The sequence below is a fragment of the Pseudomonas sp. RP-B7 genome (assembly GCF_059803535.1).
The window spans coordinates 1-56,338 of the sequence record NZ_JAPFHC010000035.1 but is presented as its reverse complement, the minus strand read 5'-3'; the positions used below and the strand labels follow the sequence as shown (position 1 = coordinate 56,338).

Here is a 56,338-nt window from a genome sequence, read left to right as displayed (position 1 = left end):
TTGCGCGGTTGGCCGGCGGATCTGTTCGGTGTGGTCGACGACCCGACCTATCGCCAGCATTGGCCGTTGCTCGAGGCTGCGAGCGCGCCGTGGGACCGCTTGCTGCAAGGCGACAGCCTGATGCTCAGCGAGCAATTGGCGCGGCGACTGTCGGTGAAACTGGGGGATACGGTCAGTATTCCCACACCCCGAGGCGTCTGGTCGCCCGTCCTGGTGGGGATTTATGCCGACTATGGCAACCCCAAGGGCCATCTGTTGGTCAATGCCAAGCACCTGCTGGCGCACTGGCCGACCCTGGCGCCGGCACGTTTCAACCTGCGGGTGTTGCCACAGGATGTGCCGCCGCTGGTGCGTGAAGTGCAGCGCGGGTTTGCCCTGGAGGACAGTCGCATCGTCGATCAACAGCAACTCAAGGGCTGGTCGAGCCAGGTGTTCGAACGCACCTTTGCCGCCACTGCGGCGCTCAACAGCCTGACCCTTGGCGTCGCCGGCGTGGCGCTGTTTATCAGCCTGTTGACCCAGAGCCAGAGCCGCCTCGGTCAACTTGCGCCGCTGTGGGCGCTGGGCGTGACGCGTCGGCAATTGATGTTGCTGAACCTGGGGCAGACCTGGCTGTTGGCGGTGCTCACGCTGGTCCTCGCCGTGCCCCTGGGGCTGTTGCTGGCGTGGTGCCTGGATGCGGTGATCAACGTGCAGGCGTTCGGTTGGCGCCTGCCGTTGCAGGTGTTCCCGTGGCAGCTTGCGCAGTTGCTGGCGCTGGCGCTGCTGGCCACCTTGCTGGCGTCGGCCTGGCCGCTGTGGCAGCTGTACCGCAGTCGCCCGGCGGACTTGTTGAGGACCTTTGCCCATGAAGATTAGAGCGACGTTGTCCGCGGTTTTGCTGCTGTTGGGCGCGTGCGACAAAGTCCCGGCGCCCGAGGAAAGCTTCGCCGGCCTGGGCAGCGCGGCGGCGGACTTTGCCCAGGTGGTACCCGGCAGGGTGTTCAGCTTTCCTGGCGACCATGGCCCCCACGACGGTTTTCGCATCGAGTGGTGGTACGTCACCGCCAACCTCAAGGACGCCCAGGGCAATGAATTCGGCGTGCAATGGACGCTGTTTCGCAATGCGCTCAAGGCCGGGCCGACGCAGCCCGGCTGGCACGACTCGACGGTTTGGCTGGGCCACGCCGCCGTCACGTCCGCCACGCGCCACTACGCCGCCGAACGCTACGCCCGCGGCGGCGTCGGCCAGGCCGGCGCGCAGGCGGTGCCGTTCAATGCGTGGATCGACGACTGGTACTTCGCCAGCCAACCTGGCGCGGCGAGCCCACTGGCCGACATGCGACTCAAGGCCAGTGGCGCGCAGTTCGCCTATGACCTGCACCTGACCTCCAGCCGCCCGCTGGTATTGCAAGGGGACAAGGGCTACAGCCGCAAATCCGACCAGGGCCAGGCATCGTACTACTACAGCCAACCGTTTTTCCGCGCCAGCGGCAGCGTCAGCATCGACGGCCACACCTATCAGGTCAGCGGTCCCGCGTGGCTCGACCGCGAATGGAGCAGCCAACCCCTCGCCGCGGGCCAGACTGGCTGGGACTGGTTCTCCCTGCACTTGGACAGCGGTGAACAGTTGATGCTGTTCCGCGTGCGTCAGCAGGACGGCGCGGGTTACCTCACCGGCACCTGGATCGATCAGCAGGGTCAGGTCCAGACCCTGCACAACGCCGACATCCAACTGACACCGTTGGCGACCACCACTCTTGACGGGCGCACGATTCCCACGCGCTGGTCACTGAACATTCCCGGCAAACAGCTGGACATCACCCCAACGGCGCTCAACCCGAACGCCTGGATGAACCTTGGTATTCCCTACTGGGAAGGACCGGTGCAGTTCGACGGTGGGGTGGGTTACCTGGAAATGACCGGTTATTAGGCTGGTTTCTGTCAGCACTGTTTCTGCGCCTATGTAGGCCGCTTCCCAAATTGAATGGTCGCCCCCTGGGCTTGTGTCCGGGGCGGCAGTGCCTGCTTATATTTCGACGCCATCTCTATTGGATTCGGGATGCAGGGCATGGCGCAGGGCTATATCAACCGCGAAACCATCGATCTCACCAGTTTGAAAACCCGCTTGATGGGCCACGGCCTGAGCCGCCAGCGCTCGGACCATTTTGACGTGTTGAACCACCACCTGCGCCACGGCTTGGTGACGCCGGGGCAATTGGTGGTGATTCCCGACACCTACAGCGTGAGCTGCTCCCGAGAGGAAGCCTGGTTGATGCGCCGCGCCGAAGAAGTGCGGCGCGAGCTGGAGCAAAAGGCATCGGTCGGCACAGCCGTGATCAATGACTATGACCTGCTGCAAAGCCTGCTGACCTACGGCTCGATAGGTGTAGGCAGCACGACCTCGGCGTGGGCGCGGCACCTGGATGAAGTGCTGCGCACGCTGGAAGACATCGAGCAGTTGCATCAGCGCTTGAAGGCCGGTGGCTTGGACCGTCAGACGTTTATCCGCCAGCGCCAGGTGTTGTTTGAATTGCTCGACACACAACTGCGTGGCGCGGCGCGGTTTGGCACGGGGTTGCGTGGCAATCAGTCGTTGAAGAACGTGTTGGGGATTTCCACCAAGAGCTTTTTGCACAAGGGCGAGATCGATGGGTATGCCAAGCGCATGGGGGCGATTGCGCAGGTGTCGAAGTGGTTGGGGAAGGGCACGTATGTGGGCTTGGCGATGGATGTCGGGACTGCGGGTTTGGAGATCAAGGAAGCGTGTGTGATGGGGCGGGAGGCGCAGTGTCGGCAGGCGAAGTATGTGGAGAGTGGGCGGTTGGCGGGGAGTGTGGCGGGGGCTTCGATTGGTGGGAGGTATGGCGCAGAGGTTGCTCGTAGTGCATGCAAGATCGTGTTGGCCGTTGGTTTGAAAGGACGCGCTGGGCTGGCCTGCGGAGTTATTGGCGGTGCTGCGGGAGGGTATGTAGGAGGCTCTGTTTTTGGAGACGGCGGTGCGTTTTTGGGTGGGCAAGTCATAGAGCGCGATGGAGTTTTTATATTTCAACCAGAGGGGGCATAACGATGTCTTTTTTTCTTGTTTACACCATCGTCTGGATGGCGGGGGCGTTTGTGCTCTGGGGGTTGTTGCTTTTTGCGGAATATAGAAAACTCGACGCGCTGGAAGCTTGTTTCAGCGAAAACGAAGCGGTTCGTAGACACAAGCGCTTTTGGGGAAGAAATCAGCGCATCGACAGGTATCACCGCATGGGCCTGATGGTCGACTTTCTTTCAATGCCAAAAACTCACATTAAAGCGGGTCTAGTAACGCAGGCCGAATTGGCGTCTGTTCCTATCGCCCTGAGACGATGGGCGTTGTGGCCCTATCGCATCGGTTATGTCTGGGTGGCCGGGACTGTCCTCTGGGCCATCTGGTACCGCTGGTAACTCACACCCCCACCAACGCCCCGAGGTGCAACCACTGCCCAGACTTGCGCGCCCTGGTAACAGTGAGTCATTCCCCGGCCTGAATATTTCGCTAGTCGCATGTGTGTTTCAAAGTACCGGGTCCCAGCGTTGCGACCAGTCGCTCTCGGCCTTGACCACGCCCCGGAGTAACTCCAGCGCGTGTTGCAACACCGCCGAATCCCGTGCCCGTGAGTACACCAGATACGTCGGGAAACTGAACTCCGGCGCCTTCGCCACGCGCTGCATCACGCCGCTGTCGAGGTAGCTTTGTACCACCCGCGTGCGGAAGTACCCGGCGCCGCCGTTTTCCAGGATGTACTGCAAGGCCAGCGGGCCCAGGTTGAAACTCAGCGCGGCGCGTGCCCTGTCCGGCAGGGCGGCGTCGTGTTGCTGGCGGAAGCCTGGGCCCCAGTCGATGTACACGTAGGGCACCGGGTTGCTGACCAGTTGCACCAGGATCAGTTTTTCTTCCAGCACCTGCTCCACCTGCAACCCCGGCCAGTATTGCGGCTGGAACACCAGGGCGGCATCCAGCACCCCCAGCTCCAGCTGGCGCAGCAGGTATTCGCCTTCGCGCACTTCGGTGCGCAGCGCATGGCCGGGGATGTGTTCACGCAGGGCCTGGGCCCAGCCGAGCATCAACGGGTTGCACAGGCTGACCTCGCCACCGATGTGCAGCACGTTGCGATAGCCCTCGGGCAACGGCAGATCGCGGCGCGCGGCTTCCCAGGTTTGCAGCAACTGGTTGGCGTAGACCACGAAGGCTTCGCCATCCGCGGTCAGGCGCGCGCCAGCGCGGTTGCGGATGAACAGCGTGCTGCCCAGCTGGCTTTCCAGGCTTTTGACCCGGGCGGTGATGGCGGTCTGGGTAACGTGCAGTTTCTCGGCCGCCGCGGCGAGGCTGCCGCAGCGGGTGATTTCGAGGAAGGTGCGTGCCAGTTCGATGTCCATGGGAGCCCCGGAGAATGAATGGGGGCATTGTAGTGGAATGCGCTCAGAACTGTGGGCGCGGGCTTGTGTGGGAGCGGGCTTGCTCGCGAAGACGGTGGATCAGTCGATAATTCTGTGACTGACACTCCGCTTTCGCGGGCAAGCCCGCTCCCACAGTTGATGGGGGTTGATGGGGAGTGAGTGCTCGGCTGGAGATCGCCCGGGCACTGCCAATCTCCCACATTCAATTGCATTTCAGGTCGGAGTTACTGGGGCTTGCAGGTGCTGGGTAGGGAATGCCTTTGAATAAGCCTGGCAAACCCGCAACACCACATCATCGGCAAACCGCGCACCGACCACATGCAACCCCACCGGCAAGCCATTCGCCGCCAACCCGCAGGGCACTGACGCGGCCGGTTGCTGGGTGAGATTGAAGGGGTAGGTGAACGGTGTCCATTCGGTCCATTCCTGTAACCCGGAGCCCGGCGGGACGTCGTGCCCGGCGTCGAATGCGGTGATCGGCATCATTGGCGAGACCAGCACGTCGTAATGTTGGTGGAACGCAGCCATCCGCGCTACCAACGCCGCCCGCGCTTCAAGGGCCGCGCTGAAGTCATCCAGGCTCAAGCGTTCGCCCCGTTGCGCGATGCGCAGCAGGCCGGGGTCCAAGAGCTGTTTTTGCGCGTCGCTCATCGAACCGGTCAAACGTGCGGCCCCGGCTGCCCACAGGGTGCTGAACACCTCCAGCGGGTCGCTGAAACCGGGGTCGATCTGTTCGACATGAGCACCCAATCGCACCAACCCCTCAACCGCCTGGGCGACCACTTTAGCCACTTGCGGGTCCACGTCCACGTAGCCGAACGCAGGGCTGTACGCTACCCGCAAGCCCTTCAAGTCTGCCCCCGGCGTCAGCCACGGCGCAGTCCTCGGCGCACCGCTCAAACCGTCCCGCGCATCCGGCTGGGCGATGGTTTGCAGCATCAATACGCTGTCTTGCACCGTGCGGGTCATCGGCCCCAGGTGCGACAGAATCGTCATGGAACTGGCCGGCCACTGCGGCACATAACCAAAGGTCGGCTTGATCCCGAACGTGCCGGTAAACGCACAGGGGATACGGATCGAGCCGCCCGCATCACTGCCCTGGTGCAACACCCCCAGGTTCAACGCCGCCGCCGCCCCCGCGCCGCCGGACGAACCACCCGCCGTGGTCCGCGTGTCCCACGGGTTGCGGGTGATGCCGTATAGCGGGTTGTCGGTGACGCCTTTCCAGCCGAATTCCGGCGTGGTGGTTTTGCCCAGCAATACCGCGCCGGCCTTGCGCATAAAGGCCGGGAAGGGCGCGTCGACGTCCCACGGACCGTCGGCAGATGAGGTGCGCGAGCCCTTGCGGGTCGGCATGCCGAGCGTCAGCGTGAGGTCTTTGATGGAGGCCGGTACACCGTCCAGCGCGCCGCACGGCTGGCCCTTGAACCAGCGTTGTTCCGAGGCGCGCGCAGCGTGCAACGCGCCCTCCGGGTCCACATGGCAGTAAGCGTTTACCACCGGGTTGTAGCGTTCGATGCGCAGCAAGGCATCCTCGGTGACCTCCACCGGCGACAGGGTCTTGTCGCGAAAATGCGCCAGCAATTGCACCGCCGTCAGTTGCCCGATATCGCTCATGCCCGATCCCCCTGCGCCGCATTGACCATGGCCCGCAGCAACACCGCGCAGCCCGCCGCCAGGTCATCCGGCGCGGCGTTTTCGATTTCGTTGTGGCTGATACCACCTTCGCACGGCACAAAGATCATCCCGGCCGGGCCCAGTTCCGCGACGAAAATCGCGTCATGCCCGGCGCCGCTGACGATGTCCATATGGCTCAGGCCCAGGCTGCGCGCAGCGTCGCGCACGGCGTTGACGCAGGCCGGGTCGAAGTCCAGCGGCGGGAAGTCGGCCGTCGGTGTCAGCTCATAAGCCAGGCCGTGTTGTTGTGCCGTGGCTTCAATCACACCGCGCACCTCGTCGACCATGGCTTGCAGCTTGTCGGCATGCAGGTGGCGCAGGTCGAGGGTCATGTGCACCTGGCCCGGAATCACATTGCGCGAACCCGGATGCAGGCTCAGGCAACCCACCGTGCCGCAGGCGTGGGGTTGCTGTTGATGGGCGATACGGTTGACTGCACTGACCACCTCGGCAGCGCCGACCAGTGCGTCCTTGCGCAGGTGCATCGGTGTCGGCCCGGCATGGGCTTCGACGCCGGTGAAGGTCAGGTCGAACCACTTCTGGCCCAGGCAACCCATGACCACGCCAATGGTGGTGGCGCGATCTTCCAGCACCGGGCCCTGTTCGATATGCGCTTCGAAATACGCCCCCACCGGGTGGCCCAGTACCGCGCGGGAACCGGCATAACCGATGCGCTGCAATTCGGCACCCACCGACAGGCCCTGGTCATCGAGCTTGGCCAGGGTCTCCTGCAAATCGAATTTCCCGGCAAACACGCCGGAACCCATCATGCACGGCGGAAAACGCGAGCCTTCTTCATTGGTCCACACCACCACTTCAATCGGCGCTTCGGTTTCAATCTTCAGATCGTTCAGGGTGCGGATCACTTCCAGCCCGGCCATCACCCCGTAGCAGCCGTCGAACTTGCCGCCGGTGGGTTGGGTGTCTATATGGCTGCCGGTCATCACCGGGGGCAGGGCGGGATTGCGCCCGGCGCGGCGCGCAAAGATATTGCCGATGGCATCCACACTGACGCTGCACCCGGCCGCTTCGCACCACTGCACAAACAGGTCGCGGGCCTGGCGGTCGAGGTCGGTGAGGGCCAGGCGGCACACGCCGCCTTTTAGCGTGGCGCCGAGTTGGGCCAGGTCCATCAGCGACTGCCACAGGCGGTCGCGGTTGATCAGCGGGGCGTTGCTCTGGAGCGGTTGCGCAAAACTGTTCATCTGCATTCTCCGGTCAGGCACTCAGGGCCAAATAGCGGTTCTTGATGCTCGGGTCGGCGCGGAAGGCGGCGGCGCTGCCTTCGTAGACCACGCGGCCCTGTTCGAGTACGTAATGGCGGTCGGCGAGCTTGTCGCAGACCATCAGGTTCTGTTCCACCAGCAGCACCGGCAGGCCGTCGTCCTTGATCTTGCGCAGGATCTTCACCAATTCGTCGACGATCACCGGGGCGAGGCCTTCGGTGGGTTCATCGAGGATCAGCAACTTGGGGTCATTGAGCAGGGCGCGGGCAATGGCGAGCATCTGCTGCTCGCCGCCGGACAAGGCATGCCCGGCGTTTTTGCGCCGTTCCTTGAGGCGCGGGAACATGCCGTACACGTCTTCCAGCTGCCAGCGGCTGGTCTTGCGGGCGGCGATGCGCAGGTTTTCCTCGACCGTGAGCAAACGGAAGATCCCGCGGTTCTCCGGCACCAGCGCCAAGCCTTGGCGCGCAATTTCAAAAATCTTCTGCCCCACCAGCGCCTGGCCGTTGAAGTGAATCTGGCCCTGGCGCGGGCAGATGATGCCGAGGATGCTGCGCAACGTAGTGGTCTTGCCCGCGCCGTTGCGCCCCAGCAGCGTCACCAGCTCACCAGGGTTGACGTTCAGCGACACGCCTTCGAGCACGTGGCTCTTGTCGTAGTAGGAATGGATATTCTCGACGATCAGCATCAGGCGGCCTCCCCCAGATACGCAGTGCGCACACGTTCATCGGCGCGCACGAATTCCGGCGTGCCTTCCACCAGGATCTGCCCGTGGCTCATCACCGTGATGCGTTGGCTGATGGACATGACGATGCTCATGTTGTGTTCGATCAGCAGCACCGTGTGGTCGCGACCGAGGTCACTGATCAGTTGGGTCATGATCGGGATGTCATCGATGCCCATGCCCGAGGTGGGCTCGTCGAGCATCAACAGTTTGGGCTTGGAGCAGATCGACATGCCCACCTCCAGCACCCGCTGCTGGCCGTGGGACAACTCGCCGGCCAGGGTGTCGGCGCGGGCAGTGAGTTGCAGGCGTTCCAAGACCTGGTCGGCCATCTCCAGGTGCTCGCGTTTGCTGTCGACACGGCGCCAGAAGTTCAGCGCCCGCGCACCGTCACGGCCTTGGGCGGCCAGGCGCAGGTTTTCGCGTACGCTGAGGTTCTGGAACAGGCTGGTCAACTGGAACGAGCGCGCCATGCCCAGGCCGACGCGGCCGTGGGCCGGTTTGCGCATCAGGTTCTTGCCGTCGAAATGGATTGCCCCGGCGGTGGCCTGGCGCTCGCCGGTGAGGCAATGGAACAGGCTGGTCTTGCCCGCACCGTTGGGGCCGATGATGGTGTGGATGGTGCCGGCTTCGACCTTGAGGTTGACGCCGTTCACCGCATGGAAGGCGCCGTAGGCCAGTTCCAGGTTCTCTGTTTCCAGCAGGATGCTCATAGCACTTCCTCCTTGGCCACCACTGCGGGCTTGCGAGCGCCGCGCACTTTTTCAAACAGCGACGCCAGGCCGCCCCACAAACCACCGCGCATGAAGATCACCACCAGGATCAGGATCACCCCCAGCAGCATCAGCCAGCGTGGCCACAGGTCGGAGAGGAAATCCCCCAGCAGCACGATGGCGCCGGCACCCAGCAACGAGCCGAACAGCGAGCCGGTGCCGCCGACGATGGTCATGATCAGGATGTTCTCGGACATCGCCAGGTCGATGTTCGACAGCGGCACGAAGTGCAGCAGCATCGCGTACAGCGCACCGGCGATCCCGGTGACTGCGCCGGACAGCACAAACACCAGGATCTTGAAATGACGCGTGTCGTAGCCGATCGCCGCGGCGCGGGTTTCGTTTTCGCGGATCGCCATCAGCGTGCTGCCAAAGGGCGAGGCGATGACCCGGCGCGCGCCGATAAAGATCAGCAGGAACAGCACCGCCACAAAGCCGTAGAAGGCGCGGGCGTCGGCCAGGGATAGCAGCACAGTGTCACCGACGCGGATTTCCGGGCGCGGCACGCTGAGCAGACCGTTGTCGCCGCCGGTCCAGTCGCTGAGGGTGTAGGCGACGAAGTAGGCCATCTGGCTGAAGGCCAGAGTCAGCATCACGAAGTAGATGCCGGTGCGGCGGATCGCCAGGGCGCCGACCAACAAGGCCAGGAAACCACCGGCCACGGCCGCGCCGAGCAACGCAGTGAACAGGCCCATCTGCAAATGCAGCATCAGCAGCGCCGCGCAATATGCCCCGGCACCAAAGAAGATGCCCTGGCCGAACGACAGCAGCCCGGTATAGCCCAGCAGCAGGTTGCAGGCGAGGGCGGCCATGGCAAAGATCAGGATCTCGGTGGCCAGGGTCGCCGAAGGCAAGATCAACGGCAGGCCGATCAGTACGGCCAGCACCCACAGCAACATCGCACGGGATTGGGTCTTGGCAAACGGCAGGGGATTTTTCTCGCTCATGTCAGGCTCTCCCGAACAGGCCGTAAGGGCGCACCAGAATCACCACGGCCATCGCGCCGTAGATCATCAGGCTCGCACCCTGGGGCCAGAGTGTGGTCATCAGGCTTTGCACCACGCCGACCAATAAACCGCCGACCAGCGCTCCGCTGAACGACCCCATGCCGCCGATCACCACCACCACGAAGGCCACGCCGAGAATTTCCGGGCCGACAAAGGGCTGTGCGCCGCGCAAGGGGGCGAACAGCACCCCGGCGACACCGGCCAGGGCCACCCCGAGGGCGAAGGTCATCGAGAACAAACGGAAAATATTGGTGCCCAGCAGCGACACGGTCTCGGTGCTTTCACTGCCGGCGCGCACCAGGGCGCCGAAGCGCGTGCGTTCCAGCAGCAGCCACAGGCCCAGGCCGACCAGCCCCGAGAAGCCGATCAGGAACAGGCGATAGTGCGGGTACACAAAGTCACCGATCACCAGCACCCCGCGCAGCAGTTCCGGCACGGCGACGCTTTTGCCCACCGGGCCCCAGATCATCACGCTGGCCTCCTGGATGATCAGCGCTATCCCCAAGGTCACCAGGATCTGGAACATGTGTGGCAAGTGATAGATGCGCTGGATCAATAATCGCTCGATCACCCACGCCAAAGCGGCCACCACCAGCGGCGCGATCAGCAGCGCCAGCCAGAAGTTGCCGGTGAGGCTCACGGCGGTGTAGCAGATGTAGGCACCGAGCAAAAAGAACGCGCCATGGGCAAAGTTGACGAAGTTGAGCAGGCCGAAAATGATGGTCAGACCGACGGCGATGAGGAAGTAGATCATCCCCAGCCCGAGGCCGTTGAGGATCTGGAACAGGTAAAGATTAAGCATGCAGGAACCCTCGGCAGGACGCTGCTTGCGCGGCCCTGCCTGCAATATTCAGGGGGTCAGGCGAGCGTGCAGCCCGTGGCGTCCACTGGCGGGAAGGATTGGCCGGCGCTTAGCACTTTGGCCAGGTCGTCCTTGTCGGCCATCTCGCTGGCGGCTTTGCCGACGAGCAGGTAGTAATCCTTGATCACCTGGTGGTCGCCGGCGCGGATCGATTCCTTGCCGGTCGGGCCATCGAAGCTCAGGCCCTGCATGGCCTTGGCCACGGTCGGCCCGTCGAAGCTGCCGGTGGCGACGATGGTGTCGAGCATGACCTTGGTGCTGATGTAGTCGGCGGCCAGCGGGTAGGTGGGGTTGATCCCGTATTTGGCCTGGGTCAGCTTGACCAGTTCGCGGTTGAGCGGGGTGTCGACCTGATGCCAGTACTGCGCGCCCAGGTACACGCCTTCAAGGATGTCGCTGCCCAGTTCCTGGAACTGGTCGAGGCCGGCGGACCATACCAGCAGTACTTTCATGCGCTGCTTGATGCCGAAGTTCACTGCCTGGCGCAGGGTGTTTGACGACTGGCTGCCGAAGTTGAGCAGCACCAGCACATCGGGTTTGGCGGCGATGGCGTTGGTCAGGTAACCGGAGAATTCCTGTTCCTGCAACGAGTGATAGCTGTTGCCGATGTGTTCCAGGCCGCTGTCCTTGAGCACACTTTTGGCGCCTTCGAGCAGTGCTTCGCCAAACACGTATTGCGGGGTGATGGTGTACCAGCGCTTGGCGTCCGGCAGCAGCTTGATCAGCGGCAGCATGGTTTCGCGAATCGCGCCGTAGGTGGGCACCGACCAGCGGAATGTCGCGTGATTGCAATCCTTGCCTGTGACTTCATCGGCGCCCACCGGGGTCATGAACACGCCGCCGACCTTGTCCACTTCCTTGGCCACCGCAAGTGCCGACGACGACAATGTGCAGCCCTGGAAGAACCGCGCGCCGTCCTGCTGGATGGCTTCCTGCACCTTGCGCACCGCCTTGCCGGCGTTGCCTTCGGTGTCGATGACCTTGTAGTTCAGCGGGCGGCCGAGAAGGGTGGCGTGTTGTTCCACCGCCAGGCGCGAACCCATGTCGGCAAACTTGCCATAGCTGGCAAAGGCGCCGGACATGGACTTGAGGCCGTAAAAGGTAAAGGGCTCGGCGGCGAATGCGTGGCGCACGCTCAGCGGGAGGCTGAGGGCGGAGGCGAAGGTGAGGCTGGCTTTCAATAACGTACGACGCTGCATGGGGTGACTCCCTGGTTTAGTTATTGGCAGGAGCGGCAAGGGCGATACGGTGGAGCTTGGGCCTGTGGGCAGGCCTGTTATTTATTGGATGACGCGAGTGTTGGTTGGAATGCGGTCAAAATGTGGGAGCGGGCTTGCTCGCGAATGCGGTGCATCAGTGACGAGATGCTTTGCTGGCCCACCGCATTCGCGAGCAAGCCCGCTCCCACATTGGAACTGTGTTGTTTTTAGGGGCGGTGATCGAACTCCAGTAGAAAATGCGGGCTGACTTCACCTTCCAGCGCGGTCATGTGGTGTTCGGCATCGCACATATGTTCATGCATCAAACCGCGCACCGCGCTTTCATCACCGGCGCGAAAGGCAATCAGCAACTGTTTGTGATAGTCGAGGTTGGCGGCGTCGAACTGCTTGCGCTTGGGTTTGTAGGCCTTTTTCAGCACCACCAGGTCGCGCAGCAGATCATTGAGGAACTGCGCCATGAAACTCAGCAACGGGTTGGGGCACGCCTTGGCCAGCAGGTTGTGGAACTCCAGTTCTGCCAGGCGCTGTTCGCGTTGACCGGCCTCGCTGTCTTCCGGGGCGCTGCAGAAGGCCACGTTGTCTTGCAGGGCCTGGTAGTCGTCTTCGCTCAAGCGCCCCAGCACCGAGACCGCCAGTTCCACTTCGATGACCTTGCGCAACTGATACACCTGCTCGCCATCCAGATGCTGGAAGTGCAGGTAGTTACGCAGCGCGCGGCTGGCCGGTTCGGTGCCGGCCTGGTTGAGGTATGCACCGCCGCTGGGCCCGGTGCGCGTGCTCACCAAACCCTCGACCTCAAGGGCCTTGAGCGCCTCGCGGGCCGAGCCTTTGGAGCACTGGAAGCTTTCCATCAGCTCGCGCTCGGTGGGCAAACGGTCGCCGGGCTTCAAGGCGTCGGTGACGATGGAGCGCTTGACCGACTCGACAATCACGTCGGAGAGCTTCTGGCGTTTGCGTTTCAGCGGGCGGCTTAGCATGGCGTCGATTTATCGTATTAATGCGGATAAATAGCACTTAATAACGATTAGCCTGGAGCGTCAACGCAAGGTGTCGTTTTCAGCGGCAACAGGTCGCAAACGGTGCGCTACTCCCAATCGCCTTTGTCGAGGCAGTGGGTGGCAGGTGGCGGCTGCTTGCCGAAGGCGAGGAAGTCGCCGACCCATCGGATCACACATGCACTGGCCTCAGACTTGGGTGGTGCCTTGAGGCGCAATTGCTCGACTTGCGTAAGGTTCGCCTCGCCACGCTCGGCGTTGACCAGCACCATGCGCGCGACCCGCTCGGGAAACAGCGCCGCGTAGCGACTGCCCAGGCGTGTGGCGTCGGCGCTGCCGAGGTAATTGAGCTGGGTCTCTTCAAGTTGGGCGCGGACGAACTCCATGTCCCGTGCCGCGTTTTCGACCCCGCTCTCCTGGCTGAGATCACGCGGGGTGAGTTCGACCACATCGTAACGATTGAGCAGGGTGCGATAGGCCTGGGTGGAATGGGCACTCCAACTGCCGGCCAGGAGGATGGCGAAGGTGCCGCTGTGGTTGGCCTGGGGGCTGTTGCCGGGTTGGGCGAACACCACGCCTTGGCGGCTCAGCGGGTCGCGGGCGCCGACGCGGGTCAGGTACAGGCGCAGTTTGCCCTGCCGGGGCGCGGCGTAGTTGCGCGGCACGGTGACGATGCCGCATTGGGTGCGCTCAAGCACGTCGGGAGCCAAGTGTGCGAAGGCGGGGAGGCGGCAGTCCAGTTGCCAGTCGATGGCGGTGGGGCTGATCAGCGGCAAGCCATGGGCAAGGCTTGCCGTCAGCCACAGGCAGGCGCAGAGCAGGTGTTTTACAACAGTCATCATGAGGTCCCGGGCAGCCGTGAGATAGCGGCTTTTTTACCAAGGACCCCGGGTCAAAAAATGTAGGGCGAACAGACAGCTTCTGTAAGGAAATGGAGTTTTGTTTATCGGATACTGCTTTCCCAGCCGCCCCCCAGTGCTTTGTACAGGGCGATGCTGGCTTGTACGCGCGACAGCCGCAACTGCACGTTCAAATCCTGGGCCGCGTACAGGGTGCGCTGGGTTTCCAGGACCGTCAGCAAGTCCGCGGCGCCTGCCTGGTAGCGGCTTTGAGCGATCTGGAAGGCCGTCTGCGCCTGTTGCAGTTCTTCGGTTTGCCAGTGGCGCTGCTGGTCGAGGCGGGTGATGTTGCTGAGGGATTTTTCCACATCGGCAAAGCCGTTGATGATCGCGCCGCGATAGGTTTGCAGCAGCTCATCCTGGCGTGCGCGGGCCTTGTCGCGCTCGGCGCTTAAACGGCCATTGTTGAAGATCGGCGCGATCAGGCCGGACGTCAGGGTGTAGAACGGGCTGCGCAGGATTTCGTTGGCCTTGTAGGCGCCGCTGCCGAGTGTGGCGCCAAGGGTCAGGGTTGGCAGCATGGCGGCGCGGGCGACGGTGACGTCAGCACTGGCGGCGGCCAGTTGCGCTTCGGCCTGGGCCAGGTCGGGGCGCCGGCTGAGCAACTGGCTCGGCACACCGCTGCCGATGGTCGGCCAGGTCAGGGCCTGGAACGTTTCGTTGCCCAGGTCCACGGCTTGCACGGGTTGGCCGAGCAGGGCGGCGAGGGTGATCTGCGACTCTTCGGCCAGCTGCTCGATCAACGGCAATTGCCGTTGCTGGCTGGCCACCAGGCTTTTCTGCTGGGCCAGTTCCAGGGCAGTGGCGGAGCCGGCGTCGTAGCGGGTCTGCACCAGGTCGAGCACGTTGCGCGCATTGGCCAGGTTGAGCGCGGCGATCTGTTGGCGCTCGCGTGCGGCGAGGGTCTGCGCGTAGCGGTCGGCGACGTTGCCGAGCAGGGTCAGCTCCACTGTAGCCTGGTCGAACTCACTGGCGCGCAAGGTCTGCACCGCGCTGTCGCGGGCGGCGGCGCGGCCACCCCAGAAGTCCAGTTCATAGCTGGCGGTGAAGTTGGTGTCATAACTGTTGACGGTGTTGTTGCTCGCAGTGGCGTTCAGGTCTGAGTTGCCGCTGCCGCGCAACAGCCGTTCACGGCTGGCGGTGAGGTTGAACTTCACCTCGGGCAGCAGCGGCGCACCGGCGATCACCGCGCTGGCCTGGGCCTGGCGCACGCGGGCCATGGCGGCGGCGACGTCGAAACTGTCGCGGCGCGCCTGCTCGATCAAGCGGTTGAGCTGTGGGCTGCCGAACTGCGTCCACCACCGTGCATTGCGGGCCTGCGCCGTCTCGCGTTCGGCATATTGCCAGGCGGCGGGTGCGGCGATGCCGCTGTCGACAGCCGGCGGCTGGCCGGCGCAGGCGCTGAGCAACAGGCACAGGCCGGGCAGGTAAAGGGACGGTTTATTCACTGGTCAACGCCTTAACCGGATCGAGCCGGGCAGCTTTACGGGCCGGCATGAAGCCGAAGATGACACCGGTGACCAGCGCACAGCCAAACGCGCCGAACACCGCCACCAGGGAAAATTGCACGGCCACTTCGGCCAGCACCAACACGCCGCCGACGAGCAGCGCGACGGCGATGCCGAACAGGCCGCCGACCACCGAGAGCATCACCGCTTCGGTGAGGAACTGGCGCAGGATGTCGCGCTGGCGTGCGCCGGTGGCCATGCGGATACCGATTTCACGGGTACGCTCGCGGACGGTCATCAGCATGATGTTCATCACACCGATACCGCCCACCAGCAGCGAGATCGCGGCAATCGAACCGAGCATCAGCGACAGCGTATTCTGCGTGCGCGCCTCGGCCTGGATCATCGCCGCGTTGTTGGTCAGCTGGTAGTCGCGCTTGCCGTTGTGCAACTTGAGCATCAACTGGTCGATGGCCCGCTCGGCTTCGTGGACCTTGCGCGCATCGGCGGCGGCAATCGCCACGTATTCCGGGTTATAGGTGCCGAACAGGCGCACGCTGGCGGCGGTGTAGGGGATGGCGACGCGGTCGTCGCTGTCCTTGTTGCCGGAGCTGGAGCCTTTTTCCGCAAGCACGCCGATCACCTGGAACGGCACGTTTTCGATGAGGATGTATTGGCCGATCGGCGTCGGCAGATCCTTGAACAGCTTCTCGCGGATGCGATGGCCGATCACCGCCACGGTGGCCCCGGCGCGCTCATCGGCCTCGGTGAAGTAGCTGCCCTCGACCACCGGCCAGTTGAAGATCTCCGGGAAGTTGATGTCGTTGCCGCCCACGTACGCCAGGTAGTCGAGGTTGCCGAAGCGGATCCCGGCGTCGTTGCCATTGACCGGCATGATGCGCTTGACCTGGGGCAACGCCGCCAGTGCCGCCACATCGTTGAGGGTAACGATGCCCAGCGGCGTACGCGGGTTGGGCGACGAGCCGCTGAGGTAGATGATGTTGGAACCGAACGCGCCCATCTGCGCCATGACCTGGCGCTTGCTGCCTTCGCCCACCGCCAGCATCACCACCACCGACGCCACGCCGATGATGATCCCCAGCAAGGTTAGCGCGGTGCGGAACTTGTTGATCCACATCACCCGCCAGGCGGCCTGCACGGCGTCGACCAGTTCGGCCTTCCACGCGCCATTGTGCTCGGCGCCGTCGACCAGGCGCTGGCGCAGGTCCACGGCTTGCAAGGCATCACTGTTGGCGACCGCCGGCACGTAGCTGGCGTCTTTGGCCGAGTCGCTGATGATCTGGCCGTCGCGGATCTCGATGATGCGGTTGGCGCGCGCCGCCACTTCGCGGTCGTGGGTAATCAGGATGACCACGTGGCCCTGGCTGGCCAGTTCGTCGAGCAGTGTCATCACCTCGGCGCCGCTGTGGCTGTCGAGGGCGCCGGTGGGTTCGTCGGCCAGGATGATATGGCCGCCGTTCATCAGCGCGCGGGCAATCGATACCCGTTGCTGCTGGCCGCCGGAGAGTTGGTGCGGACGGTTGCCGGTGCGCTCGGCCAGGCCCAGGCGGGTAAGCAGGGCCTTGGCGCGGGCGTGGCGTTCAGCGGCGCTGATGCCGGCGTAGATCGCCGGCATCTCGACGTTTTCCTGGGCCGAGCCCGACGGGATCAGGTGGTAGCCCTGGAACACAAAGCCGAACGCCTCGCGGCGCAGCCAGGCCAGCGCGTCGCCGTCCAGGTGCGCGACGTTTTCCCCGGCGAACAGGTAGTCGCCCGCAGTGGGGCGGTCGAGGCAGCCGAGGATATTCATCAGCGTCGATTTGCCCGAGCCGGACGCGCCGACAATCGCGACGAATTCCCCGGCGTGGATCGCCAGGTCGATGCCGCGCAACACGTCGACTTGCGGGCTGTCGCCGCCGCCGTAGGATTTGCGGATGTTCTTGAGTTCGATCAGGGGCGTGGCCAACTCAACCCCCGTTGCCGTCGGCTGGGCCGATCAGCAGGTGATCGCCTTCGTTCAAGCCGTCGAGCACTTCGACGCGCAGGCGGTCGCTGATACCCAGGCGCACTTCGCGTTCCTCGATGCGGCCGTTCTTGGCGACCACACGAGCGATCTGTTTATCGGCGTTCGCTGTACCCTGCAGCGCGGCGACGGGGGCGGTGAGGGCATCCTTGACCTGGCTGGCGACAAAAAACACCTGGGTGGTCATCTCGGCCATCAGCGCGTGGTCGCTGTTGTCCACGTCCAGCAGCACGGTGTACAGCACCACGCGGCCGCTGCCGCTCTTGTTGGAACTGCTGGGGCTGCCACTGCCCTGGGTTTCGTTCAGCGGCTTGGGCGGGATCGGCAGGATCTGCCGCACGGTGCTGGTCCAGCGCCGGTTGCCGCCGCTGAGGGTGGTGAAATACGCAGTCATCCCCGGTTTGACGTGGCCAATGTCGGCCTCCGAGACTTCCGCCCACACGGTCATCGGCGACAGCTTGGCGATGCGCAGGATCAGCGGGGTCTGTTGTTGCGCGTTGAGGGTCTGGCCGACGCGGGCGTCTACCGCGACGACGGTGCCGTCCATCGGCGCATAGATGCGCGTGTAGCCCAGCTCCGCTTCGTCGCTGCGCAGGCTGGCCTGGGCCTGGAGGATCTGCGCCTGGAACATCGCCACCCGCGCCTGGGTGGCGCTCAGCTCGGCCTTGGCGGTTTGCACGTCTTCTTCGCGGGTGGCGTTGCCGGCCGTCAGACGTTGCTGGCGCTGGTATTTCTGCTGCGCCAGTGCCAGTTGGGCCTGCTGTTCCTGCAACTGCGCCTTGAGGTTCTGGATGCCGTAGCGGCTGGCGTCAAGCTTGGCTTTTTGCGTCGACGGGTCGATTTCCACCAGCAGTTGGCCTGCCTTGACGTGGTCGCCGGCTTCGACGTGGATCTTCTGGATCTGCCCCGACGCCTGGGCGCCGACGTCCACATAGCGGCGCGGTTGCAGGGTGCCGAGGGCGGTGACGCTGTTTTCGATATTGCCGCGGGTCACGGTGACGGTGGCGAGGGCGTCGCGGTCCGAGGGCAGCACTTGCCAGGCGGCAACGCCGATGACGGGGATCAGGCACGCGACAACAAGCAGCGCGCGTCGGGCGGGTCGAGAGCGTTTCATGCTTTGGTTCCAGCCAGGGAAGTTCGGGGCGCAGTTGCGCAGAGCTGACTGTTAAACGAGGGGGTTGCGCGGGGATTTAGGCGGTTACACAAGCGGTTACAGCTCCATGGGTTAAAAAAAACGTCCGTTGGTACAACACTTCTTTAAAAGTAGATGAGAATTACTATAAATTGCACGCACCCAAACTGCCATCATCGTTTGGGTATCTTTTCTTACAGTGCACAAGGAACGGATGCCGCCTCTTCCGGCGGTCGGGAGTCATGTTGGAAAACTACTATCGCGAGCTGGTGTGTTTCCTCAACGCCAAGCTGGGCAACCGACAGGTGGCCGAGGATGTGGTGCATGACGCTTATGTCCGGGTGCTGGAGCGCTCCAGCGACACGCCGATCGACCAGCCACGCGCGTTTTTGTACCGCACGGCGCTGAACCTGGTGATCGACGGGCACCGCCGCAACGCGTTGCGCCAGGTCGAACCGCTGGAAGTGCTGGACACCGAAGGGCGCTTCGCCAACTCATCGCCCCACGCCAGCCACGCCCACGAGCAGCGTCTGGCGATGGTGGAGCGGGCCCTGGCGGAACTGCCCAAGGCCTGCCGCGACAGCTTCCTGCTGCGCAAGCTCGACGGCCTGTCCCACCCGCAAATTGCTGAGCGCCTGGGGATTTCCCGCAGCCTCGTGGAAAAACACATCGTCAACGCGATGAAGCACTGCCGGGTACGGATGCGCGAGTGGGACGCACACTGAGCGCTGATCGGTTAAATTTTATTTCACTGTCCTCGTTTCCTATCAACACACGACCTGTTGTGCAGGTCTTGAAGGTATTCCCGCCCCACCGCCAAGGGGCTTATCCAGAGGACACTGGAATGACACAGGCAATTGCTTCGCCCGCGGTTCACGACCTGATCGGTATCGGTTTCGGCCCTTCGAACCTGGCGCTGGCCATCGCCCTGCAGGAGCGCGAAAAAGCCCAGGGCAAACTCGACGTGCTGTTTCTCGACAAGCAGGCGGACTACCGCTGGCACGGCAATACCCTGGTGACCCAGAGCGAGCTGCAGATTTCTTTCCTCAAGGACCTGGTGACCCTGCGCAACCCCACCAGCCCTTATTCCTTCGTCAATTACCTGAAAACCCACGGGCGCCTGGTGGATTTCATCAACCTGGGCACCTTTTATCCGTGCCGCATGGAATACAACGACTACCTGCGCTGGGTCGCCGGGCAGTTCCAGAGCCAGGCGCGCTACGGCGAGGAAGTGCTGGCCATCGAGCCGATCCTGCATCAACAGCAGGTTGAAGCGTTGCGCGTGATCTCCCGCGACGCAGTGGGCGAGCAGCATGTGCGTACCACCCGTTCGGTGGTGGTCAGCGCCGGGGGCACGCCGCGTATTCCCGAGGCGTTCAAGGCGCTCAAGGGTGACGGCCGGGTGTTCCACCATTCCCAGTACCTGGAGCGCATGGCCCAGCAGCCCTGCATCGACGGTAAGGCGATGCGTATCGCGATCATCGGCGGTGGCCAGAGCGCGGCCGAGGCGTTTATCGACCTCAACGACGGCTTCCCGTCGGTGCAAGTCGACATGATCCTGCGCGGTTCGGCGCTCAAGCCGGCGGATGACAGCCCGTTCGTCAACGAAGTGTTCTCGCCGGCGTTCACCGACCTGGTGTTTCAGCAGGTGGGCGAGGAGCGCGAACGCCTGGTCGCCGAGTACCAGAACACCAACTATTCGGTGGTGGACCTGGATCTGATCGAGCGCATCTACGGCATCTTCTACCGCCAGAAAGTCTCTGGTATCGCGCGCCAGGCGTTCCGCACCATGACCGTGGTCGAGAAAGCCACGCCTGGCCCGCTGGGTATTGAACTGGTGCTGCGCAACAACGCCAACGGCGAAACCTGCGTCAACCACTACGATGCAGTGATCCTCGCCACCGGCTACGAGCGCCAGACCCATCGCGCCTTGCTGGCACCGCTGGAAGCCTACATGGGCGACTTCGAAGTGGCCCGCGATTACCGCATCGTCACCGACGAGCGCTGCAAGGCCGGCATTTATATCCAGGGCTTCAGCCAGGCCAGCCATGGTTTGAGCGACACGCTGCTGTCGGTACTGCCGATCCGTGCCGATGAAATTGCCGCGTCGTTGCACGAAAACGACCGCAGCCGTGGCCATGAGCGTTCGGTGAAGGACCTGCTGCTCGCTACCGCGAGCTGACAGGCTGCACTTGTGACATAGGGGGGCTGCTGATACTGTACAAAAAACCAGTATCGGTAGCCTTCCATGCAGTTGATCGAAAAACTCAGCATCCTCGCCGACGCCGCCAAGTACGACGCTTCCTGCGCCAGCAGCGGCGCGCCCAAGCGCAGTTCCGAGGGCAAGGTCGGGCTGGGCTCCACCGACGGCATGGGCATCTGCCACAGCTACACACCGGACGGGCGCTGCGTCTCGCTGCTCAAGGTGTTGCTCACCAACTTCTGCCTCTACGACTGCCAATACTGCGTCAACCGCCGCTCCAGCGACGTGCCCCGCGCACGCTTCAGCCCGGAGGAGGTGGTGACCCTCACCCTGGATTTCTACCGGCGCAATTGCGTCAGCGGGCTGTTTCTCAGCTCCGGCATCATCCGTTCCTCCGACTACACCATGGAACAGTTGGTACGCGTCGCCAAACTGCTGCGCGAGGAGCATGACTTCCGCGGCTACATCCACCTCAAGACCATTCCCGATGCCGACCCGGCGCTGATCGCCGAGGCCGGGCGCTATGCCGACCGGCTGAGCGTGAACATCGAGTTGCCCACCGAAGCCAGCCTGCAGACCCTGGCGCCGGAAAAGAAGATCGTGTCGATCAAGCAGGCCATGCAGACCATCTACACCGGCGAGCAGACCGTATTCAACGAGCCGCGCGCGCCGCGTTTCGCGCCAGCGGGGCAGAGCACGCAGTTGATCGTCGGCGCCGACGACACCGACGACAGCACCATCCTGCATGGAGCCGAGGCGTTGTACGGCAGCTTCAAGCTGCGCCGCGTGTACTACTCGGCGTTCAGCCCCATCCCCAACAGCCCGAAAAGCGTACCCCTGGCCGCGCCACCGCTGATGCGCGAGCACCGCTTGTATCAAGCCGATTTCCTGCTGCGCAGCTACGGCTTCAACGCCAACGAACTGTTCAAGGGGCCCGGTCACCTGGCCCTGGATATTGATCCCAAGCTGGCCTGGGCCCTGGAAAACCGCGACGTCTTCCCCCTGGACCTCAACCGCGCCGAACCGACCTTGATCGCACGCATTCCCGGCATTGGCCTGCGCACCACCCAACGGCTGGTGGACCTGCGCCGTGAACGCAAGATCCGCTTCGAAGACCTCGCACGCATGCGCTGCGTGCTAGCCAAGGCCAAGCCGTTTTTCATCACCAGCGACTACCACCCGCAACAGGCCGACAGCACCAGCGTGCTGCTGCGCGAGCAATTGCGTGATCGTCCGCAGCCGCAGCAAATGGGCTTGTGGGGATGATCAGCCTGGAATGCGACAACCTGTTCAGCACCTGGCGCGACCAGGCGCGCTGGCTGCTCAGCCATCAGGTCGATCCCAGCCAGGTAAGCTGGGGCGAAGCCGAGGTGGCCGACCTGTTTGCCACTGACGAGCCGATCCCCGCAGGGCTTGGTCCGTTCCAGACGCGGGTGCCCAAGGCGCTGCTCGAATTGCTCGAGTCGGCCGCCTGCTATCACGGCGAGCAGCGTTGGAGCCTGTTGTATGAAGTGTTATGGCGCGTGAGTCATGGCGACCGCACGGCGATGCTGGCGGGGGACAAATTGGGCAGCGAGTTGCAGCGGCGGATCAAACAGGTCAGCCGAGAGGCGCACCACTTGCATGCGTTTGTGCGCTTTGTTGCGCTGCCGGCCGGGGCAGGGCCCGAATTACCGGAGTACGTGGCGTGGCATGAACCGGCACACGACATCTTGAAAACTGCCAGCCAGCATTTTGTCGGGCGCATGGGGCGCCATCGCTGGATGATCGCCACGCCTTTGGACGGGGTGTATTACGACGGCGAGCAACTGATCCACCAGCGTGAATGCCCCGAGGCGTGGCGGCAGTTGGCGCAGAATGTCGAGGACCCCCACAGTGAGATGTGGTTGACCTACTACAGCCACATCTTCAATCCGGCGCGCTTGAACCCCAAGGTGATGGAGGGGCATTTGCCCAGTCGGTTCTGGAAGAACCTGCCGGAGGGCAAGTTGATCCCGGGGTTGATCAGCGAAGCGCGCACGGGCAAGCAGAAGGACGGGCAGGCCAAACTGATTGGCGCCAAACCCGGTAAACGAATCTCAAGCGGGCACGCATAAAAAGGTGGGAGCGGGCTTGCTCCCACAAGGGTTATGCAGTGTTTGGTGAGTTGCCTTTCAGGTCAGCTCTGTAGCGGTGTTCTTGACGACGGCCAACTCCGGATGCGCCACCAACTTATCGATATGCAACTCGTCATTGTTCAACCAGGTCTCCGTCAGCACCCGGTAATGCTCCATGTCCCGGCAGCGCATGCGCAGGCTGTAGTCGAACGGCCCGCTGATCAGCTGGCATTCGAATACCTGCGGGCAGTTTTTCACGCAAGCTTCAAACGCCTTCTGCGCCGAGCGCCCGCTTTGGTTGGACAAGGCCACCAGCACCAGCAGTGACAGCCCCGGCGAGACCATCTGCACATCGATGATCGCCCCGTACCCGCGAATCACCCCGCGTCGCTCCAGCTTGCGCACCCGTTCCAGGCAGGGCCTGGGCGTGAGGTGCACCAGCGACGAGAGCTTTTCGTAGGTGATGCGCCCCTGGTGACGCAGCACTTCGATGATGGCTTCATCGATGCGATCCAGCGCAGGGGAGGTATGGGGTCCGTTGGCCTTGGTATCCATGGGTTTCACTTCAAACGGTTGGAAAGAAATTGCTGCAAGCGTTCGCTCTTGGGGTGGTCAAGGATCTCGGCGCCGCCTTGTTCCTCGACACGGCCCTGGTGCAAGAACAGCACTTGGCTGGACACCTGGCGGGCAAAGCCCATTTCGTGGGTGACCATCAGCATGGTACGACCTTCCTCAGCCAACGTCTGTATGACTTTGAGGACTTCTCCTACAAGTTCCGGGTCGAGGGCCGAGGTGGGTTCATCGAACAGGATGATCTCCGGCTCCATGGCCAGGGCGCGGGCAATCGCCACGCGTTGTTGCTGGCCGCCCGACAGGAAGGCTGGGTACTGATCGGCCACGCGGCCCGGCAGGCCGACCTTGTCCAGGTACATCCGCGCGCGTTTTTCCGCCTCGGCGGCGCTGACGCCCAGCACCCGGCGCGGGGCCATGGTGATGTTTTCCAGCACGGTCATGTGGCTCCACAGGTTGAAGTGCTGGAACACCATGGCCAGGCGCGTGCGCAGGTTTTGCAGTTGGGCCTGGTGCGGCGCGCGGGTGCCGGCGCGACCTTGCTGCATTTCGATGCTGATGCCGTCGAGCGTGATGACCCCGGCGTCGGGTTGTTCGAGAAAGTTGATGCAGCGCAGCATCGTACTTTTACCCGAGCCGCTGGCGCCGATCAGGCTGATCACGTCGCCGTTGCGGGCGTTGAGGGACACGCCCTTGAGCACCTCGTGTTCGCCATAGCGTTTGTGGATGCCTTCGACTTGCAGCTTGACGGCGGCGGTGGCGGCTTTGGCCACGGGTACATCCAGAGGGTATGCGGCCAGGGCCTGCGCGGACTGATTCATGGGTTAGCCTCGGGTAGGAACAAGAAAACGCATCCAGCGACGTTCGGCCAGTCGGAACAGGCCCACCAGTGCAAAGGACAGCAGCATGTAGAGCAGGGCGGCGATGCCAAAGGCCTGGAACGTGAGGAACGTCTCGGCATTGGCGTCGCGGGCCACCTTGAGGATGTCGGCGACGGTGGCGGTAAACGCCAGGGAAGTGGCGTGCAGCATCAGGATCATTTCATTGCTGTAGGCCGGCAATGCGCGGCGCAGGGCCGCTGGCACCACCACGAACAGGTTCAGCCGCCAGCCGTGCAGGCCGTAGGCGCGGGCCGCTTCGATTTCGCCGTGAGGAATATTGCGGATTGCCCCGGCGAAGATTTCCACGGTGTAGGCGCAGGTGTTCAGCACAAACGCCAGCAGGGTGCAGTTCAGCGCATTGCGGAAAAACTGGTTGAGCAGGGCGTTGTCCTGCACCACCTCCAGGCTGTACAGCCCGGTGTAGCAAATCAGCAGTTGGATATACAGCGGCGTACCGCGGAACAGGTAGGTGTAGACCTCCACCGGCCAGCGCAGCCAGAAGTGCTCCGAGACCCGCGCGAGCGCCAGGGGGATCGACAGGCAAAAGCCGAACACCACCGAGATGATGAACAACCACAGGGTCATGGCCACGCCGGACAACCCCGCGCCATCGCTGAACAGGTAGGCCAGGCCGTATTGCTGGAACAGTTCGATCATCGCGCCATCCCCTTGATGCCGAGGTTGTAGCGCCGTTCGAGGCGCTTGAAGATGCGGTTGGACAGGGTGGTGATCACCAGATAGACCAGGCCCGCGAGGATCAGGAAATACAACGGCTCGTTGGTGGTCTTGCCGGCGTTTTGCGCGGCCTTGACCAGATCCGACAGGCCGATGATCGACACCAGCGCGGTGGACTTGAGCAGCACCAGCCAGTTATTGCCCAGGCCCGGCAGGGCAAAGCGCATCAGTTGCGGGAACAGCACCAGATGGAAGCGCTGCCAGCGACTCAGGCCGTAGGCGGTGGCCGCTTCCAGTTGGCCGACTGGTACGCTGAGGATCGCGCCGCGGAAGTTCTCGGTGAAATACGCGCCGTAGATAAAGCCCAGGGTCACCACCCCGGCGGTAAACGGGTCGATTTCAAAGTAATCCCAGCCGGCCATTTCGCTCAGGTCGTTGAGCCACAGTTGCAGGCTGTAGAAGATCAGCAGGATCAGCACCAGGTCCGGCACGCTGCGGATCAGCGTGGTGTACAGCGTGGCCGGCACCCGTAGCCATCTGACGCTGGACAGCTTGGCACCAGCGGCGATCAGGCCCAGGACGAGGCTGAGGGCCAGGGCGAGGAACGCCAGCTTGAGCGTCATCCACGCGCCTTGGGCGAGCATGGGGCCGTAGCCTTGCAAGTTTAGGAATTCGTTCATGGAGGGAGTATCTCTGAAGGGCACAGATATCCCCCTGTGGGAGCGGGCTTGCTCGCGAAGACGGAGTGTCAGTCACTGGATGTGTGTCTGGCACATCGCCTTCGCGAGCAAGCCCGCTCCCACAGGGTCGGTGTTGGCTTACTCGTTGTAGATGTCCTGATCGCCGAAGTATTTCTTCTGGATCTGTGCGTAGGTGCCATCCGCTTGCACCGCCGCGATGCCTTTGTTGATCAGCGCGCGCAATTCCTGGTCGTTCTTGCGCAGGCCCATGGCGATGTCCAGCGGCAGGGTGGGGTCTTTGAACGCCGGGCCGGTCTTGAAGTCGGCGCCTTCCGGCTTGGACAGGAAGTTGAGTTGGGCTTCGAGCTTGTCGGTCAGGGTCGCATCAAGGCGGCCGTTCTGCAGGTCGGCGTAGTTCTGGTCCTGGGACTGATACGCCTTGATCTGCGCGCCGAGCTTGGCCAGGTGTGCACGGGCGTAGGCCTCTTGCAGCGAACCTTGCAGCACGCCGACTTGCTTGCCTTTCAACGACTCGGGGGTGTCGCCGAAGTCGGCGCTCTTGCGGGTGATCACCGAGGTCGGGCTGAGGAACAGGCGGTCAGTGAAGTCGATGATTTTTTCGCGGGCCGGGGTCACGGCCATGGACGACATGATGGCGTCGAACTTGCGCGCACGCAGGGCCGGGATCATGCCGTCGAATTCGTTGTGCACCCAGGTGCATTTGACTTCGAGCTTGGCGCAGATGGCGTTGCCCAGATCGATGTCGAAACCTTGCAGGCTGCCGTCGGCGGCCACGGATTCGAAGGGCGGGTATTCGGGGAAGACGCCGAAGCGGATTTCTTTCCACTCCTGGGCGTGGGCGGCGGTGGCGCACAGTGGCAACAGCAACGCAGCGAAGAGTGATCGCAGTGGAGTCATGGTGTAGTCCCTATATTTTGTAATTGATGTCAGGGCAGTAAATGAGTTGAAACAAATCGTTCTTGTTGGCGGAGAGAATGCTTCAAGGTGGTGCGTTTTTTGTGTCGTTTACCCCTCGCATAAAGCGCGAATTGCGCTGTTAAAACAGGCAATGCAGCGGAATCGGCTGTGACACCCGCTGAATCGGCTTTTCATCCCTTAAAAACTGGCCCGCCCTCGGTGCAAAGCGGCAGGCCAGAGCGGTCTCAGGCGCGCTTTTTCTGCTGTGCGACCGGCTGGGCCAGACGCGCAAACAGGTCTTTCGGGTCGGCCAGGTCCGGCACCAGTTCAAGGGTGCTGCCCACGTCCAGGGCTGTGGCCACATCCAGCACGTAGCGCAGCGCCGAGTAGTCTTCGATGGCAAAACCCACCGAGTCGAACAAAGTGACCTGGCGTGGGTTTTCGCGGCCAGGTTTTTGCCCGTTGATCACTTGCCACAGCTCGGTCACCGGCGAATCTTCCGGCATGTGCTGGATTTCACCTTCGATACGGCTTTGCGGCTCGTACTCGACGATCACGCGGGCACGCTCGACGATACGTCGGTCCAGCTCGGTCTTGCCGGGGCAGTCACCGCCGACGGCGTTGAGGTGCATGCCCGGTTCGATCATGTCGTCGGTCAGGATGGTCGCGTAGGCCTTGTCGGCAGTGACAGTGGTGACGATGTCCGCGCCTTTCACTGCGTCAGCCACGCTGCTGGCCAGGATCACCTTGATTGCCGGGAACGCCTTGAGGTTGGCCGCCAGCTTGGCGGTGGCCTTGGCGTCGATGTCGAACAGGCGGATTTCATTGATGCCGAGCATGGCGTGGAAGGCCAGGGCCTGGAATTCACTCTGCGAGCCGTTGCCGATCAGTGCCATGCTGCGGCTGTTGTCCCGTGCCAGGTAGCGCGCCACCAGCGCCGACGTGGCGGCGGTGCGGATCGCGGTGGTCAGGGTCATTTCCGCCAGCAGCACCGGTTTGCCAGTGTCTACATCGCCCAGGGCGCCGAAGGCCATCACGGTGAGCATGCCGGCCTGGGTGTTTTTCGGGTGGCCGTTGACGTACTTGAAGGCGTACAGCGAGGCATCCGACACCGGCATCAACTCGATCACACCGTCCGGCGAATGGTTGGCCAGGCGTGCACACTTTTCGAAGTCCTGCCAGCGCAGGTAGTCGGCGCGGATGTACTCGGCCATCTCGCTGATGCAGGTTTGCAGGCCTTTTTGCGACACCAGGTAGCTGAGGTCGTTGACGTCGATGTAACGGGTCATGGCAAGACTCCTTATTGAAATGAGGGACGGGCTGGCAGGTGCACTTCCGCCAGCATGCAGCGGGCACTGCCGCCGCCGATGCGTTCGATGTTGTCGATATTCACCACCACCGGCCGGGTGTGGCGTTCCACATGCGCACGCTGCGCCGGTTGCAGGGCACCCCAGGCGCTGGCCGACATCACCAGCAGCGGTTGGCCGTCGCGGTCGTGGACTTCGAGCATGTTGCCGGCGAAGGCTTCGAGCTGGTCAAAGTCGAGGGCGAGGATGTCCTTGCCGGTGTCGCGCAGCGAGCGTTCCAGGGCCAGGCGTTCGTCGGCATCCGGCAGGGCTTGCAGGCACACCACCGAGAGGTCGCGGCCGACGCTCATCATCACGTTGCTGTGGTAGATCGGCGCGTGGTGGCGGTCGACGGCGTGGAATACGCAGAGCTGGTAGTCGAGGCGCTCGGCGAACTGGCGCAGGGCGTCGTGATGGGTGCGCCCGGAGTGGCAGGCGTAGCTGATGCGGTGCTGACGGTCGAGCACCATGCTGCCGGTGCCTTCGAGAAAGATGTTCTGTTGTTCCAGGTGGCTGAGGTCGATGGTGCTGTTGATCGCAAAGCGTTGTTCCAGCACTTGCAGCACGCCTTTGTTGCGTTCCAGTCGGCGGTTCTGGCCTTCCATCGGGTACAGCACCAGGCTGCCGTCGGCGTGGCTGCTCCACCAGTTGTTGGGGAAGATCGAGTCGGGGGTGTGGGGCGCCGGGGTGTCCTGCACCACCAGCACTTCGACGCCGTGCTGGCGCAGGGTGTCGACATAGCCGTCGAACTCTTCCAGCGCTTTCTGCTGTGCACTCAGTGGGTCGACGGGCTGGCGTTGGAAACGGTTGTTGATCGCGGTGTCCGGGTTGAAGGCAAAGCGCGCCGGGCGAATCATCAAGACGGTGTTGGTGGTTTGCATGGGTGCACGAATCCATGAGGTTGAGCAGTGCGGCTATTTTGTGGGTTGTGCGGGATGAATCCCGGCTGAAACGAGGGGGCGGCTCAGCCGGGAAAGCTGAAAGGGGAGGTGGCGCGACCGAATCGGCTGCCGGCTGTGGAATGCAATCAAAAATGTGGGAGCGGGCTTGCTCGCGAATGCGGTGTGTCAGTAACAGATGAGCTGGCTGATCCACCGCATTCGCGAGCAAGCCCGCTCCCACATTGGTATTGTGGCGTTTGCTAAAACGCCGTCAGCCAGGAGGAATCATGCCTACCGCCGTTCGTCTCGCCCAACCCGCCGATGCCGAGGGCATCAGCCAGGTCATCCTGGCTGCCCTGCACAGCAGCAACGCGAAGGATTACCCGGCAGATGTGATCGCCCGGGTTGCGAGCAACTTCACCCCCGATGCGGTACTGGCCTTGCTGACGCGCCGGGTGGTGCTGGTGGCGGTGCAGGACGACGTCATCGTCGCCACGGCGGCGCTGGATGCCAACGTGGTGCGCTCGGTGTTCGTCAACCCGGCGCTGCAGGGGCAGGGGATTGGCCGGTTGTTGATGAGTGAGATCGAACGGCGCGCCCGAGAAGCCGGGGTGACGGTATTGAACGTGCCGTCTTCACTGACGGCCGAGCCGTTCTATACCAAGCTGGGTTTTCACACCGTGCGCGATGTCTATCACGGCAACGAGCGGACGCTGGTAATGGAAAAGACGCTGCTGTCGCGCCACCCCATCGGGCCGTATCGCGACCGCCAGCACCGGGCGCAGGTGGTGGCTTTGTGGCAGGAGGCATTTGGGTATGACACGGCGCACAACCTGCCGACCCTGGCGATCGATAAGAAGCTGGCGGTCAACGACGGGCTGTTTTTTGTGGCCACAGATCAGAAAATCGTGATCGGGACGATTCTTGCGGGCTACGACGGGCATCGCGGCTGGCTGTATTCGGTGGCGGTACACGCCGACTATCGGCGCCATGGCTTGGGTTCTTCGCTGGTGCGCCATGCGGAACAGGCGTTGACGGCGCTGGGTTGCATGAAGATCAACCTGCAGATTTCCGGCGGGAATGAGGCGGTGACGGGGTTTTATGAAACCCTGGGATATGGGGTAGAGCCGCGGGTCAGTATGGGCAAGAAGATTTTAGAAAACATCAAGGTTTCAGATGCATGACCGAAGGCAAACTGGTCATGCCGCGTACGGTTTACTTCCCAGTCCTTTTTTTGCGTTTCTTGATGGCGTAGGCGGTCATCTTGGCAAACGCATTGGCGACGGCCAAGTACAGTTTTTTGTCGTCATCATCGTAGTCCCCGTCACCGTCGGCGTCGTTAGGAGAAGAGGCCGTATCATAATCGCCGTCTTGCTTACTGGACGACGCGAAGACAGCCCAATCAAGAACCTCGTTAATGTAAGTCTCCATCACGATCTCTGTACTGCCGTCCCCTTCAAAATCCACAGCGTAAACACGTAGTTCGTACTTGGCCATGTGTAACTCCTCGTTTTATCAACTAGAGAGTTGCAAATTAGGCTCGATGATTTTTAGCGTCTACTGTCAGATCTCACAGGTGTTCAGGCGTCCAGTGATCCAGGGAAATGAAAAGGCCCATTTACCTTCAGCAGTAAATGGGCCTTTTGGAGCAGCAGGATCAGGTCATTTTCAGACCTTGACGATCCAACCCTCTGGCGCCTCAACATCGCCGGTCTGCACGCCGGTCAGCTCTTTGTAGAGTTTCTGGGTGATCGGACCCACTTCAGTCTCGCTGTGGAACACATGCAGCTTGCCGTTGTACTGGATACCACCGATCGGCGAGATCACCGCTGCGGTACCACAGGCGCCGGCTTCCTTGAACTGGTCCAGCTTGTCGATGAACACTTCGCCCTCGACCACTTCCAGGCCCAGGCGGGTCTTGGCCAGTTCGATCAGCGACAGGCGGGTGATGCCTGGCAGTACCGAAGGCGACTTCGGCGTGATGAACTTATTGTCGTGGGTGATCCCGAAGAAGTTGGCCGAACCGACTTCCTCGATTTTCGAGTGGGTCATCGGGTCCAGGTAGATCGCGTCGGCGAAACCGGCTTTCTTCGCTTCCGAACCTGGCATCAGGCTGGCGGCGTAGTTGCCACCGACCTTGGCGGCACCGGTGCCTTGTGGCGCGGCGCGGTCGAAGGTGGAAATCTGGAAGTTGTGGGGCACCAGGCCGCCTTTGAAATAGGCGCCGACCGGGATGCAGAACACCGAGAAGATGAACTCCGGCGCGGTGCGCACGCCGATGTTGTCACCGGTGCCGATCACGAACGGGCGCAGGTACAGCGCGCCGCCGCTGCCGTACGGCGGGATGAACCGCTCGTTGGCCGCGACCACTTGTTTGCAGGCGTCGATGAACACGTCGGTCGGCACATGCGGCATCAGCAGGCGGGCGCAGCTGCGTTGCATACGGGCGGCGTTCTGGTCCGGGCGGAACAGGTTGATCGAACCGTCCTTGCAGCGGTAGGCCTTGAGACCTTCGAAGCACTGCTGGCCATAGTGCAGGGCAGTGGAGCCCTCGCTGATGTGCAGCACGTTGTCGTCGGTCAGGGTGCCTTCTTGCCATTCGCCGTTTTTCCAGACCTGGAGAAACCGCTTGTCGGTCTTGATGTAGTCAAAACCCAGCTTGTCCCAATTGATGCTTTCGTTACCCATGACACCCTCTATCTTTGGTCAAGTCGGTTTTTTTCTGAATGGGCGCAACAATACTTCATTCTTGGCTTGGTGTGGGAGCGGGCTTGCTCGCGAATGCGGTGTGTCAGTCAGCAGATTTATTGACTGATCCACCGCATTCGCGAGCAAGCCCGCTCCCACAGGGGGTTGCGGTTCTACAGGTGCAACGCGTGCCCCAAGGCTCTCAAAGCCGTTTCCTGCACGGCCTCGCCCAGGGTCGGGTGGGCATGGATCGTGCCCGCCACATCCTCCAGGCGCGCGCCCATTTCCAGGCTCAGGCCAAAGGCGGTGGACAGCTCGGACACGCCGACGCCAACCGCTTGCCAGCCGACGATCAGGTGGTTATCGCGACGTGCCACCACCCGCACGAAGCCGGTTTTCGACTCCAGGGTCATCGCCCGGCCATTGGCGGCGAAGGGGAAGCTCGACACGATGCAGTCCAGGCCTGCGGCCTTGGCTTCATCCGGGGTCTTGCCGACCACCACCAGTTCCGGGTCGGTAAAACACACCGCCGGGATCGCTGCCGGGGTGAACTCGCGATGCTTGCCGCTGATCAGTTCGGCGACCATTTCGCCCTGGGCCATGGCCCGGTGCGCCAGCATCGGCTCGCCGCTTACATCACCGATGGCCCACACGTTGCGCATGCTGGTCTGGCAGTGCTGGTCGATCTTGATCGCGGCGCCGTTCATCTCCAGGTCCAGCGCCTCAAGGTTCCAGCCCTGAGTGTTGGGTTTGCGACCAACGGCGACCAGCACCTGATCGGTGCCCAGTGACAAGGTCTCGCCGTTCGGGTCACGCACTTGCAGGCGGCCGTCGGCAAACCCGGTGACGCTGTGCTTGAGGTACAGCTTCATCCCCAGTTGCTTGAGGGATTCGTTTACCGGCGCCGTCAGCTCGGCGTCATAGGCCGGCAGGACACGATCCTGCGCCTCGACCACACTGACCTCGGCACCAAGCTTGCGGTAGGCAATCCCCAGTTCCAGGCCGATGTAACCGCCACCCACCACGATCAGCCGCTTGGGCACGCGGGTCGGTGCCAGGGCTTCGGTGGACGAGATGATCGGCCCGCCAATCGGCAGCATCGGCAGGTTGACGCTTTTCGAGCCGGTGGCCAGCAGCAGGTGTTCGCAGCGGATGCGCTGGTCGCCGACATCGACGGTCTTGCCGTCGACCACGCTGGCCCAGCCGTGGATCACCTGCACTTTGTGTTTTTTGAGCAGTGCGGCAACGCCGGTGGTCAGGCGGTCAACAATGCCGTCCTTCCATGCCACGCTTTTGCGGATGTCCAACGTCGGCACATCCACATCGATACCCAGGGGCGAACCTTGGCTGAGGTGCACGGTTTGCTGGAATTGCTCGGCCACATGGATCAAGGCCTTGGACGGGATGCAGCCGATATTCAGGCAAGTCCCCCCCAGCGCCTGGCCTTCTACCAGGATGGTCGGGATGCCCAGTTGGCCGGCGCGAATCGCCGCCACATAACCGCCGGGGCCGCCGCCGATAATCAGCAGCGTCGTGTTCAACGTTTGCATGACTTACTCCAAAAACAGGCTGGCGGGTTGTTCGAGCAGGCCGCGAATGGCCTGGATGAATTGCGCCGCGTCCATGCCATCGACCACGCGATGATCGAAGGAGCTGGAGAGGTTCATCATTTTGCGCACCACGATCTGGCCCTTGATCACCATCGGCCGCTCGACGATTCGGTTGACGCCGACGATGGCCACTTCCGGCAGGTTCAGCACCGGCGTGCTGACGATGCCGCCCAACGCGCCCAGGCTGGTCAGGGTGATCGTCGAGCCGGACAGCTCGTCACGGCTGGCCTTGCCATTGCGCGCGGCGGTGGCCAAACGCGCGATCTCCTCGGCGTTGCCCCACAGGCTGCGGGCTTCAGCGTGACGCACCACCGGCACCATCAGGCCGACGTCGCTCTGGGTGGCGACGCCCACATGCACTGCGCCGAGGCGGGTGATGACCTGGGCTTCGTCGTCGTAACGCGCGTTGATCTGCGGGAAATCGCGCAGCGCAACAACCATGGCACGCACGATGAATGGCAGCAGGGTCAGCTTGCCGCGTGTGGCGCCGTGTTTTTCGTTGAGGTGCACACGCAGCTCGTCGAGGGCGGTCACGTCGATTTCTTCCACGTAGCTGAAATGCGCGGCGCGGCGAGTAGCGTCCTGCATGCGCTGGGCGATCTTGCGGCGCATGCCGATCACCGGGATCTGCTCTTCGCTGTTGCGTTCGGCATAAGGGTTGGCGGTGGCTGAAGCCTTCGCTGTGCCTTGTTGCAGGTAGGCGTCGAGGTCTTCGTGCAGGATTCGCCCGGCCGGGCCCGTGCCCTGGACCAGGCGCAACTGAATCCCGGCGTCCAATGCGTGCTTGCGCACGGCCGGGGAGGCCAGGGGACGTTCGTCGGCTGCACGGCAAACAGGTGCCGGCGCGGGTTTGCTGACAACGGCAGCCGGCGCGGGCTTGGCTTCTACCACAGGTGCCACGGGCGCCGCTTTGGGCGCCTCCTTTATCACTGGCGCGTCCTTGGCATTGCCCGCGCCTTCCACTTCAATGCTGATCAAGATACTGCCCACGGCCATGACTTCACCCGGCTCGCCGCCGAGGGCGATCACCTTGCCGTGCACCGGCGAGGGAATATCCACCATCGCCTTGTCGGTCATCACATCCGCCAGCACCTGGTCTTCAACCACCATGTCGCCGACTTTCACATGCCACACCGACAGTTCAACTTCCGCGATGCCTTCGCCAATGTCCGGCATCTTGATTACGTGCGTGCCCATTCAGACCTCCATGACCCGTTTCAACGCCGCGCCCACACGGGACGGCCCTGGGAAATACGCCCACTCTTGCGCGTGCGGGTAGGGGGTGTCCCAGCCGGTGACGCGTTCGATCGGCGCTTCCAGGTGGTGGAAGCAATGCTCTTGCACCAGCGCCACCAGCTCGGCGCCAAAGCCGCAGGTGCGGGTGGCTTCGTGCACCACCACGCAACGGCCGGTCTTTTTCACCGACTTGACGATGGTCTCCAGGTCCAGCGGCCACAGGCTGCGCAGGTCGATGACTTCGGCGTCGATGCCGGTTTCTTCGGCGGCGACTTGCGACACGTACACGGTGGTGCCGTAGGTCAGCACGGTCACGGCGGAACCCGGACGCACGATGGCGGCCACGTCCAGCGGCACGGTGTAGTAACCGTCCGGCACTTGCGCTTGCGGGTGTTTCGACCACGGCGTCACCGGACGGTCGTGGTGGCCGTCGAACGGGCCGTTGTACAGGCGCTTGGGCTCGAGGAAGATCACCGGGTCGTCGTTTTCGATCGAGGCGATCAGCAGGCCCTTGGCGTCATAGGGGTTGGACGGCATCACCGTGCGCAGGCCGCAGACCTGGGTGAACACCGCTTCGATGCTCTGGCTGTGGGTCTGGCCGCCGTAGATGCCGCCGCCGCAGGGCATGCGCATGGTCAGCGGCGCGGTGAACTGCCCGGCCGAGCGATAACGCAGGCGCGCGGCCTCGGAGATGATCTGGTCGGTGGCGGGATAGACGTAGTCGGCGAACTGGATCTCGGCCACCGGGCGCAGGCCGTAGGCGCCCATGCCCACTGCGACGCCGATGATGCCGCTTTCGGAGATCGGTGCGTCAAACACCCGCGAGCTGCCGTACTTGCCCTGCAAACCTTCGGTGCAACGGAACACGCCACCGAAGTAACCGACGTCCTGGCCGAACACCACCACGTTGTCGTCACGTTCGAGCATCACATCCATGGCCGAGCGCAGCGCCTGGATCATGGTCATGGTGGTGCTGGTCATCGCGGTTTCCACTTCGATACTGTTGTTGTGATCGTTCATGTCAGACCCCCAACTCTTGACGCTGGCGCTTCAAGTGCTCCGGCATCTCTTTATAGACGTCTTCGAACATGGTCGCGGCGCTTGGAATCTGGCCGCCGGCGAGGGTGCCGTACTGTTCGGCTTCTTTTTGCGCGGCGATGACTTCGGCTTCCAGCTGCGCGCTGACCGCGGTGTGTTCCTCTTCGGACCACTGGCCAATCTTGATCAGGTGCTGCTTGAGGCGGGCAATCGGGTCGCCGAGGGGGAAGTGGCTCCAGTCGTCGGCCGGGCGGTATTTGGACGGATCATCCGAGGTGGAGTGCGGACCGGCGCGGTAGGTGACCCACTCGATCAGCGTCGGCCCCAGGTTGCGCCGCGCCCGTTCGGCGGCCCAGGCGGAGGCGGCGTACACCGCGATGAAGTCGTTGCCGTCCACGCGCAGGGAGGCGATGCCGCAACCGACGCCGCGTCCGGCGAAGGTGGTGGCTTCACCGCCAGCAATCGCCTGGAAGGTGGAGATGGCCCACTGGTTGTTGACCACGTTGAGGATCACCGGCGCGCGGTACACGTGGGCGAAGGTGAGGGCGGTGTGGAAGTCGGATTCGGCGGTGGCGCCGTCGCCAATCCAGGCGGACGCAATCTTGGTGTCGCCCTTGATGGCCGAGGCCATGCCCCAGCCCACGCCCTGTACGAATTGGGTAGCGAGGTTGCCGGAAATGGTGAAGAAACCGGATTCCTTGACCGAGTACATGATCGGCAACTGGCGGCCCTTGAGCGGATCGCGCTCGTTGGACAGCAGTTGGCAGATCAGGTCCACCAGCGGCACTTCGCGGGCCATCAGGATGCTTTGCTGGCGGTAGGTGGGGAAGCACATGTCGTCGATGTTCAAGGCCAGGGCCTGGGCGCTGCCGATGGCTTCTTCGCCAAGGCTCTGCATGTAGAACGACATTTTTTTCTGACGCTGGGCGACCACCATGCGGTTGTCGAAGATGCGCGTCTTGAGCATGGCGCGCATGCCTTTGCGCAGGATCTCCACTGGCACGCCTTCGGCCCACGGGCCGAGGGCCTGGCCCTGGTCGTCGAGCACGCGGATCAGGCCCTTGGCCAGGTCGGCGGTGTCGGCGGGTTCTACGTCGATGGCGGGTTTGCGCACGGTGCCGGCGTCGGTCAGGCGCAGGTACGTGAAGTCGGTCTTGCAGCCTGGGCGGCCCGAGGGTTCGGGAACGTGCAGGCGCAGTGGTTCGTACTGCTGGGTCATGGCTTTCTACGCTCTATCTTGTGAATTTCTTGTAGTGGGCGCGCTAGCTGACAGTCAGACCCCGGGTAGGGGAAATCTTGTCCTACAACAATCATAGGCGGGGCGTGGGAGAATATTTATCTGTGTTTCGTTGCGCTCGCGATCATTTGCGGATAAAAAAACTGCATAAACATAATAAACAGGTGATTTTGTCTCATGCGTAAACTGGACCGTACCGATATCGGCATTCTCAACGCCTTGCAGGAGAACGCCCGCATCACCAACGCCGACCTGGCCCGCTCGGTCAACCTGTCGCCCACGCCGTGTTTCAACCGGGTCAAGGCGATGGAAGAGTTGGGCTTGATCCGCGAGCAGGTCACTCTGCTGGACCCGGATTTGTTGGGGCTGCACGTGAATGTGTTTATTCATGTGAGCCTGGAGAAGCAGAACGAACTGGCGTTGCAGCAGTTTGAAGGCGCGATCTCGGATCGGCCGGAAGTGATGGAGTGCTACCTGATGGCGGGTGACCCGGATTATCTGATCCGCGTGCTGGTACCGACGATCCAGTCACTGGAGCGCTTCATGATGGACTTTTTGACCAAAGTGCCGGGTGTGGCGAATATCCGCTCCAGTTTTGCCCTTAAACAAGTGCGTTATAAAACTGCGCTGCCGTTACCGCGCGATGGCCTGATGGTGTGAATATCGGCACAAGGCGGTCGCATTTAATCTGATGTTTAGCTAAGCAATGATATGGGTCATTTTTATTCGCGCTAATTAATAAAAAATTGCATGACGGCTCACGCTTTTTTCACATACTTTTAAACAAAGTTAAACCTGTCAGGTCGTGTCCCATGCGACCAAGGGGAAGGGTGAGCCACGATGTCCATGAGATCCTTGAAGTTGAACTTTCGTACCACATTGTGCTTCGGTGTGGTTTGTCTCCTGCTGTTAATACAGGGCGCGATGACGCTGATAAAAGTCGATAAGGTTTATTCATCGACGGTTGAAATCGAAAGTAACTGGCTGCCCAGTATTCGCCTGGCGGGCCAGATAGATTCCACGTTCTACAAACTTCGCCTGGATCTGCGTCGTTACGCCATGGAGTTCCCTGACAAGGACCCGGCCTCCCTGGAAAAACTCAAGGCTGTTCGCGCCGAAGTACTGCAGATTGCCGAAAGCTATGCGCCGATGGTGTCGAGCCCCGAGGAGCAAGCCAAGTACAACGACGCACTCAGCGAGATCAAGCATTACAGCCAGAAAATGGATGAATTCCTCGCGCTAGCCGCCACGTTTTCCCCGGAACAAATGTCGGTGTACCTGCGCGACGTCAACGGCCCTATCGCCCGTGAAGTGCAGGGCTCCATCAATGACCTGATTGTGCTCAATGAGCAGGGGTCCAAGGCGGCCGTGCAAGTCGCGGCGAGCGAACACGATGCGGCCCGCTTGTTCACTTGGGTGCTGATGGCCAGCTCGGTATTGATCGCGGTGGTCGTCGCACGGTTGTTTGCCGGCAGCATCATTGGCCCGGTGCGTGAGCTGATGATCGCGACCGGCAAAATCGCCGACGGTGATTTGCGCGTGGCGATTGCCATCAACGGCAAGGACGAACTGACCGAGCTACAACGCTCGACTGCCACCATGCAAATGAACCTGAAAAGCACCTTGCAGCATATCTCGGAGGCATCCGGGCAGTTGGCTTCGGCTGCGGAAGAAATGAGTGCAATCACCCGTGAATCCACCGCTGGCATCGAGCGCCAAAGCATGGAGACCGACCAGGCGGCGACGGCGGTCAACGAGATGACGGCGGCAGTGGAGGAGGTCGCGAGGAATGCGGTTTCCGCTTCCCAGTCGACCCAGGATTCCCAGCGCTCGGCAAGCGTAGGCCAGGAGCGCGTGACGCAAACCATCGCCTCGATCGAAAAACTCAGTGCCACGGTGCAGCAGACCGGCGTGGAAGTCGAAGGCCTGGCCAAGCAGGCTCAGGACATCGCCCGGGTGGTCGAAGTGATTCGCTCCATCGCCGAGCAGACCAACCTGCTCGCCTTGAACGCGGCGATTGAGGCGGCAAGGGCCGGCGAGCAGGGCCGGGGCTTTGCGGTAGTGGCCGACGAAGTGCGGGCGCTGGCCCACAGAACGCAAACGTCGACCCAGGAAATCGAACAGATGATTGCGAAAATCCAGGCCTGTTCGAGCGAGGCGGTGGCGTCCATGGTCCTCAATCGCAATGAAGCGGTGGATTCGCTGAAGGTCGCCCATGAAGCCGGCGTGGCCATTACCCAGATCACCCAGGCCATTACCGACATCAACGAGCGCAACCTGATGATTGCGACGGCCTCGGAAGAGCAGGCCCATGTTGCCCGGTCCGTCGATCAGAACCTGATCAGCATCCGCGACCTGTCCATCCAGAGTTCGTCGGCGGCCGGGCAAACGTCGGTGGCCAGTCAGGAACTGTCCCGACTCGCCGTGGACCTCAAGCAGATCGTCGCGAAGTTCGCCGTGAGTTGATCGTGTAGCGGGTCAGGCCTTGGGGGGGGGTGATAGATGCTCAAATGCATTGCGTGTTCTCAGGTCTGCCTGGGCATGTACCTTCATAAACTGGATGGCCCGTGGATCGGCCACGGGTTCTGGAAGAGCAGCTTTTTATTGGACCGCGAAGACGACCTGCAGCGTTTGTTGACGTCGCAGGTCCAGCGGGTCTGGATAGACACTGCAAAAGGCTGCGACACGCCGCCGCCCGCCCAACCGGCCCAGGTCACGCTCAGCAGCCCGGTCAAAACGCGCCCGGTGGAACCGACTCCGGCAGAGACAAAGGCGGAGGTCGCGCGCGCAGTGAGGGTGTGTGCGGTCGCCAAACGTGCGGTGGTCAGTATGTTCAGCGACCTGCGCATGGGGCGGGCGGTGGATGTGCATCATGTGGCCGGCCTGGTGGAAGAGATTTCGCAGTCCATGCTGCGCCATCCCCATGCCTTGCTCAGCCTGGTGCGGCTGAAAAAGGCCGACGAATACACCTACATGCATTCCGTCGCGGTCAGTGGCTTGATGATCGCGCTGGCACGGCAGTTGGATCTCTCTGCGCAGCTGGTCCAGGAAGCCGGGCTGGCGGGGTTGTTTCATGATGTGGGGAAAATGATGATTCCCGAGGCGATTTTGAACAAGCCGGCCGGGCTTACCGAGGTGGAGTTTCACACCGTCCGCCAGCACCCGGTGGAAGGCGCCCGGTTGCTGCGTCTGTGCCCGCAGATCAGTGCCTTGGTGCTGGATGTGTGCCTGCATCACCACGAAAAATCTGACGGCAGCGGTTATCCCAGTGGCTTGGTGCAAGAGCAGATCAGCCTGTTCGCCCAGATGGGGGCGGTATGCGACGTCTACGATGCGATCACCTCGGAGCGCCCTTACAAGCGCGGCTGGGGGCCCGCCGACGCGATCCGGAAAATGGCGGAGTGGAAAGGTCATTTCGATGATCAGGTGTTCCAGGCGTTTGTGCGCTGCGTGGGGATTTATCCCGTCGGCGCCTTGGTGCGCCTGGAGAGTGGGCGCATTGGCGTGGTGGTCGAACAAAGCCCGAAATCGCTGCTCACCCCCAGGGTCAAGGTGTTTTTCTCTGCACGGTCACGCTTGCCGATTCCCCAGGTCGTGGTGAACCTGGCCGAACAAAGCGACAAGATTGTCGGCCGGGAAAATGCCGAAGAGTGGGGCTTCAAGCACGTCGACGAACTGTGGTCGGGGCTTGCCCCCTCCAAGTCGTCGTACTTTGAGTGACATCGATTCAGAGCTGGTTGAGCGGAATCTTCAGATACACCACCCCATTGTCTTCCGCCGGCGGCATATTCCCCGCCCGTACATTCACCTGGATCGCCGGCAGCAGTAGGGTCGGCATGCCCAGGCCCGCATCGCGTTGGGTGCGCATCGCCACAAACTGCGCCTCATCCACCCCGTCATGCACATGAATATTCCCAGCCCGTTGTTCCGCCACGGTCGTCAGGCATTTCGCCGCGCGGCCCTGCGGTGGGTAGTCATGACAGACGTACAGTTCAGTTTCCAAGGGAAAGCTCAGCAACTTGCGCATCGACCCATACAACTGCCGCGCATCGCCGCCGGGAAAGTCGCAGCGGGCGGTGCCGACGTCGGGCATGAATAGCGTGTCGCCCACCAGGATCAGCCGGCCATCGATCAGGTAGGCCATGTCCGCCGGCGTATGCCCCGGCACGTGCAGGGCCTGGGCCGTGAGGTTGCCGATATGAAACACCTCATCCGGCGCAAACAGATGATCGAACTGCGAGCCATCGGCGCGAAACTCCGGCTCCAGGTTGAACAGGTTCTTGAACACACCCTGCACGGTGCTGATGCACTGGCCGATGGCTATCTTGCCGCCCAGGGTGCGCCGCAGGTAAGGCGCGGCGGACAGGTGGTCGGCGTGGGCGTGGGTTTCCAGCAGCCATTGCACGTGCAAGCCCTGCTCGCGCACGAAGGCGATGACCTTGTCGGCCTGGGTGGTATCGGTACGCCCCGATGCTGGGTCGTAATTGAGTACTGAGTCGACGATGGCACACGGGCTGCCGTGGTGTTCATAGACGACGTAGGTGTAGGTCGACGATGCCTCGTCCAGAAAGGCTTGAATCAACGCTGGCATGGCGGCTGTCCCCGGTGGAGAAAAAAGTGGTTACAATCAGTTTACGTTTTCACATAATGTTTTGAGCTTAAGTGACGCAAAGGACCCGAGGCAAATGGAATCTACTCTGAGTGAAGGCGAAGTCGCCCAGTTGCGCGCATCGGCGTCCAAGGCCTGTTCATTGCTCAAGGCGCTGGCCAATGAGGACCGCCTGCTGATCCTCTGCCAGTTGACCCAGGGCGAACGCAATGTCGGCGAGTTGGAAACCATGACCGGCGTGCGTCAGCCCACACTGTCGCAACAGTTGGGCATCCTGCGTGATGAAGGGTTGGTCGCCACCCGCCGCGAAGGCAAGTACATCTACTACGGGCTGGCCAGTCACGAAGTGATCCAAGTGATGAAGACCCTGTCCGGCCTGTACTGCGGCGCGGTCATCAAAAGTTGGGCGTGACGCCATCCGGCAGCGCCCCTTGTGTGCATTGAATAAAAAAAGGCAATAGACCATGACCGACCAACACTGGGGACCGACCATCAGTGGCGATATCGTAGTCATCGGCGGCGGCTCGGCAGGCATCGGCCTGCTGGCCAGCCTGCTCAAGCGCGACCCCCACCTGAACATCACCCTGATCGAACCCAACGATTATCACTGCTACCAACCCGCCTGGACCCTGGTGGGCGGCGGTGCCTACGACGTGCGCAAGACCCGCCGGCCCCTGGCCGATGTGTTGCCCAATGGCGTTGCCTGGATTCAGGCTGCCGTCAGTGAACTGCTGCCAAACGAGCGCACCCTGGTCCTCGACAGCGGCCAGCGCGTCAGCTGGCAAAACTTGATCGTGTGCCCCGGCCTGCGCCTGGCCTGGGAGCAAATCGAAGGGTTGCAAGCGACCCTCGGGCACAACGGCGTCACGTCCAACTACAGCTACGAACACGCGGCCTACACCTGGCAACTGGTGCAGCAACTCAAGGGCGGCAAGGCGATCTTTACCCAGCCCGCCATGCCGATCAAATGCGCCGGCGCGCCGCAGAAGGCCATGTACCTGTCCTGTGATCACTGGCTCAGGCAGGGCGACCTGAACAACATCGACGTCGAATTCAACCTCGCCGGCATGGCGCTGTTCGGCGTGCCGACGTTCGTGCCGCCGCTGATGAAGTACGTGGAGAAATACAACGCCCGCCTGACCTTCAGGTCCAACCTGATCAAGGTCGACGGGCCGGCCCGCAAAGCCTGGTTCGAGGTGCACGACGCTGACGGCACCGTCACGGTGGAAGAACGATTCTTCGACCTGTTGCACGTGGTCCCGCCCCAAGTCGCCCCGGATTTTATCCGCCAAAGCCCGCTGGCCGACGCCGCCGGCTGGTGCGAAGTGCACCCCCACAGCCTGCAACACCTGCGTTACCCGCATATCTTCGGCCTCGGTGACGTGTGCTCCACCAGCAACGCCAAGACTGCTGCGGCGGTGCGCAAGCAGATCGTGGTGGTGGCCGAGAACCTGCTGGCCCTGCGTCAACAGGCGCCGCTGCCGCTCAAGTACGACGGCTATGGTTCGTGCCCGTTGACGGTGGAGAAGGGCAAGGTGGTGCTCGCCGAGTTCGGCTACGGCGGCAAGCTGTTGCCGACCTTTGCCCTGGACCCGACCCGTGCACGCCGTTCGATGTGGTTGCTCAAGGCCACGTTGCTGCCGTGGTTCTACTGGAACGGCATGCTCAAGGGCCGTGAATGGCTGACCCGTCTGAGCAAGGTGGACTGAATGCTGCTCGCCACGGTGTTGGGATTATTGATGGGCCTGGTCATGGGCCTGACCGGCGCGGGCGGCGGCATCCTCGGGGTGCCGGCGCTGGTACTGGGGTTGGGCCTGAGCATGACCCAGGCCGCGCCGGTGTCGTTGCTCGCGGTGGGCGCGGCGGCGGCGGTGGGGGCGATCGACGGTTTGCGCCACGGCCTGGTGCGCTACCGCGCCGCGCTGCTGATCGCCTTGTTGGGCGCGTTGTTTTCGCCGGTGGGTGTGTTCCTCGCCCATCAACTGCCGGAAGCCGTGCTGATGGGCCTGTTCAGCGCACTGATGGTGCTGGTGGCCTGGCGCATGTTGCAGCGCGAAAAAACCGAGGCCGGGCCGAGTGATCACGGCACCGCGTCCTGGGGCCAGAAAAACTGCATGCTCAACCAGCAGACCGGACGCCTGGCCTGGACCGCCAAATGCAGTGCGACCCTGGCGGCGTTGGGCGCGGTGACCGGCGCTGTCTCCGGGCTGCTCGGCGTCGGTGGCGGCTTCCTGATCGTGCCCGCGTTCAAGCAGCTCACCGATGTACAGATGCGCGGCATCGTCGCCACCTCGTTGATGGTGATCAGCCTGATCTCGTTGATCGGCGTGGCGGGCTCATTCCATGCCGGGGTGCGGATCGAATCGGTGGGCTGGGTGTTTATCGGCGCGAGCATCGTCGGCATGCTCGCCGGCCGGCGCCTGTGCTCGGTGATTGCTGCGCGCACCTTGCAGGTCGGGTTTGCCGGCCTCTGTGTACTGGTGGCGGTCGGCATGTTGATCAAGGCCGGTCTTACGCACTAAGTGCCGGGCCTGGCTTACGCCGAACTTGCCGGGCACCCGCGGCCCGCCCAAAGCACCCGCAAACCAAGGCCAAGGCAGCGTAGGCCGTGGCTTGCGGGGTTTCGATAATCGCCTCCGACATCAAGTCCCCGTTGCGGAGCGCGCCATGCATAACAATAAGAATGTCCCCCTGCGTCTGTTGCCTGCCTTCATCGTTGGCCTCGGCCTGAGCCCATTGGCCAACGCCGAAATCATGCTGTACGACAAGGACGAAACCACCTTTTCCACCGACGGCTACATCAACGCCTTCTACGTCAACAGCGACGTCGACCGCGCGGGTGACAAGTACGACCGCCGCCAGGCCCGCGTGAAGATGGGCTTCTTGCCCAACTACCTGGGCTTCAACATGAGCAAGCAGGTCGACGACCTCAAGCTCGGCGCCCGCGCTTCGTTCTGGGTGACCATCAACGACAGCGAAACCAACGGCACCGACACCGCCATCGACGTGCGCCAGTTCTACGGCACCGTGGCCAACCCGGAGTGGGGCGAAGTGCTGATCGGCAAGGACTTCGGCCTGTTCGCCCGCTCCAACATCCTGCTCGATGAGTTGCTCGCCGGTTACGGCCAGGTCAGCGACAGCCTCGGCCTGGTGGACGGCGGTGGCGTGTCGTTCGGCAACATCGGCAGTGGCTACCCGTACCCGTTCCCGAGCTCGCAGATCACCTACCGCACCCCGGTGATGGACGGCCTGCGCGTCGCCGTCGGCATCCTCGACCCGGTCGACACCAACGACAGCAGTGCCCTGGGCAAGGCCTACCAGAAGAACCCGCGCACCGAGAGCGAGATCACCTACCAGTTCGACGTCGGCGGCGCGAAGATCTACAGCTGGCTCAACGGCAGCTACCAGACTTCCGACAACACCGACTCCAACGTCGCCAGCGTCACCTCCAAGGGCCTTGGCTACGGCGTGCAGGCGAAGATGGGCGGCTTGTCGCTGACCGGCTCGGGGTTCCAGGCCAAGGGCATCAACCCGTTCTTCACCAACAACGCCGGGGAGGCGACGTTGCGTAATGTCGACAGCAACGGCTACCTGGTGCAGGGCTCGTACAAACTGGGCAAGAACCGCCTGGCGCTGTCCTATGGCAAGACCAAGGACGACGGCAACGGCGTGGTCGGCAGCGGCGCGGATTATGAAACCCGTGGGATTGCGCTGTTCCATGATGTGAACGCCAATTTGAAGCTGGTGGCGGAATACAACCAGTTCCAGATCAAGGGGCATGACACCAATGCGCAGAATGAAGACACCGATACCTTCGCCGTAGGTGCTGTCTTGACTTGGTAACGCAGTCATAAATGTGGGAGCGGGCTTGCTCGCGAAGACGGAGTGTCAGTCAACAGATTCATTGGCTGATCCACCGCTTTCGCGAGCAAGCCCGCTCCCACATTTTAGTCTCCAGTGTTTATCAGAGTCTCATCCCAACGCATCCCCCCACCCAGTACCCAAGTAGCATAGGGCCCACCCCTCGGCCTTCGTACACTGACGCCTTAGAGGGGGAACCAACGATGCACAACAGTGAAGGCGTAGTCAGTGCCATGTCCCAGGCCACCGATGCCGGGCAGGCCGCCGAAGAGTTGGCCCGGCAGTTGCTGCACCCGTACCTGGGTTTTGTGCTGTTTTTCTGCTCTGCGTCCTATGACCTGCAGGCCCTTGGCCAAGCGCTGCAACAATGCTTCGGCAAGGTGCGCGTGGTCGGCTGCACCAGTGCCGGCGAGATCACACCCCAGGGTTACGGACGCAATTGCATCACCGCGATGGGCTTCAACCACGCGCACTTTTCCATCGCCACCGAGCTGATCGATCAAGTCGAGCACTTCAGCCTGATCGGTGCCCAGGACATGGTCGAACGCCTGGTCGGCGGCTGTCGCAGCAACACCCTGGCGCCGATCAAGGGCAACACCTTCGCGCTGACCTTGCTCGACGGGCTGTCGAGCCGGGAAGAAATGGTCCTCGCCGCCCTCAGCGCGGCCCTGGGCGACATCCCGCACTTCGGCGGTTCGGCCGGCGACGACAACTTCCTCACCCACACCCACGTGTACTTCAATGGTGTGTTCCACAGCGGCGCGGCGGTGGTGGTGCTGGTCAATACCTGGCTGGATTTCGAGGTGTTCACCACCCACCATATCCTGCCGCGCACCGAAAAGCTGGTGGTGACCGGCGCCGACAGCCCGTCACGCCGGGTGTTCGAACTCAACGCCGAACCGGCCGCCGAAGAATACGCCAGGCACATCGGCGTAGCCGTGGCCGACCTCGACCACCGCGTCTTCGCCGCTCACCCGTTGGCAGTGCGTATCCACGACCAGTACTACGTGCGCGCTATCCAGCAAGTGCACGAAGACCTCAGCCTGAGTTTCTACTGTGCGGTGGAAAACGGCATCGTGCTCACCGTGATGCGGCCCGGGCCGATCCTGCCGAACCTGCAAAGCCTGTTCGACGGCTTGCACGCGCGCCTCGGCGACCTGCTGCTGACCATCGGCTGCGACTGCTTCCTGCGCCGCATGGAGTTGGAAGACAACGGCGACCTCGAACACATCGGCAATTACCTGCGCGAGAGACGGGTGCTGGGCTTCAATACCTACGGAGAACAGTTCAATGGCATGCACATCAACCAGACCTTCACCGGGGTCGCCATTGCCCGTGGCCGACGCTGAACTGCGCGCCCAGGTCGCCCAGCTGCAACAGGCCAATCACAAATTGGCGCGGATCAACGCGGCGCTGATCGAGCGTATCGAATCCGGCATGACCCAGGGCAACAACCCGTACACCACGTTCCAGCATTCGGTGGTGCTTGCCGAACAGGTGCGCGAACGCACCGACGCGCTGAACCAGGCGATGGCCGAACTCAAGGCCAGCAACCACCTGCTGATCAACGCGCGGCTGCGCGCCGAAACCCTGCGCGGCGAGCAGGCCGCGGCGCAAAAAGCCCAGGAAAGTGAACGCTGGATTCGTCTGATCACCGACAACGTGCCGGCGCTGATCGGCTACCTCAACGCCGACCTGGTCTACGAGTTCACCAACAAAGTCTACGAAGAATGGTACTGCTGGCCGCGCGGCATGATGCTCGGCCAGAGCCTGCGCGAAGTGCACAGCGAGCAGCACTGCCAGCGCCTCGACGCTTACGTCGCCCGCGCCCTGGCGGGTGAGAGCGTGACGTTCGAATTCGCCGAAACCAACATCAACAACCAGGAGCGCTACATGCTGCGCTCCTACGTGCCCAACCTGCTCGCCAGTGGCGAGGTGGTGGGGATCTTCGTGCTGATCCGCGACATTACCGAGCGCCGCCGCACCGCCGAGGCCCTGCACCAGGCCTATCAACACCTGGAGCAGCGCGTGGCCCAGCGCACCTCGGAACTGACTGCGCTCAACGATCAGTTGTTGCAGGAAATCGACGAGCGCCGACGCATGGAAACCCGCCTGCGCGAAGCCAAGCAAGAGGCGGAAAAGGCCAACCTGTCGAAAACCAAGTTCCTCGCCGCCGTCAGCCATGACTTGCTGCAACCGCTCAACGCCGCACGCCTGTTTACCAGCGCACTGCTGGAGCGCCCCAGCGAAACCCTGGTGCGCAACGTGAGCAACTCCCTGGAAGACGTGGAAAACCTGCTGGGCACCCTGGTGGATATTTCCAAGCTCGACGCCGGGGTGATCAAGGCCGACATGGCGCCGTTCGCCCTCAGCGAACTGCTGGAAAACCTCGCCGCCGAATACACCGAACTGGCCCGCGCCGAAGGTCTGGAGCTGCACTTTGTCGGCTGCTCGGCGCTGGTGCGCAGCGACATCCAGCTGCTCGCACGAATCCTGCGCAACCTGCTCAGCAACGCGCTGCGCTACACCTACCAGGGCCGTGTGGTGCTGGGCTGCCGACGCCAGCAGCAGCGTTTGCTGATCCAGGTGTGGGACAGCGGCATGGGCATTGCCGAGGAACGCCTGGAGGAGATTTTCCAGGAGTTCAAGCGCGGTGACGTCCAGCGCCCGGACCAGGATCGCGGGCTGGGCCTGGGCCTGGCCATCGTCGAGAAAATCGCCGGAATCCTTGGCCATCGCATCAGTGTCAGATCCTGGCCGGGCAAGGGCTCGATGTTTAGCGTGGAAGTGCCGCTCAGCGCCACCGCGCCCAAGTCGCTGCCGATGCCGTGCATGAGCGAAGCGCTGCTGGAACGTTTGCAGGGCGCGCGGGTGTGGGTGCTGGATAACGACGCGGCGATCTGCGCGGGCATGCGCACCTTGCTCGAAGGCTGGGGTTGCCGGGTGACCACCGCCTTGTCGGAGCAGGACCTGGCCCGGCAGGTGGACAACTACCATGCCGAGGCGGACCTGCTGATCGCCGACTACCACCTCGACGACGACCAGAACGGCGTCGACGCCGTGGCCCGCATCAACGCCCGGCGCGGCACTGCGATCCCGGCGTTGATGATTACGGCCAACTACAGCAATGAGTTGAAGCAGCAGATTCGGGAATTGGGGCATACGTTGATGCACAAGCCCGTGCGGCCGATGAAGTTAAAGACAGCGATGAGTCACTTACTCGGCCGCCCCTGACAAAACGCAGATCAAAATGTGGGAGCGGGCTTGCTCGCGAATGCGGTGGGTCAGTCAATGAATCTAGTGACTGACCCACCGCATTCGCGAGCAAGCCCGCTCCCACAGTGGATTTCCATAGGGCAGGGGGATCAGCGGCGCAGGTAGGAGCCGAAGTCGATATCGCCGGCACTCAGGATCGCCTGCACCCGGTTATGCACATTCAACTTGCGCAGGATCGCCGACACATGGGCCTTCACCGTGGTTTCGGCAATCTCCAGCGTGTAGGCGATCTGCTTGTTCGATTCGCCCTTGGTCATCCGCTCCAGCACCAGCAATTGCTTGCGGGTCAGCGCCTGCAGCAGCTCCGGGGCAAAGCCCGGGGTGTCGTTCATGCGGCGTTGGCTGGGGTTTTTCTGGGTGCGGATGATGTCGGGCGGCAGGTATACGTTGCCGTTGAGGATCTGCTGGATCGCTTCGGTCATTTGTTGGCGCGGCGACGACTTGGTGATGAACCCAACGGCGCCGTAGGTGATGGCTTGCAGCACGATCTGCTTGTCCTGCTCGGCCGAGACGATCACCACCGGGATGGTCGGCGATTCGTTGCGCAGGTTGATCAGGCCATTGAGGCCGTGCATGCCGGGCATGTTCAAATCCAGCAGGATCAGGTCAAGGTCGTCGTGGTCCTGGGTCAGCGCGAGGGCGCTGTCGAGGTCGGCGGTTTCCATCACTTCGCTGCCGGGAAAGCCGTCGCTGATGACGTTGTGGATCGCCTCGCGAAACAGCGGGTGATCGTCGGCAATCAGGATTTTGTACATGGCCGTTCACCTTCTTGTTGTGGTTTTTTATTGAAAGGGCTCGGGTGTCGCAGCCATCACTGGCAGTTTTGCCGCTTCCCACGCATCCAGGCCATCGCGATACCAATACACCGAGGTATAGCCCAGATTGGCGGCTCGTTTTACCGCGTTCCAACTCAACCAGCAATCGGAGCGGCAGTAGAAGACCAACGGCCGGGTCAGCTGACCGCCGGTGAATGTGTACAGGTGGCGTGCGAAGTAGCTTTGCCACTCGGGCGTGAGGTCGCCGTCGCCGGTATTGGCCAGCCAGTGGCTGCCGGGCAGGTTGGCGTGGGGCTGGTCTTCGATGAAGCGGCCTTGCAGGTATTGGCGCCGGTACACATCGATCAACACCGGCGCCGGGTTCTGGGTGAGCAGGGCTTGCAGGGCAGGGGTGTCGACGATGGTCGCACCGGGCGCCTGTGCCGGCGTGGGGCTGCGGTACAGGCTGATGCGGTAGCCGTCGGTGGAAAACAACGGCGCCTCAGCCTGGGCGTTGGCGCAGAGCAGGCACAGCAAGACCAGCAGGGGCAGTCGGGCGGGCAGCATGGCAGGTCAATCCTTATCGTTATGCGGCCATTACACGTCAGTCCCGCTGCCTTGGGAATGCGACGATAGACACGAAAACCAGTACTAAAGGAGTAGATCAGCCGTTTTTGCGCAGGGCGGCATGCTGCGGATTGAAGGTCAGCACCGCCAGCACCGTGAACACCACGGTCAGCCCCAGGCACACCAGCAGGGCCAGGCCGGCGAAGCGTTGGTAGAGGGCAAAGCGCACCAGTTCCACCGCGTGGGTGAACGGGTTGACCGCGCACAGCCAGTACAGCCACTCGCTGGAATCGCGCATCTTCCACAGTGGGTAGAGCGCCGACGACAGGAAGAACAGCGGGAAGATCACGAAATTCATCACCCCGGCAAAGTTCTCCAATTGGCGGATCCCATTGGACAGCAGCAAGCCCAGCGCGCTGAGCATCAACGCCACCAGCAACAGCGCCGGCAAGGCGATCAGCAAGCCCAGGGCCGGCGGTTGCACGCCATACACCCAGGCAATCGCCAGGAACCCGTAGACCTGCAACAGCGAAATCAACGAGGTCGCCAGCAGCTTGCTGCACAGCAAAAACGTGCGTGGCAGCGGACTGGTCAGCAGTACGCGCATGCTGCCCATCTCACGGTCGTAGACCATCGACAGCGAGCCCTGCATGCCGTTGAACAGCAGGATCATGCAGGCCAGCCCCGGGATGATGTACACCTCGTAGGGGATGTAGGTGTCGTAGGGTTCGATCACCGAGATGCCCAACGCTGCCCGAAAGCCTGCGGCGAATACCAGCAGCCACAGCAATGGCCGCACCAAGGCGCTGAGGAACCGTGTGCGCTGCAAGACAAAACGCAGCCATTCGCGCAGGACGATGCCGCTGAAACACTGCCAGTAGGCGTTCATGCCGCCACCTCTGCGCGGGTCAGGCGTGCGAACAAACCGCTCAGGTCGTCGCCTTGCTCCAGCAGCAGGTGGTCGAGTTGCCCGCTGGCCACCAGGCGGCCCCGATGCAAAATCATCAAGGCGTCGTCAGCCTGCACTTCATCGAGCAAATGGGTGGTCCACAGCACGCTGATGCCTTGTTCCAGGCACAGCGTGCGCACGTGTTGGTTCAGCGCCAGGCGGCTGGCCGGGTCGAGGCCGACGCTGGCTTCGTCGAGCAACAGCAGGCGCGGCTCGTGCAGCAGGGCGCGGGCGATTTCCACGCGGCGGCGGTGGCCGCCATTGAGTTCGCGGACCTTTTCCCGGCGCCGCTCGCCGAGGGCCTGGCGCGCCAGTTCGGCCTCCACCCGCAACCCGGTCTGACGCCGCGACAGGCCGTGCAGCGCGGCGTGGTAGCGCAGGTTCTGTTCGACGCTCAAATCCAGGTCCAGGGTGCTTTGCTGGAATACCACGCCGAGTTGGCGCAATGCCTCACGCGGCGCCTCGCGCAATGAATGCCCGCCCACGCGGATGTCGCCGCCCTGCAAGTCATATAAACGCGTGAGCAGCGCAATCAACGTCGATTTGCCCGCGCCATTGGGCCCTAGCAACGCCGCAAAACGCCCGGGCGCCAGGCTGAAACTCACCTCGCGCAACGCCTGGCGCGCACCGTAGGAGAAGCTGATGGCGCTGGCGTCCAGCGCGTTCATGGCGTGACCACCACGCCCCACGGATAACGCCCGACCTTGACCGACTTGAGCACCTTGAGGCTGTCCACGTCGATCACCGACACGTCGCCGCTCACGCCGTTGGTGGCCAGCAACTGTTTCTCATCCGGGGTGAATGCCAGCTGCCACACACGACGGCCCACCAGCAGGTAGTCGAGGATCTCGTAGGTCTTGGCGTCGATCACCGCCACATGGTTGGCCGGGCCGAGGGCGACAAAGGCGTATTTGCCGTCGGCACTCAGCTTGATGCCCACCGGCTGCACCTTGTCCGGGTGCACGCCTTTGATCTTGAAGGTCAGGGTCTTGAGGATTGCGCGGCTGGCCACATCCAGGATGGTCACGGTGCCGCCGATTTCCGCCGAGGCCCACAGTTGCGTGCCGTCATGGTTGAATTCGACGAAGCGCGGGCGTTGGTCCACCAGGGTGCTGTCGGCCAGGGTCTGGGTGCTGGTGTCGATCCAGTGCAGCATGTTCGTGGTTTCGCTGGTGTTCACCGCCCACTTGCCGTCGGGGCTCACGGCCATGCCTTCGGGCTCGACGCCGACGTTGATCTGGCCGAGCACCTTGGCGGTCTCGGTGTCGATCACGGTGACCAGCGCGTCGTCTTCGTTGGAGACGTACAGCCAGCGGTTGTTGGGGTGCAACGCGAATTGCTCGGGGTCTTTGCCGGAGGGCAGCTCCTTGACGATCTTGCGCGTGGCCACGTCCATCACCTGCACGCGGTCCGAGTCGCTGGCGCAGATGTACAGCAGCTTGTTGTCATGGGACAGCAGCAGGCCGCGTGGGCGCTGGCCGACCTTGAGGGTGTCGGTGACTTGCAGGGTCTGCATGTCGATCAGGCTCAGGCTGTTGTCTTTCTCGTTGGAGACCCAGGCCGTGGCGGCCACGGCGTGTCCGGCGGCAAGCAGCAGGGCGCAGGAGAGCAGGGTGCGGCGCATGGCGTATTCCTTATTGTTGTTGTGTGTTCAGGGAAAGCGGCAGGTCACCTCGGGTTTGTCGTAGCCCAGGCTGTCCATTTCGTTGAAAGGGTGCAGGAAACCGTCCTGGGGCGAGGTGCTCACCAGTGCACGGGGTTGCACGATGGGGATCGGCTGGCGCAGTTGGCCATTCCATGGGCGATAGCTGAGCTTGCGGCCCTTGAAACCGTCCAGCGGCAACTGCTCGCTGATCTCCAGCTGGCGGATGTTCATCGGGTCGACCTCGCGCAGCTTGCTCACCGCGCTGGCGACGCTGCGCACGGCCATCCAGGCGGCGAAGTCGCGGTCGTTCATCCAGCGTCCGGCGAGGGCTTCGAAGCGTTTTTGCAGTTGGGCGGCGCCGTAGGTTTCCACGCTCTTGTGCCAGCCGGTGGGCGTCAGACCCTGGGTGCCGGCGACCGGGCGCGGGTACCAGGTCTGGTAGGGCACGTATTCGCCGAAGTCGCCGCGCTCGTCGGCGACCAGCACCACGTCGTATTCGGCGGTCTGGGTGAACAACGGCATGTCGGCCTGGGCGCTGCGGCGCTGGTCGTTGTCGAAACGCCAGGCTTTCTCGGCCACCAGTTGCAGGCCAAAACGCTTGGCTGCGCGGCGCAGGGCGGCGGCGTAGGCTTGATCGTCCAGAGTGGGGCCGACGATCAGCAGCGCCTTCTGCCATTTGCGCGTCACCAGAAATTGCGCCAGCGCATCGGCGAGCATGGCCCGGCTGGGCAGGCTGTGCAGCACGTTGCCCAGGCAGTCGGTGCTGCGCAGGCTGTCATCGGGGCTGCCGGCGTTGAACAGCAGGCTGTCGGGCAGTGCGGCGCTGAGTTGGCGCAGGCTGGCGGCGGGGGCGTTGACGACAAACAGGCGCAGGCCTTGGTCGTGTTGCTTCTGCGCGGCGGCAAGCAGGTCTTCGGGGTTATCGACTGTCGCGTCGATCAGGCTGTAGCGCTGGTTGAGAAAGGCGCCGGTGCTGTTGCTGTCGATGATCGCCAATTCGGCGCCGCGCAACCCGGCATCGGTGGGTTCGGCAATCACGTTGGACAGCAACGGCCCCGGGTCCGGGCGATAGCCGAGGTAGCCGATCTGCACTTGCAACGGTGCCTCGGCGGCCTGGCCGGCGGTGGCCCAGGTGAGTGCCAGCAGGCAGGTCACGGCGAAAGGGGCGAGCTGGCGCATAAGGCACTCCAAGACAGTTGGCGCCAGCATATAAAGCCCGGTTACCCCTGCAAATATGCAGAAAGTAGCGCTGGGGCAGTACCAAGGTAGTAGCCCGCCGCACGCGGTGCGGTTTTAGCATGGGGCTCCAGTATCCGCTGCGGGGGTTGCACGATCATGCGAATTATCAAGGCGTTGCTCTTGCCGTTCCTGCTGATCGTCAGCCTGATCGGCATCGACCGACCCCACGCACCGCGCTCGGCGGCGCTCGTGCCGACTGTGCTGGCGCGCTAGGCATGTCGGCGCTGTGGCGGATCAACCTGTGGGTGTGCGGTTTCTTCGCGCTGGTCACCTGCGCCTGCACGGCGTTGCTGATGCATCAGGCCCTGGCGGATGTGGAGCGCGAGTTGCAGTCGGCCGAAGCGGTGGTGCATTACCTGAGTGAAACTGCCGTGCGCGATCCGGCCAGCCTGCAACCACGCCTCACCGCCAGCCTGCGCCATGTGCGCGTGCACTGGTTGGGCGCCGATGAAACCCCGCCCGCGCCGGAGCAAGAGGGGCTGGATGCGTGGCTCGGGCGCCTGCTGTTTGCCCAGGCGCGCCACAGTGCCGAGGTGCTCGACCTGGCCGATGGCCGGCGCGTGTCCATCGGCGTCGACCCGCGTGACGAGATCGATGAGGTCTGGGATTCCTTGCAGCAATTGCTGGGCCTGTGTGCGCTGGCATTGGCCCTGAGCCTGTTGACCATTCGCTGGGCGGTGCGCCGTGGCATGGGCGTGCTGGACGAATTGCTGTTGGCCCTGCAGCACGTGTGCAGCGGCCGTCTCAATGTGCGCCTGCGCAGCGCCGGGGTGCCGGAGGCACAGCAACTGGCGCGGCATTTCAACCGCATGACCGATGCCCTCGAACAGGCGCGCACCGACAACACCCGGCTGACCCAAACCCTGCTGGCGGTGCAGGAACAAGAGCGCACCCGCCTGGCCCAGACCCTGCACGATGACCTCGGCCAGTACCTGGCGGGGATTCGCGCCCAGGTGTGCCTGTTGCCGCTGATCGCCCATCAACCCGCCACGCTGACGCGTACCGTGCATCTGCTGGAAGAACACTGCGACCACTTGCAGCAGGGCTTTCGCGAACTGGTCCACGACCTTTACCCGGTGGCCCTGCAACACCTGCCGATGGCCGAGGCGTTCGGCATGTTGGTGACGCAATGGCGTGCCAGCCATGGCATCGACTGCCAGTTGCAGGTCAGCGAGGCGCTGCCGCCGCTGTCCCCGGCCGACAAGACCCACCTGTATCGCTTGCTCCAGGAAGCCTTGACCAACATCGTGCGCCACGCCGGCGCCAGCCAGGTGCGCGTGCGTTTGCAGCATCGCGGGACGCGCCTGCGCCTGTGGGTGCGCGACAACGGCCACGGCGCGCAGCAGCCTCAGCAGCGCGGTGTGGGCCTGCATTCGATGTATGAACGTGCGCGCTGTTTGGGCGGCGAATTGAAGATCATCAGTCATCCCGGCGCCGGTTGGGCGCTGGCGTTGGACATGCCTGTGGAGGCGTCATGAATATTCTGTTGGTGGATGACCACGCCGTGGTTCGCCAGGGTTATGCCAGTTTGTTGCGCGCATTGTTGCCGGCCATTGAAGTGCGTGAGGCGGCCAGCGGCGAAGAAGCCTTGGCGCGGGTACACGAGGCGGTGCCGAATCTGGTGATCATGGACTTCGGTTTGCCCGGCATCAGCGGCCTGGAAACCACCCGGCGCCTGCGCCAGCGTTTACCGCAACTGCGTGTGCTGTTTTTCAGCATGCACGATGAACTGCCATTGGTGCGCCAGGCGCTCGACGCCGGCGCGGCGGGCTACCTGACCAAAAGCTCGGCGCCCCAGGTGTTGATCGAAGCGGTGCGGCGCATCCTCGATGGCCACGCCTACATTGAACAACCCCTGGCCACCCAACTCGCCTGCCAGCCCACCGACCCGCGTTTGCACAGCATGACACCACGGGAGTTGGAGATTTTCCTGATGCTCGCCAAAGGCACCCCGGCGCGGCAGATTGCCGAACAGCTGAGTATCAGCAGCAAGACGGTGTCCAATCACCTGACTTTGCTCAAGAGCAAGTTGCAGGTGAGTTCCCATGCGGAGTTGGTGCATGTGGGGATTGATATGGGGGTGGTGCGGGTGGCGGGGTGACGAGTTCTCTCTGATGCACACCGGCCTCATGTGGGAGTGGGCTTGCTCGCGAAAACGGTGGGTCAGCTAGCCCATCTGATACTGACACACCGCATTCGCGAGCAAGCCCGCTCCCACACAAGCTCACACACCTATAGATCTGCGGTGCGCTAACGATCCCAGGTGGTGGGGCAATCCTTGCAGCCCTCCATATTCGCATCCTGGAAGTTCGCATAGTGCTGGCGGCTACCCGTAAGGGTGGCCTTCTCCAGATTGCTTTCCCCGAATTTGGCCTCCTGCAAATTGGCATCGCTCAAATCCGCCCCTTGCAGATCTGCCTTGCTCAGCCAGGTCATTTCCAGGTCTGCCGCACGCAGGTTGGCCTTGTGCATCTTCGCCCCCGACAGACGTGCGAATTGCAGATAGGCCGCGCTGAGGTTGGCGTTTTCAAATTGCGCGCCCTGGGCAAACAGGCCCCAGCCTTGTACGGCCATCAAGGTGGCGCCGCTGAAGTCGGCGAGGCGCAGGTTGGCCTGTTGCAGGCTGGCACGGGTGAGGTTGGCGCCTTGCAGTTGGGCTTTTTCCAGGTTGGCCAGGTCGAGGTTGACGTGGCGCAGGTCGGCATCGCGCAGGTCGGCGCCGGCCAGGTTCATGCCGCTGAGGTTCTGGTTGCGCAGGTTGGCGCCCTTGAGGTTGGCGCCGGGGCATTGGCTGTGTTCGGCAAGGGTGCAGCCGTTGATGATCAGCGGGGTGTCGTCATCGGCGTGGGCCACGCAGACAGCGATCAGGAGCAATACGGGCAAATAGTTCATCACGATACCTTTGTAGTGAGCGGGCTTGCCCCGCGCTGGGCGGCGAAGCCGCCCCAAACGGTCCGCCGCGGTGTTTCAGAGGGACCGAGGTGTCTG

Annotated in this window: 54 protein-coding genes (1 of these 54 cut by a window edge); 20 read left to right on the top strand and 34 right to left on the bottom strand. The window is 62.8% G+C overall.

Annotated elements, in window-relative coordinates; all coding sequences use genetic code 11:
* The 4 genes from OPU96_RS24540 to OPU96_RS24525 form a co-directional block, all read left to right on the top strand.
* Positions 1–858, top strand: partial view of an ABC transporter permease gene (locus OPU96_RS24540; protein ID WP_498559854.1) — the end only. It extends 1,605 nt beyond the left edge of the window; the window shows 858 of its 2,463 coding nt (coding positions 1,606–2,463); its start codon lies off the left edge, out of view; the stop codon is at positions 856–858.
* Entirely contained in the window at positions 848–1,912 is a 1,065-nt protein-coding gene (locus tag OPU96_RS24535; RefSeq protein ID WP_498559853.1) for a lipocalin-like domain-containing protein, read from the top strand. Before OPU96_RS24540 ends, OPU96_RS24535 begins: the two co-directional genes overlap by 11 nt.
* A 138-nt stretch (positions 1,913–2,050) precedes the next feature.
* Positions 2,051–3,046: a hypothetical protein gene (locus OPU96_RS24530; RefSeq protein ID WP_498559852.1), complete on the top strand. Its 996-nt coding sequence runs from the start codon at positions 2,051–2,053 to the stop codon at positions 3,044–3,046.
* Between the two features lie 2 nt (positions 3,047–3,048).
* Complete coding sequence (locus tag OPU96_RS24525) at positions 3,049–3,411, top strand: hypothetical protein (protein ID WP_226455189.1); 363 nt, start codon at positions 3,049–3,051, stop codon at positions 3,409–3,411.
* 108 nt (positions 3,412–3,519) lie between these two features.
* Here the strand turns inward: OPU96_RS24525 and OPU96_RS24520 are convergent, their stop codons facing one another.
* From OPU96_RS24520 to OPU96_RS24460, 13 genes are all read right to left on the bottom strand, one after another.
* Positions 3,520–4,383, bottom strand: a complete 864-nt coding sequence (locus OPU96_RS24520) for a LysR family transcriptional regulator (protein WP_226455190.1) — start codon at positions 4,381–4,383, stop codon at positions 3,520–3,522.
* 234 nt (positions 4,384–4,617) lie between these two features.
* Complete coding sequence (locus OPU96_RS24515) at positions 4,618–6,021, bottom strand: amidase (RefSeq protein WP_226455191.1); 1,404 nt, start codon at positions 6,019–6,021, stop codon at positions 4,618–4,620.
* Positions 6,018–7,286, bottom strand: coding sequence for a Zn-dependent hydrolase (locus OPU96_RS24510; protein WP_226455192.1), 1,269 nt, complete (start codon positions 7,284–7,286; stop codon positions 6,018–6,020). The genes OPU96_RS24515 and OPU96_RS24510 overlap by 4 nt, the downstream gene beginning before the upstream one ends.
* Positions 7,287–7,299: 13 nt before the next feature.
* On the bottom strand, positions 7,300–7,995 hold the full coding sequence (locus tag OPU96_RS24505) for an ABC transporter ATP-binding protein (RefSeq protein ID WP_226455193.1): 696 nt from the start codon (positions 7,993–7,995) through the stop codon (positions 7,300–7,302).
* A complete protein-coding gene (locus OPU96_RS24500; RefSeq protein WP_192296730.1) occupies positions 7,995–8,744 on the bottom strand; it encodes an ABC transporter ATP-binding protein in 750 nt (249 codons plus the stop codon). The genes OPU96_RS24505 and OPU96_RS24500 overlap by 1 nt, the downstream gene beginning before the upstream one ends.
* Positions 8,741–9,751, bottom strand: coding sequence for a branched-chain amino acid ABC transporter permease (locus OPU96_RS24495; protein ID WP_498559851.1), 1,011 nt, complete (start codon positions 9,749–9,751; stop codon positions 8,741–8,743). The genes OPU96_RS24500 and OPU96_RS24495 overlap by 4 nt, the downstream gene beginning before the upstream one ends.
* A gap of 1 nt (position 9,752) precedes the next feature.
* Positions 9,753–10,613, bottom strand: coding sequence for a branched-chain amino acid ABC transporter permease (locus OPU96_RS24490; protein ID WP_192296728.1), 861 nt, complete (start codon positions 10,611–10,613; stop codon positions 9,753–9,755).
* A gap of 56 nt (positions 10,614–10,669) precedes the next feature.
* A complete protein-coding gene (locus OPU96_RS24485; RefSeq protein WP_498559850.1) occupies positions 10,670–11,872 on the bottom strand; it encodes an ABC transporter substrate-binding protein in 1,203 nt (400 codons plus the stop codon).
* 227 nt (positions 11,873–12,099) lie between these two features.
* Positions 12,100–12,870, bottom strand: coding sequence for a FadR/GntR family transcriptional regulator (locus tag OPU96_RS24480; RefSeq protein WP_498559849.1), 771 nt, complete (start codon positions 12,868–12,870; stop codon positions 12,100–12,102).
* Positions 12,871–12,977: 107 nt separating this feature from the next.
* Positions 12,978–13,727 (bottom strand): alpha/beta fold hydrolase, encoded by a 750-nt coding sequence (locus OPU96_RS24475; protein WP_226455196.1) that lies wholly within the window; start codon positions 13,725–13,727, stop codon positions 12,978–12,980.
* Positions 13,728–13,831: 104 nt separating this feature from the next.
* Positions 13,832–15,235 carry an efflux transporter outer membrane subunit gene (locus tag OPU96_RS24470; protein WP_498559848.1) on the bottom strand — a complete coding sequence of 468 codons (1,404 nt, stop codon included), beginning with the start codon at positions 15,233–15,235 and terminating at the stop codon, positions 13,832–13,834.
* The gene (locus OPU96_RS24465) at positions 15,228–17,201 is read right to left on the bottom strand and encodes a MacB family efflux pump subunit (protein ID WP_498559847.1); all 1,974 of its coding nucleotides are present in this window, start codon (positions 17,199–17,201) and stop codon (positions 15,228–15,230) included. The genes OPU96_RS24470 and OPU96_RS24465 overlap by 8 nt, the downstream gene beginning before the upstream one ends.
* A 1-nt stretch (position 17,202) precedes the next feature.
* Entirely contained in the window at positions 17,203–18,372 is a 1,170-nt protein-coding gene (locus OPU96_RS24460) for an efflux RND transporter periplasmic adaptor subunit (RefSeq protein WP_192296722.1), read from the bottom strand.
* 260 nt (positions 18,373–18,632) lie between these two features.
* Between OPU96_RS24460 and OPU96_RS24455 the strand changes: the two genes are divergently transcribed.
* The 4 genes from OPU96_RS24455 to OPU96_RS24440 all read left to right on the top strand — a co-directional run bounded on the left by OPU96_RS24455 (position 18,633) and on the right by OPU96_RS24440 (position 22,689).
* The gene (locus OPU96_RS24455) at positions 18,633–19,115 is read left to right on the top strand and encodes a sigma-70 family RNA polymerase sigma factor (protein WP_192296721.1); all 483 of its coding nucleotides are present in this window, start codon (positions 18,633–18,635) and stop codon (positions 19,113–19,115) included.
* A gap of 119 nt (positions 19,116–19,234) precedes the next feature.
* Positions 19,235–20,572 (top strand): lysine N(6)-hydroxylase/L-ornithine N(5)-oxygenase family protein, encoded by a 1,338-nt coding sequence (locus OPU96_RS24450; RefSeq protein ID WP_498559846.1) that lies wholly within the window; start codon positions 19,235–19,237, stop codon positions 20,570–20,572.
* A gap of 66 nt (positions 20,573–20,638) precedes the next feature.
* Positions 20,639–21,859, top strand: a complete 1,221-nt coding sequence (locus tag OPU96_RS24445) for a putative DNA modification/repair radical SAM protein (RefSeq protein WP_226455201.1) — start codon at positions 20,639–20,641, stop codon at positions 21,857–21,859.
* On the top strand, positions 21,856–22,689 hold the full coding sequence (locus OPU96_RS24440; RefSeq protein ID WP_226455202.1) for a TIGR03915 family putative DNA repair protein: 834 nt from the start codon (positions 21,856–21,858) through the stop codon (positions 22,687–22,689). The genes OPU96_RS24445 and OPU96_RS24440 overlap by 4 nt, the downstream gene beginning before the upstream one ends.
* A gap of 57 nt (positions 22,690–22,746) precedes the next feature.
* Here OPU96_RS24440 and OPU96_RS24435 read toward each other — a convergent pair whose 3' ends face one another.
* From OPU96_RS24435 to ctlX, 7 genes are all read right to left on the bottom strand, one after another.
* Entirely contained in the window at positions 22,747–23,244 is a 498-nt protein-coding gene (locus OPU96_RS24435) for an Lrp/AsnC family transcriptional regulator (protein ID WP_192296717.1), read from the bottom strand.
* A 5-nt stretch (positions 23,245–23,249) separates the two neighbouring features.
* A complete protein-coding gene (locus OPU96_RS24430; RefSeq protein ID WP_225595206.1) occupies positions 23,250–24,080 on the bottom strand; it encodes an ABC transporter ATP-binding protein in 831 nt (276 codons plus the stop codon).
* Positions 24,081–24,083: 3 nt separating this feature from the next.
* Entirely contained in the window at positions 24,084–24,797 is a 714-nt protein-coding gene (locus OPU96_RS24425) for an ABC transporter permease (protein WP_192296716.1), read from the bottom strand.
* The gene (locus tag OPU96_RS24420; RefSeq protein ID WP_192296715.1) at positions 24,794–25,495 is read right to left on the bottom strand and encodes an ABC transporter permease; all 702 of its coding nucleotides are present in this window, start codon (positions 25,493–25,495) and stop codon (positions 24,794–24,796) included. The genes OPU96_RS24425 and OPU96_RS24420 overlap by 4 nt, the downstream gene beginning before the upstream one ends.
* A gap of 138 nt (positions 25,496–25,633) precedes the next feature.
* Positions 25,634–26,413 (bottom strand): ABC transporter substrate-binding protein, encoded by a 780-nt coding sequence (locus OPU96_RS24415; protein WP_192296714.1) that lies wholly within the window; start codon positions 26,411–26,413, stop codon positions 25,634–25,636.
* 245 nt (positions 26,414–26,658) lie between these two features.
* On the bottom strand, positions 26,659–27,702 hold the full coding sequence (ocd, locus tag OPU96_RS24410) for an ornithine cyclodeaminase (RefSeq protein WP_226455203.1): 1,044 nt from the start codon (positions 27,700–27,702) through the stop codon (positions 26,659–26,661).
* 11 nt (positions 27,703–27,713) lie between these two features.
* Positions 27,714–28,640 carry a citrulline utilization hydrolase CtlX gene (gene ctlX, locus OPU96_RS24405; RefSeq protein ID WP_226455204.1) on the bottom strand — a complete coding sequence of 309 codons (927 nt, stop codon included), beginning with the start codon at positions 28,638–28,640 and terminating at the stop codon, positions 27,714–27,716.
* Positions 28,641–28,927: 287 nt separating this feature from the next.
* Here ctlX and OPU96_RS24400 point away from each other — a divergent pair, with 287 nt between their 5' ends.
* A complete protein-coding gene (locus OPU96_RS24400) occupies positions 28,928–29,824 on the top strand; it encodes a GNAT family acetyltransferase (protein WP_498559845.1) in 897 nt (298 codons plus the stop codon).
* 31 nt (positions 29,825–29,855) lie between these two features.
* Here the strand turns inward: OPU96_RS24400 and OPU96_RS24395 are convergent, their stop codons facing one another.
* From OPU96_RS24395 to OPU96_RS24370, 6 genes are all read right to left on the bottom strand, one after another.
* On the bottom strand, positions 29,856–30,137 hold the full coding sequence (locus OPU96_RS24395) for a hypothetical protein (protein WP_498559844.1): 282 nt from the start codon (positions 30,135–30,137) through the stop codon (positions 29,856–29,858).
* A 171-nt stretch (positions 30,138–30,308) separates the two neighbouring features.
* Positions 30,309–31,328 carry a branched-chain amino acid aminotransferase gene (locus OPU96_RS24390; protein ID WP_305391174.1) on the bottom strand — a complete coding sequence of 340 codons (1,020 nt, stop codon included), beginning with the start codon at positions 31,326–31,328 and terminating at the stop codon, positions 30,309–30,311.
* A gap of 173 nt (positions 31,329–31,501) precedes the next feature.
* Positions 31,502–32,878 carry a dihydrolipoyl dehydrogenase gene (gene lpdA / locus OPU96_RS24385; protein WP_498559843.1) on the bottom strand — a complete coding sequence of 459 codons (1,377 nt, stop codon included), beginning with the start codon at positions 32,876–32,878 and terminating at the stop codon, positions 31,502–31,504.
* Positions 32,879–32,881: 3 nt separating this feature from the next.
* Positions 32,882–34,135 carry a dihydrolipoamide acetyltransferase family protein gene (locus OPU96_RS24380; protein ID WP_192296707.1) on the bottom strand — a complete coding sequence of 418 codons (1,254 nt, stop codon included), beginning with the start codon at positions 34,133–34,135 and terminating at the stop codon, positions 32,882–32,884.
* Positions 34,136–35,194: an alpha-ketoacid dehydrogenase subunit beta gene (locus OPU96_RS24375; RefSeq protein ID WP_498559842.1), complete on the bottom strand. Its 1,059-nt coding sequence runs from the start codon at positions 35,192–35,194 to the stop codon at positions 34,136–34,138.
* 1 nt (position 35,195) lies between these two features.
* A complete protein-coding gene (locus tag OPU96_RS24370; protein ID WP_192296705.1) occupies positions 35,196–36,431 on the bottom strand; it encodes a 3-methyl-2-oxobutanoate dehydrogenase (2-methylpropanoyl-transferring) subunit alpha in 1,236 nt (411 codons plus the stop codon).
* A 195-nt stretch (positions 36,432–36,626) separates the two neighbouring features.
* On the opposite strand from OPU96_RS24370, the gene bkdR reads away from it, so the two are divergent.
* The 3 genes from bkdR (at position 36,627) to OPU96_RS24355 (ending at position 40,169) form a co-directional block, all read left to right on the top strand.
* Complete coding sequence (gene bkdR, locus OPU96_RS24365) at positions 36,627–37,109, top strand: Bkd operon transcriptional regulator BkdR (RefSeq protein ID WP_192296704.1); 483 nt, start codon at positions 36,627–36,629, stop codon at positions 37,107–37,109.
* 180 nt (positions 37,110–37,289) lie between these two features.
* A complete protein-coding gene (locus OPU96_RS24360; RefSeq protein WP_498559841.1) occupies positions 37,290–38,915 on the top strand; it encodes a methyl-accepting chemotaxis protein in 1,626 nt (541 codons plus the stop codon).
* A gap of 36 nt (positions 38,916–38,951) precedes the next feature.
* Positions 38,952–40,169 carry a cyclic di-GMP phosphodiesterase gene (locus OPU96_RS24355; protein WP_498559840.1) on the top strand — a complete coding sequence of 406 codons (1,218 nt, stop codon included), beginning with the start codon at positions 38,952–38,954 and terminating at the stop codon, positions 40,167–40,169.
* A 7-nt stretch (positions 40,170–40,176) separates the two neighbouring features.
* Here OPU96_RS24355 and OPU96_RS24350 read toward each other — a convergent pair whose 3' ends face one another.
* Positions 40,177–41,040: an MBL fold metallo-hydrolase gene (locus tag OPU96_RS24350; RefSeq protein ID WP_226455211.1), complete on the bottom strand. Its 864-nt coding sequence runs from the start codon at positions 41,038–41,040 to the stop codon at positions 40,177–40,179.
* Between the two features lie 94 nt (positions 41,041–41,134).
* Between OPU96_RS24350 and OPU96_RS24345 the strand changes: the two genes are divergently transcribed.
* The 6 genes from OPU96_RS24345 to OPU96_RS24320 all read left to right on the top strand — a co-directional run bounded on the left by OPU96_RS24345 (position 41,135) and on the right by OPU96_RS24320 (position 48,153).
* Positions 41,135–41,470, top strand: a complete 336-nt coding sequence (locus tag OPU96_RS24345; RefSeq protein ID WP_071487178.1) for an ArsR/SmtB family transcription factor — start codon at positions 41,135–41,137, stop codon at positions 41,468–41,470.
* Positions 41,471–41,522: 52 nt separating this feature from the next.
* Entirely contained in the window at positions 41,523–42,767 is a 1,245-nt protein-coding gene (locus OPU96_RS24340; RefSeq protein ID WP_498559839.1) for an NAD(P)/FAD-dependent oxidoreductase, read from the top strand.
* A complete protein-coding gene (locus OPU96_RS24335; RefSeq protein WP_305391166.1) occupies positions 42,768–43,580 on the top strand; it encodes a sulfite exporter TauE/SafE family protein in 813 nt (270 codons plus the stop codon).
* A gap of 145 nt (positions 43,581–43,725) precedes the next feature.
* Entirely contained in the window at positions 43,726–44,901 is a 1,176-nt protein-coding gene (locus OPU96_RS24330) for a porin (protein ID WP_192296698.1), read from the top strand.
* Positions 44,902–45,122: 221 nt separating this feature from the next.
* Positions 45,123–46,268, top strand: coding sequence for a nitric oxide-sensing protein NosP (nosP, locus tag OPU96_RS24325; protein WP_498559838.1), 1,146 nt, complete (start codon positions 45,123–45,125; stop codon positions 46,266–46,268).
* The gene (locus OPU96_RS24320) at positions 46,210–48,153 is read left to right on the top strand and encodes a PAS domain-containing hybrid sensor histidine kinase/response regulator (protein WP_498559837.1); all 1,944 of its coding nucleotides are present in this window, start codon (positions 46,210–46,212) and stop codon (positions 48,151–48,153) included. Before nosP ends, OPU96_RS24320 begins: the two co-directional genes overlap by 59 nt.
* 131 nt (positions 48,154–48,284) lie before the next feature.
* On the opposite strand, the gene OPU96_RS24315 is transcribed toward OPU96_RS24320, so the two are convergent.
* The 6 genes from OPU96_RS24315 to OPU96_RS24290 form a co-directional block, all read right to left on the bottom strand.
* Positions 48,285–48,950: a response regulator transcription factor gene (locus OPU96_RS24315; RefSeq protein WP_192296695.1), complete on the bottom strand. Its 666-nt coding sequence runs from the start codon at positions 48,948–48,950 to the stop codon at positions 48,285–48,287.
* Positions 48,951–48,977: 27 nt separating this feature from the next.
* Positions 48,978–49,517 carry a PQQ-dependent catabolism-associated CXXCW motif protein gene (locus tag OPU96_RS24310; RefSeq protein WP_226457747.1) on the bottom strand — a complete coding sequence of 180 codons (540 nt, stop codon included), beginning with the start codon at positions 49,515–49,517 and terminating at the stop codon, positions 48,978–48,980.
* 97 nt (positions 49,518–49,614) lie between these two features.
* Positions 49,615–50,406, bottom strand: a complete 792-nt coding sequence (locus tag OPU96_RS24305; protein WP_192296693.1) for an ABC transporter permease — start codon at positions 50,404–50,406, stop codon at positions 49,615–49,617.
* Positions 50,403–51,134, bottom strand: coding sequence for an ABC transporter ATP-binding protein (locus OPU96_RS24300; protein ID WP_498559836.1), 732 nt, complete (start codon positions 51,132–51,134; stop codon positions 50,403–50,405). The genes OPU96_RS24305 and OPU96_RS24300 overlap by 4 nt, the downstream gene beginning before the upstream one ends.
* Positions 51,131–52,090, bottom strand: coding sequence for a YVTN family beta-propeller repeat protein (locus OPU96_RS24295; RefSeq protein WP_192296691.1), 960 nt, complete (start codon positions 52,088–52,090; stop codon positions 51,131–51,133). The genes OPU96_RS24300 and OPU96_RS24295 overlap by 4 nt, the downstream gene beginning before the upstream one ends.
* A gap of 27 nt (positions 52,091–52,117) precedes the next feature.
* Positions 52,118–53,290 carry an ABC transporter substrate-binding protein gene (locus OPU96_RS24290; RefSeq protein ID WP_498559835.1) on the bottom strand — a complete coding sequence of 391 codons (1,173 nt, stop codon included), beginning with the start codon at positions 53,288–53,290 and terminating at the stop codon, positions 52,118–52,120.
* Between the two features lie 275 nt (positions 53,291–53,565).
* On the opposite strand from OPU96_RS24290, the gene OPU96_RS24285 reads away from it, so the two are divergent.
* Both OPU96_RS24285 and OPU96_RS24280 read left to right on the top strand, forming a co-directional pair.
* The gene (locus tag OPU96_RS24285) at positions 53,566–54,828 is read left to right on the top strand and encodes a HAMP domain-containing sensor histidine kinase (RefSeq protein WP_498559834.1); all 1,263 of its coding nucleotides are present in this window, start codon (positions 53,566–53,568) and stop codon (positions 54,826–54,828) included.
* A complete protein-coding gene (locus tag OPU96_RS24280) occupies positions 54,825–55,451 on the top strand; it encodes a response regulator (protein ID WP_192296688.1) in 627 nt (208 codons plus the stop codon). The genes OPU96_RS24285 and OPU96_RS24280 overlap by 4 nt, the downstream gene beginning before the upstream one ends.
* A gap of 149 nt (positions 55,452–55,600) precedes the next feature.
* Here the strand turns inward: OPU96_RS24280 and OPU96_RS24275 are convergent, their stop codons facing one another.
* Positions 55,601–56,242: a pentapeptide repeat-containing protein gene (locus OPU96_RS24275; RefSeq protein ID WP_226457751.1), complete on the bottom strand. Its 642-nt coding sequence runs from the start codon at positions 56,240–56,242 to the stop codon at positions 55,601–55,603.
* Positions 56,243–56,338 lie beyond the last annotated feature (96 nt).

Bases quoted from the DNA above. Each gene is read 5' to 3' on its own strand.
- OPU96_RS24305 (WP_192296693.1), bottom strand. From the start codon at position 50,406: ATGAACGCCTACTGGCAGTGTTTCAGCGGCATCGTCCTGCGCGAATGG.
- OPU96_RS24415 (WP_192296714.1), bottom strand. From the start codon at position 26,413: ATGACTCCACTGCGATCACTCTTCGCTGCGTTGCTGTTGCCACTGTGC.
- ocd (WP_226455203.1), bottom strand. From the start codon at position 27,702: ATGACCCGTTACATCGACGTCAACGACCTCAGCTACCTGGTGTCGCAA.
- bkdR (WP_192296704.1), top strand. From the start codon at position 36,627: ATGCGTAAACTGGACCGTACCGATATCGGCATTCTCAACGCCTTGCAG.
- ctlX (WP_226455204.1), bottom strand. From the start codon at position 28,640: ATGCAAACCACCAACACCGTCTTGATGATTCGCCCGGCGCGCTTTGCC.
- OPU96_RS24360 (WP_498559841.1), top strand. From the start codon at position 37,290: ATGTCCATGAGATCCTTGAAGTTGAACTTTCGTACCACATTGTGCTTC.
- OPU96_RS24445 (WP_226455201.1), top strand. From the start codon at position 20,639: ATGCAGTTGATCGAAAAACTCAGCATCCTCGCCGACGCCGCCAAGTAC.
- OPU96_RS24395 (WP_498559844.1), bottom strand. From the start codon at position 30,137: ATGGCCAAGTACGAACTACGTGTTTACGCTGTGGATTTTGAAGGGGAC.
- OPU96_RS24375 (WP_498559842.1), bottom strand. From the start codon at position 35,194: ATGAACGATCACAACAACAGTATCGAAGTGGAAACCGCGATGACCAGC.
- OPU96_RS24450 (WP_498559846.1), top strand. From the start codon at position 19,235: ATGACACAGGCAATTGCTTCGCCCGCGGTTCACGACCTGATCGGTATC.
- OPU96_RS24310 (WP_226457747.1), bottom strand. From the start codon at position 49,517: ATGCTGCCCGCCCGACTGCCCCTGCTGGTCTTGCTGTGCCTGCTCTGC.
- OPU96_RS24435 (WP_192296717.1), bottom strand. From the start codon at position 23,244: ATGGATACCAAGGCCAACGGACCCCATACCTCCCCTGCGCTGGATCGC.
- OPU96_RS24440 (WP_226455202.1), top strand. From the start codon at position 21,856: ATGATCAGCCTGGAATGCGACAACCTGTTCAGCACCTGGCGCGACCAG.
- OPU96_RS24480 (WP_498559849.1), bottom strand. From the start codon at position 12,870: ATGCTAAGCCGCCCGCTGAAACGCAAACGCCAGAAGCTCTCCGACGTG.
- OPU96_RS24495 (WP_498559851.1), bottom strand. From the start codon at position 9,751: ATGAGCGAGAAAAATCCCCTGCCGTTTGCCAAGACCCAATCCCGTGCG.
- OPU96_RS24340 (WP_498559839.1), top strand. From the start codon at position 41,523: ATGACCGACCAACACTGGGGACCGACCATCAGTGGCGATATCGTAGTC.
- OPU96_RS24300 (WP_498559836.1), bottom strand. From the start codon at position 51,134: ATGAACGCGCTGGACGCCAGCGCCATCAGCTTCTCCTACGGTGCGCGC.
- OPU96_RS24530 (WP_498559852.1), top strand. From the start codon at position 2,051: ATGGCGCAGGGCTATATCAACCGCGAAACCATCGATCTCACCAGTTTG.
- OPU96_RS24490 (WP_192296728.1), bottom strand. From the start codon at position 10,613: ATGCTTAATCTTTACCTGTTCCAGATCCTCAACGGCCTCGGGCTGGGG.
- OPU96_RS24515 (WP_226455191.1), bottom strand. From the start codon at position 6,021: ATGAGCGATATCGGGCAACTGACGGCGGTGCAATTGCTGGCGCATTTT.
- OPU96_RS24455 (WP_192296721.1), top strand. From the start codon at position 18,633: ATGTTGGAAAACTACTATCGCGAGCTGGTGTGTTTCCTCAACGCCAAG.
- OPU96_RS24275 (WP_226457751.1), bottom strand. From the start codon at position 56,242: ATGAACTATTTGCCCGTATTGCTCCTGATCGCTGTCTGCGTGGCCCAC.
- OPU96_RS24390 (WP_305391174.1), bottom strand. From the start codon at position 31,328: ATGGGTAACGAAAGCATCAATTGGGACAAGCTGGGTTTTGACTACATC.
- OPU96_RS24485 (WP_498559850.1), bottom strand. From the start codon at position 11,872: ATGCAGCGTCGTACGTTATTGAAAGCCAGCCTCACCTTCGCCTCCGCC.
- OPU96_RS24345 (WP_071487178.1), top strand. From the start codon at position 41,135: ATGGAATCTACTCTGAGTGAAGGCGAAGTCGCCCAGTTGCGCGCATCG.
- OPU96_RS24500 (WP_192296730.1), bottom strand. From the start codon at position 8,744: ATGAGCATCCTGCTGGAAACAGAGAACCTGGAACTGGCCTACGGCGCC.
- OPU96_RS24475 (WP_226455196.1), bottom strand. From the start codon at position 13,727: ATGACTGTTGTAAAACACCTGCTCTGCGCCTGCCTGTGGCTGACGGCA.
- OPU96_RS24320 (WP_498559837.1), top strand. From the start codon at position 46,210: ATGGCATGCACATCAACCAGACCTTCACCGGGGTCGCCATTGCCCGTG.
- OPU96_RS24330 (WP_192296698.1), top strand. From the start codon at position 43,726: ATGCATAACAATAAGAATGTCCCCCTGCGTCTGTTGCCTGCCTTCATC.
- OPU96_RS24520 (WP_226455190.1), bottom strand. From the start codon at position 4,383: ATGGACATCGAACTGGCACGCACCTTCCTCGAAATCACCCGCTGCGGC.
- OPU96_RS24290 (WP_498559835.1), bottom strand. From the start codon at position 53,290: ATGCGCCAGCTCGCCCCTTTCGCCGTGACCTGCCTGCTGGCACTCACC.
- OPU96_RS24430 (WP_225595206.1), bottom strand. From the start codon at position 24,080: ATGAATCAGTCCGCGCAGGCCCTGGCCGCATACCCTCTGGATGTACCC.
- OPU96_RS24505 (WP_226455193.1), bottom strand. From the start codon at position 7,995: ATGCTGATCGTCGAGAATATCCATTCCTACTACGACAAGAGCCACGTG.
- OPU96_RS24285 (WP_498559834.1), top strand. From the start codon at position 53,566: ATGTCGGCGCTGTGGCGGATCAACCTGTGGGTGTGCGGTTTCTTCGCG.
- OPU96_RS24370 (WP_192296705.1), bottom strand. From the start codon at position 36,431: ATGACCCAGCAGTACGAACCACTGCGCCTGCACGTTCCCGAACCCTCG.
- OPU96_RS24380 (WP_192296707.1), bottom strand. From the start codon at position 34,135: ATGGGCACGCACGTAATCAAGATGCCGGACATTGGCGAAGGCATCGCG.
- lpdA (WP_498559843.1), bottom strand. From the start codon at position 32,878: ATGCAAACGTTGAACACGACGCTGCTGATTATCGGCGGCGGCCCCGGC.
- OPU96_RS24425 (WP_192296716.1), bottom strand. From the start codon at position 24,797: ATGATCGAACTGTTCCAGCAATACGGCCTGGCCTACCTGTTCAGCGAT.
- OPU96_RS24335 (WP_305391166.1), top strand. From the start codon at position 42,768: ATGCTGCTCGCCACGGTGTTGGGATTATTGATGGGCCTGGTCATGGGC.
- OPU96_RS24350 (WP_226455211.1), bottom strand. From the start codon at position 41,040: ATGCCAGCGTTGATTCAAGCCTTTCTGGACGAGGCATCGTCGACCTAC.
- OPU96_RS24315 (WP_192296695.1), bottom strand. From the start codon at position 48,950: ATGTACAAAATCCTGATTGCCGACGATCACCCGCTGTTTCGCGAGGCG.
- OPU96_RS24525 (WP_226455189.1), top strand. From the start codon at position 3,049: ATGTCTTTTTTTCTTGTTTACACCATCGTCTGGATGGCGGGGGCGTTT.
- OPU96_RS24535 (WP_498559853.1), top strand. From the start codon at position 848: ATGAAGATTAGAGCGACGTTGTCCGCGGTTTTGCTGCTGTTGGGCGCG.
- OPU96_RS24295 (WP_192296691.1), bottom strand. From the start codon at position 52,090: ATGCGCCGCACCCTGCTCTCCTGCGCCCTGCTGCTTGCCGCCGGACAC.
- OPU96_RS24420 (WP_192296715.1), bottom strand. From the start codon at position 25,495: ATGAACGAATTCCTAAACTTGCAAGGCTACGGCCCCATGCTCGCCCAA.
- nosP (WP_498559838.1), top strand. From the start codon at position 45,123: ATGCACAACAGTGAAGGCGTAGTCAGTGCCATGTCCCAGGCCACCGAT.
- OPU96_RS24355 (WP_498559840.1), top strand. From the start codon at position 38,952: ATGCTCAAATGCATTGCGTGTTCTCAGGTCTGCCTGGGCATGTACCTT.
- OPU96_RS24460 (WP_192296722.1), bottom strand. From the start codon at position 18,372: ATGAAACGCTCTCGACCCGCCCGACGCGCGCTGCTTGTTGTCGCGTGC.
- OPU96_RS24280 (WP_192296688.1), top strand. From the start codon at position 54,825: ATGAATATTCTGTTGGTGGATGACCACGCCGTGGTTCGCCAGGGTTAT.
- OPU96_RS24400 (WP_498559845.1), top strand. From the start codon at position 28,928: ATGCCTACCGCCGTTCGTCTCGCCCAACCCGCCGATGCCGAGGGCATC.
- OPU96_RS24510 (WP_226455192.1), bottom strand. From the start codon at position 7,286: ATGAACAGTTTTGCGCAACCGCTCCAGAGCAACGCCCCGCTGATCAAC.